The organism is Pseudomonas sp. HMSC066A08, from assembly GCF_001813025.1.
GTDB lineage: Bacteria > Pseudomonadota > Gammaproteobacteria > Pseudomonadales > Pseudomonadaceae > Pseudomonas > Pseudomonas aeruginosa.
On record NZ_KV811290.1, the window covers coordinates 429,020 to 482,993 of the forward strand.

Below are 53,974 nucleotides of genomic sequence, written 5' to 3' on the forward strand. Positions count from 1 at the left end.
TCTGCTGGAGCAACTGGATCGCGCTTCGCTCCAGGCTCAGCGCAAGCTGACCATTCCTTTCCTCAAGGAGACCCTCGGCTGGTAAGCGTCGACAGTCCGTCGGCGAACTCCCACATGGCCGTGCCGCAGTCCTTGGGTTTCGCTTGCGGCAGGAAGTGACCGCCTTCTATCCGTCTCTCCATTCATGCGCCGGCAATACCGGAGCGCTGGCTGTCCGCAGATTTACCGGCAGCGCCAGACTGGTCGGCACTGGAAAGCGGCGCAGGCAGGGCAGGAGGGGGCTCCTGCCTTACCATCAGCGCTCTCCGGCGACCCTTCGGTCGTACTGGAATCGCCAGCGCGTATAGAGCAGCGCGGCGCAGAACAAGGTCACGCTGAGTAGCACTTCGGCCCAGCCGAACAGGCGCTGCGTGGGATCGAAGGCGGCGAGTACGCCGAGGATGAAATACAGGTTGACCACGTAGCAGGCCCAGGCATGCCCGCGCGCGCTGCCCATGAGCAGTCCGGGGGCCACCACCAGCAGCGGCAGCAGCTTGAAGGCGAGGACCAGCCAGGGCACCCAGCTCGCCGCACCATGGGCGTCCGCGTAGATCAGATCGCGAATGAGGATGAGCAGGACCAGGCCGACGAAGCTTCCCAGGCTGATGGCACGGCTGAGCGCCAGGCGCGGCTGCAGCCACGCTACTTCGGGCAGCGGTTTGTTCTTGCGGGCCATTTCAACTCCCCAGCTTGCCGGCGGTTTCCGCCAGGCGTTTGCCCAGCGCGCGACACAGGGTCAGTTCGTGCTCATCGAGGCTGCGCTTGCCATCGGCGCCGGCGAAGTGGCTGGCGCCGTAAGGCGTGCCGCCGCCGCGGGTTTCCAGCAGGGCGGGTTCGCTGTAGGGAATGCCCAGGACCAGCATGCCGTGGTGCAGCAACGGCAGCAGCATCGATAACTGAGTGGTCTCCTGGCCGCCGTGCAGGCTGGCGGTGGAGGTGAAGACCGCTGCCGGCTTGCCGACCAGGCCGCCGGTCAGCCACAGGCTGCTGGTACCGTCGAGGAAGTATTTCAGCGGGGAAGCCATGTTGCCGAAGCGGGTCGGGCTGCCGAGGGCCAGGCCCGCGCAGTTCTTCAGGTCCTCCAGGGATGCGTACAGCGCCCCCTCCGCGGGGATGTCCGGGGCGACCGCTTCGCATTCGGTGGATACCGCGGGAACCGTGCGTACGCGGGCCTCGAAACCGCCCTGTTCGACGCCACGGGCGATCTGCCGGGCCATTTCCGCGGTAGCGCCATGGCGACTGTAGTACAGCACCAGGATGTAGGGACTGCTCAAGCGAGGATCTCCAGGACTCTTTCCGGAGGCCGGCCAACCACCGCCTTGTCACCTGCGACCAGCACCGGACGCTCGATCAGCTTCGGATGCCTGGCCATTGCCTCGATGATGGCCTCTTCGCCAAGACTGGGCTCATCCAGGCCGAGGGCCTTGTATTCGTCCTCCCCGGTTCGCAGCAACTGGCGGGCGGGAATGCCGAGCTTGGCCAGGATCGCTTTCAGCTCGGCGACGCTTGGCGGGGTTTCCAGGTAGCGCACCACCTGCGGTTGCAGGCCGCGGGCTTCGAGCAGTTCGAGCGCTGCGCGGGATTTCGAGCAGCGCGGATTGTGCAACAGGATCAGTTCGCTCATGTCAGGGGTCGCATGGCCGGTGAAGTGACGGCTATTCTAACCGCCTCGTCGACCAGGACTGAACCCGTCGGCGCGAAGTACCGCCCCGAGAGGCGAAGAACCGGCGCGACTTCAAGGAGAGGGCATGCGCGAACATTTCAACGATGGGGTCGAGTTCGCTCGCTTCCTTGCTCATCGCTTCGTCACCGACAAGGCTCCCAACAGCGCGGCGGCGCTGACTTACACCACGTTGTTCGCGGTAGTGCCGATGATGACGGTGATGTTTTCCATGCTTTCGCTGATTCCGGCGTTCCATGGCATGGGCGAGTCGATCCAGACTTTCATCTTTCGCAATTTCGTGCCTTCCGCTGGAGAGGCGGTGGAAACCTACCTGAAGAGTTTCACCACCCAGGCCCGGCACCTGACCTGGGTCGGGGTGGTCTTTCTGGCAGTCACCGCCTTCACCATGCTGGTGACCATCGAGAAAGCCTTCAACGAGATCTGGCGGGTTCGCCAGCCACGCCGCGGTGTCGGGCGGTTCCTCCTCTACTGGGCGATCCTCAGCCTGGGCCCATTGTTGCTGGGTGCCGGCTTCGCCGTGACCACCTACATCGCTTCGCTGTCGCTGCTCCATGGCCCGGACGCGTTGCCGGGCGCGGAGACGCTGCTGGGGCTGATGCCGCTGGCGTTCAGCGTGGCAGCCTTCACCCTGCTCTATTCGGCGGTCCCGAACGCCCGGGTCCCGGTGCGCCATGCCCTGATGGGCGGCGTGTTCACCGCGGTACTGTTCGAAGCCGCGAAAACCCTGTTCGGGCTGTACGTAAGCCTGTTTCCCGGCTACCAGCTGATCTACGGTGCCTTCGCCACCGTGCCTATCTTCCTGCTGTGGATCTATCTTTCCTGGATGATCGTTCTATTCGGCGCGGTGCTGGTCTGCAATCTCTCTTCTTCCCGTCTCTGGCGGCGGCGCTCGCTGCCCAAGCTGATCGTCCTGCTCGGCGTGCTGAGGGTGTTCCACCAGCGACAGCAGCTTGGACAATCGCTGCGCCTGACCCACTTGCATCGTGCGGGTTGGTTGTTGCCCGAGGATGAGTGGGAGGAACTGCTGGACTTTCTCGAGAAGGAGCAGTTCGTCTGCCGCGCCGGCGGAGGCGAGTGGGTGCTGTGCCGGGATCTTGGCGCCTACAGTCTGCACCGCTTGCTGAATCGCTGCCCCTGGCCCATGCCCAGCCGAGAGCGCATGCCTGCAAATCTGGACGAGGCGTGGTATCCGCCGTTCCAGCAGGCCATGGAGCGCTTGCAGGTGGAGCAGGAGGCGCTGTTCGGTGAAAGCCTGGCCCACTGGCTGGCGGACGGAACCTCGGGAGTGAAGGTGACGTAAAGTGTCAGTTTGCGGCGAACGATGTGCATGAGGCGCTGCATTCTGCCGGAGGAATCCCAGCAAGCGCAGGGAAAGCGCTGTTGGCACGCTTCTGGCAAACCCTCGTGTGACAGTCGTTTCACTCCGTAGTTCCGCCGAGGTTCCCGTTCATGCCCCCAATGTCGAACAAGGTCGTCCATTTGCATCACAAGGATGAGCAGGCAGCGCTTGAGCGTTTGAACCGGATTACCGGGCTGCAGTTCAGCAGTTGGCCGGAGTCGCTGGTGCCGGCGCGCAGCCTCAGCGAACCGTCGCCTGAGAAAGTGCGGGACGAACCCCTGCTCGATCAGGTGCGCCAGGGCTGAGCGATCCGGCTCAAGCTTCGGACAGCTGCTGGGTCCTGTTTTCCTGCTCCACCGCTTGTACGAAGAACTCCTCCACGACCAGTCGGGAAAAGGCCGTCGCCGACTTCAGGCGTACCTGCATGTTCTCCACTTTCTGCCGTACGGGCAGGCGGGCAATGCCGGAAAGCAGGATGCGTTGCTGGCGGTCGATTCGTCCGTGATCCACCGCCACTTCGCGCTGGCGCCCGCCATCCAGATAGCTGACCACCAGTGACACCAGCAGGTCGCAGGCATCCGGAAGATGTAGCCAGGCGGCAATGTTGTAGTCCGCGACCAGGCCCTCGTGGGCTGTCAGGGTCGGGCGTGCGGCATCCACCAGGTGTGCGGGGACGCTTCCGATCAGATGGTCTTTCATAAGCAGCAGTGTGTCCGTTTAAAAGGGCTTCGGACTCGTCGCTCTCGACTTCTCCCCAAGTCGATCCTGCCGATGCCTGGGCATACGGCCGGTTGAGTCGTCGCGTCGTGTGTGGCACGCGGATTATAGGGGTGGTCCTTTGCGTCAAACTGTGCGGTTCGACGGCGATCGTCGTGACTCTTCTCGCACTTTGTACCTTGTAGGAAGTATCGGGGCTTCTTCTTCCCATATTCGTCTCCACTCGGTTTTGCAGAGGTGGATGGCTTCCAGTAAGGTCTCGCCATAGTGTCGCGCCGGGTTGCCCTGGTCCGGCCAATGTTTTCCTGACTCGAGAGGTTCCTGACATGGGGAGTTGGCTACGCCCGCTGGGCGCTGCTGCGGTGTTGTTTCTCGCGGGCTGTTCGGCGGATTACGGAGTCGACCAGGACGGGCGTCCTGTCGCTGCGGAGCGGCTGGACGGGCATTGGCTGGTGGTCAATTACTGGGCTGACTGGTGCGCGCCCTGCCGGACCGAGATTCCGGAGATGAATCGCCTTGCGCAGGTGCTGGAAGGGCAGGGCGGGCGCGTCATTGGCGTGAATTTCGATGGCCTGCGCGATGCCGAGTTGAAGAAGTCGGCCGATGGCATGGGGATTCGCTTCACCGTGCTGGCCGATGATCCGGCGCCTCGCTTCAAGCTCCCTCGCAGCGAAGCGTTGCCTGTCACCTATATCGTCGATGCTCGGGGGGAAATGCGTCAGCGTCTGCTGGGCGAGCAGACGGCCGATGGCATATTGAAACAGCTCGAGGCTTTGCGGGAGGGACGCTGATGGCGAAGATCTGCTTGCATGCCTATGTCGGCGGCCGGGTACAGGGCGTCGGTTTCCGCCAGGCGACCCGGGAAGAGGCTGATCGCCTCGAACTCGACGGTTGGGTGCGAAACCTGGATGACGGGCGTGTCGAAGTCGTCTGGGAGGGCGAGGAGGACCGGGCGAAAGCCTTGGAGCGATGGCTGGGGCGGGGCCCGCGGCACGCGGAGGTCTCTGCGGTCGAGGTCGAGCAAATGCCGCTGCAGGGGATCGCTGGCTTCGTCGTCCGTCGCTGACGAGGCGAGTTCGCCGTCAGGGCGTCTCGCCAGGGTCCGCGGCCAGGCGTCCGGCATCCCGGAGCAGGGCATGCATGAACTGCTGCTGCAGTTCGGGGTCGTTGCGCGTGAGTTCGATCAGGCTCTGTTCCAGTTCGCTGGCTTCTTCTTCCAGGCCCAACTCCGCGAGGCGTTTCACCCGATGGACCCAGTGGTGGACGTCATCGCCTTCCAGGTCGTCATAGATCAGGGCGTGAGCTTCCAGGAGCTTGCCGCGCAGGCTGCGGCTGACGCGGAGGCTGGCATCGGCGCGGGTACCATCCTGCGGGTCGCTCACCGAAAGATGTATCTGCGAGATGCGGCTGATGTCCTGTTCGGCGAAGGGGCTGTCGAGCAGGTTGAGGCGCAGCACGCCATGACGGTCGGTAAGCAGTTCGTTGAGTTCCTTGCCGGAACTGACCATGACCGGACGCTCAGCCCAGGGCAGGCTGGAGTATTCCAGGCGCTTGTCGCGCTGTTTCTCGTCGATGCTCGCGAGATTCTGTTCGGCGCGACCGTTGGATTCCACGTTCATGAACGGATTCACCCCGGCCAGCCCATAGTTGATCCAGCCGTGGGTGATATTGTCCGGTACGCTGCCGAAGGTCACCACGTTGACGATGTTCGCTCCGACGCCGGCCACCAGCGCCAGCGCGCCCAACGGGATCTCGTAGATCTCCCGCCAGGCCTGGTACGGCGTATAGCGGTCGTAACGGCGCGTCACCTCGAACTCGGTGACCTCGAAGGACTTCTGGTCGTTGATCCGGACCCGGCGCTGCGGCAGTTCGAGCACATCGGGCTGGCCGACATCGACTTGCAGGGTGTGTTCGAGCAGCTTCCGCTCGACGCGCTCCTCATGCTCGCTACGCTGCGGCAACTGGTTGGCGCAGCCGCTCAGCAGAAGGCCGCCGCACAGGGCGGCGGCGAATAGGCGCAGGGGTTTTCCGGTGGGCATCGTTACGCTCAGCGGCTGAGTTTTTCGGTGATGAACGACATCAGTTCGCCGATCGGCAGGTTCTGCGACTCGCTGTCACGGCGGCCCTTGTATTCCAGGATGCCTTCGCTGAGGCCGCGGTCGCTGATCACGATGCGGTGGGGAATGCCGATCAGCTCCATGTCGGCGAACTTCACCCCGGGGCTGGTCTTCTTGTCGCGATCGTCCAGCAGCACTTCGAAGCCGGCTGCGGTCAGCTCGGCATAGAGCTTGTCGGTAGCCTGCTTGACGCTCTCGGTTTCGTACTTCAGCGGTACCAGGGCGATCTGGAACGGCGCCAGTGCGCTTGGCCAGAGAATGCCGCGATCGTCATGGTTCTGTTCGATGGCGGCGGCGACCACGCGGGATACGCCGATGCCGTAGCAGCCCATGATCAGGTTGACCGGCTTGCCCTGTTCGCTCAGGACACTCAGCTTCATCGCTTCGCTGTACTTGGTGCCAAGCTGGAAGATATGACCGACCTCGATGCCGCGCTTGATCACCAGGGTGCCCTTGCCGTCCGGGCTGGGGTCGCCTTCGACGACATTGCGCAGGTCGGCGACCTCGGGCAGCGGCAGGTCGCGCTCCCAGTTCACGCCGAAGTAGTGCTTGTCCTCGATGTTGGCGCCAGCGGCGAAATCGCTCATCAGCGCGACGGAGCGGTCGACGATGCAGGCGATCGGCAGGTTGACCGGGCCCAGCGAGCCGGGGCCGGCGCCGATGGCGGCGCGGATCTCGGCTTCCGAGGCGAATACCAGCGGGCTGGCCACCAGCGGTTGGTTGGCGGCCTTGATCTCGTTCAGCTCGTGGTCGCCACGGACGATCAGGGCGACCAGGGTGCCTTCTTCGGCGCCATGCACCACCAGGGTCTTGATGGTCTTCTCGATCGGCAGCTGGAAGCCGTCCACCAGGGCGGCGATGGTCTTGGTATTCGGCGTGTCGACCAGGCGCATGTCCTCGCTGGCGGCACCGCGAGCGCTTTCGCGCGGCACGGCTTCGGCCTTCTCGATGTTCGCGGCGTAGTCGGAGCTGTCGCTGAAGACGATATCGTCCTCGCCGGAGTTGGCCAGCACGTGGAACTCATGGGAGCCGCTGCCGCCGATGGAGCCGTTGTCGGCTTGCACGGGACGGAAATCCAGGCCGAGGCGGGAGAAGATCTTGCTGTACGCCTGGTACATCCCGTCGTAGGTCTGCTGCAGCGAGTCCTGGCTCAGGTGGAAGGAATAGGCGTCCTTCATGATGAATTCGCGTCCGCGCATCAGGCCGAAGCGCGGGCGGATCTCATCGCGGAACTTGGTCTGGATCTGATAGAAGTTGATCGGCAGTTGCTTGTAGCTGTTCAGCTCGTTGCGCGCGAGGTCGGTGATCACTTCTTCGTGGGTCGGGCCTACGCAGAATTCGCGCTCATGGCGGTCCTTCAGGCGCAGCAGCTCAGGGCCGTATTGCTCCCAGCGCCCCGATTCCTGCCACAGCTCGGCCGGCTGCACCGCCGGCATCAGCACTTCCAGGGCGCCGGCAGCGTTCATTTCCTCGCGGACGATGGTCTCGACCTTGCGCAGTACCCGTAGGCCCATTGGCAGCCAGGTGTAGAGACCCGAGGCCAGGCGACGGATCATGCCGGCGCGAAGCAGCAGTTGATGGCTGATTACCACCGCGTCGGCGGGGGTTTCTTTGAGCGTGGAAAGCAGATACTGACTGGTACGCATCTTTGGCCGTTATGTCGGTTGTATCGGGAGGAATGGCTGGGCATTGTACGGTGCCGGTCTGGCTGCGTACAGGGCGCCGGGCATCGATGATGAGGAGTCAGCAGGCAATGAACGCGGCGCAGGTACAGGCGTTGATCCGCATGGGGTTGCCCATGGCCGAGGACATCGATTTTCGCGTGGAGCGCCTCGACGAACGACATGCGCTGGCGCGCATACCGTTCCACGACAAGCTGGTGCGTCCCGGTGGCACGCTGTCCGGCCCGACCATCATGGCGCTGGCCGATGCAGCCAGGTACGCGGTCATTCTCGGTCGCCTCGGGGCGGTGGAAATGGCCGTGACCTCGAACCTGAACATCAACTTCCTCAGCAAGCCCAGGCCCGAGGACCTGCTGGCCGAGGCGAGCATCCTCAAGCTGGGGCGGCGCCAGGTCGTCTGTGAGGTCGGTGTGTTTTCGCAGAGTCGCGAGGAAGACCTGGTGGCCCATGTGACCGGTACCTACGCCCTTCCTTTATAGGCGCCTTGCCGCCGAGAAGAAAAAACCCGGCGATGCCGGGTCTTTTCGTTGCCTGTCGGTCGATTACAGAATCGACAGCGGATAGTCGACAATCAGGCGGAACTCGTTCTGGTCGCCTTCACCCTCGTCGGCATTGGCGCGGTGCCAGGCCTGGCGGATGCGGAACGACAGGTCCTTGGCCGGGCCGGCCTGGACGACGTACTTGGCCTCCAGGTTGGTCTCGTGGTGCTTGCCGTCCTCGCCGTACAGGCCAGCGTAGGAGGAACTGGAGTCGACCTTGGTGCCGTCGATGTCCTTACCGTTGATGTAACGAACCATGAAGGTCAGGCCGGGAACGCCGTAGGAGGCCATGTTCAGGTCGTAGCGGGCCTGCCAGGATTTCTCGCCGGGGCCGTTGAAGTCGGAGTACTGCACGGAGTTGGCGAGGAAAATCGAGTCACCGCCGCCGCCGGAACGGTTCTCGCCGAAGCCGATGTAGTCGAACGGCTCGTCGCCATGCACCTGCTGGTAGGCCAGGGTGAAGGTGTGCGCGTCCAGGGTGTACGCGCCGGCCAGGGACCAGGCGGTGTTGCTGATGTCGCCGGCCTTGGCCTTGCCTTCATCGGTGGTGCGGTAGATGTTGAAGTCGAAGCCCAGCGACTGGTCGGAGGCCAGCGGGATTGTGTAGTTGGTGTTCAGGTAATACTGGCGATAGATGTCTTTCAATTCAGCGCCATACAGGGAGGCGCTGAGATTGTCGGTGATCGCGTAGCGGCCGCCGGCGAAGTCCGCGCTCTTGGCGGTCTGGCCTGCATAGGTCGCGTAGAGTTCGCCGCGCGACTTGGTGGTGGTGCCCTGCTTGCCTTCGGTGAAGTGGCCCGCTTCGAGATCGAGCCCTTCGAATTCACTGCTCTGCAGTTGGAAGCCGGTCGCGGTCTGCGGGAACAGGCGGCTGCCGCCGGCGGCGAAGACTGGCGCGGTAGGTTGCATTTCGCCCCACTTCAGCATGGTCTTGGAAATGCGCACCTTCAGGGCGCCGCCAGCGCGGCTATAGTCGTCGCGCGGCTTGCCGTCGTTCATCACCGGCAGGTTGCCGGTGCCGGTCTTGTCCGAGGTGCCGTCGAGCTTCAGGCCCAGGTAGCCGAAGGCATCGACGCCGAAGCCCACGGTGCCTTGGGTGAAGCCGGACTCGTAGGTGGTGAGGAAGCCCTGGGTCCAGTCGACGCGGTCCCCGCTGCCACTCTTGCCGTCACGGTTGAAGTAATAGTTGCGGAGCAGCAGGTCGAGGCTGCTGTCTTCGATGAACCCCTTCGCTTCGGCCTGGTCGCTGACGAACGCGTCGGCTACGGCGAATTGAGTGCTACCCGCGGAAACCGCCAGTGCAATGGCGCTCCACTTCATCACTTTCATTGTGATTGCTCCTTTGGTTTTGAAATTATCTCTGCCATCACAGTGCCGCAGTGACGGCTAGTTCTTCTTGTCGGCGCTAACTTATAGCACGCAGTGTTTCTTGGCGATAGTTGAGGTTCCGAAGCGACGGATTCTTTACCGTGCTGTCGCAAAATTGCATGACGCATGTCGCATCTGCGTAGGTGCGCAGTTGAAAAAATGACGTATGTCGCGGGGTTGGTCACTCTTGTTGAGGTCGCTTCTCAAGTCGCTTTTCCCGGTTGGCGGGGTCTTGTAATAAAAATGTCATGCTCCGTTCGGCCCCTCTTACTGTGATGAAAGAGGTATAAGCAAACTCCGTGCACAAATTGGAAAACGGCTTCGCCTATGTATTCCAGTTGGTCTCTTCGAGAGCGAAGCTGTTCCGTTTGAAAGCAAACGAATTATGCTTTGAAACCTGATTGTAATCCGTCTGCTTCGAGGGTTGGTTGCCATCGAGTTGTCTGTGGCGAATGCGTTTGTATCCACGGCATGTCTTATGTTCGGCGTCGCGCTGTATTCATTCGACCGGCATCTTATGGGGCGTTCGGCTGGAGAGGCGCGCCAAGCTGGGGCGGGCGGATGTGTGGGCTTGCTTTGGCCGGGCGGCGAAGTATCCTGCGCGGCAGTTGCAGCGGGGCCCTTCCCGGAGGGGGGCTAAGCTGTCCATGAATGACGGTCGAACAGGAGAGGTCAGTATGTTCGCTTTGGATCCCCGGCTGGAGCAGGACACCCTGTTGGTCGGCGACTTTCCCCTCAGCCGCCTGCTGCTGATGAACGATGCCCGCTATCCGTGGTTCATCCTGGTACCGAGGCGGGAGGATGTCACCGAGCTGTTCCAGCTCGATGTCGATGACCAGCACGCGCTGTGGCGCGAGGCCACGCTGCTGGCAGAGGTGCTCAAGGACACCTTCCGTGCGGACAAGATGAATGTCGCTAACCTGGGCAATGTGGTCAGCCAGCTCCACATGCACGTGATCGTCCGGCGACGTGGCGACGACGCCTGGCCCGGCCCTGTCTGGGGGCGCCATCCGGCTCGGCCTTATTCTTCCGAGCAGGTCGAGGCGATCCGCGGCAAGTTGCGGATGGTGCTGACCGACGGCTTCCGTTTTGCCGGGGAGGCCTAGATGGAGTTGGATGCGCGCATGGATGACCTGGAATGCCGCCAGGCTTTCCAGGATGACACTTTGCAGGCTCTCAACGATGTGGTGGTCGCGCAGCAGCGCAGTATCGAGCGACTGCAGCTTCAGGTCGCGGCATTGATCAAGCGTCTGGAAGACGTCCAGGGACTGGTGGGCGAGGCGGGGGAAGACGAAGCGCCTCCCCCCCATTATTGAATGCACAAAAAACCCGCCGTTCGGCGGGTTTTCTGTTTTTCGCGGCGGTCAGCGGCGGGAGGCGATCACGTCTTCCGCCTGCAGGCCCTTGTCCCGTTGTACCACCGAGAACTCCACGCGCTGGCCTTCGATGAGGATGCGGTGGCCTTCGCCGCGAATCGCTCGGAAGTGGACGAAGATGTCCTCGCCCGAGTCGCGGGAAATGAAGCCGAAACCTTTTGAGGTGTTGAACCACTTCACGGTCCCGGTCTCTCGGTTGCCGCTGTCCTGGCTACCGCCGAGGGCCGCCGGGGTGCTGGCGCCGCGCGAGACCGGTTTGCCGGGCTTCAGGCTGCCCGCCAGTTGCAGGGCCGTGGCCAGCACCAGGCTTAGCAGGGGCAGGACGATCGCCGGCTGGTCGGCGATGGTCGGCAGCGGCGCCAGCAGGATCAGTGCCTGCAGGACGACGCCCAGGACAAGCAGGGCGGCTGCGCCGGCCTGCAGCGGGCGGGTTGGATGTGACGATTGCAGTACGGGAGCGAAGAGCAGGTTGATCAGGCCCAGAATGGCCAGGTAGATGGCATCGGGATGTTGCAGGAAGGGTGTGGCTTCGGTTCTTAGGCTGGGAATGAAGGACAGCAATAGGGCGGCGACGCCCGTGACCAGAAGGACGATTTTCAACATGTCAATGAGTTCACCTTGATGGGGTAACGATCAAGTAGCCGGACAGCGCTTCGGTGCATGAAACGAAAGGTGCGGAAGGACGGCCGGCCTATGCGCGTGACGCACGGCGGCTATTTAACAGGAAAGCAGGAGGCTACTCAAATCAAGCGGTTGGCGCCGGAGGGGGAGGGCGGGACCCTGAGGCGGGCCCCGCTTTCTATCGAGCGATCGACGATCAGCTGGCAAGAAGGCTGCGCAACATCCAGGCAGTCTTTTCATGCACCTGCATGCGTTGGGTGAGCAGGTCGGCGGTGGGTTCGTCGCTGACCTTGTCCAGCAGCGGGAAGATGCTGCGGGCGGTGCGCACCACGGCTTCCTGGCCTTGGACCAGTTGCCGGATCATCTCCTCGGCTTCCGGAACGCCTTCCTCTTCCTTGATGGACGACAAGCGGGCGTAGGCGGCGTAGGTGCCGGGCGCCGGGAAGCCCAGGGCCCGGATGCGCTCGGCGATGTCGTCCACGGCAACGGCCAGTTCGGTGTATTGGCCTTCGAACATCAGGTGCAGCGTGTTGAACATCGGGCCGGTGACGTTCCAGTGGAAGTTGTGGGTTTTCAGGTAGAGGGTGTAGGTGTCGGCCAGTAGCCGCGACAGGCCCTCGGCAATGGCTGCGCGATCCTGTTCGCCGATTCCGATATTGATTTCCATGGCGTTCTCCTTTCAGTCGGCCTTGTGAATGGGGCACTCCGAAACAGTTGGAGTGAGGCTAACACAGGGTTTTTCCCAGCGCTCTTGGTCTATGTCAAAGGCGGCGATAGGGAGAGTCTATTCCGACTGCCCGGTCAAGCGAATGGTTCGCAGAGGGTGGCGAAATGCTTCCGTTCAACGGCCTGGCTTCCCGCGCGACAGGCCGGCGGGGCTGGCTGCAAGCCATGGATTTTTCAGGCTATAATCCCCGCCTTCAATGCGAAGTGGGCCCGGATGCGGGTGCTTCGCCGTTGCCGTTCACCGGGCAGTGCGGGAGATGTCCTTCCAGGGGCGTACCGATGGTTCCGGTGCCCGGTCAGGGCCGGCGAGCCCGGCAATGGTCGCCAGGCAGCCGGCGGCTCCACAGAATCCAAGACTTACGAGAAGCGAACCACACCATGATGCGCAGCCACTATTGCGGCCAACTGAACGAGAGCCTGGACGGCCAGGAAGTCACCCTTTGCGGTTGGGTTCACCGCCGCCGCGACCATGGTGGAGTGATCTTCCTCGATGTGCGCGATCGCGAGGGGCTGGCCCAGGTGGTGTTCGATCCGGACCGTGCGGAAACCTTCGCCAAGGCCGACCGGGTGCGCAGCGAGTTCGTGGTGAAGATCACCGGCAAGGTGCGCCTGCGCCCTGAAGGCGCGCGCAACCCGAACATGGCGTCTGGCTCCATCGAGGTGCTGGGCTACGAACTGGAAGTGCTCAACCAGGCCGAGACTCCGCCGTTCCCGTTGGATGAATACTCCGATGTGGGCGAGGAAACCCGCCTGCGCTACCGCTTCATCGACCTGCGTCGTCCGGAAATGGCCGCCAAGCTGAAGCTGCGCGCGCGCATCACCAGCAGCATTCGCCGCTACCTGGACGACAACGGCTTCCTCGACGTCGAGACCCCGATCCTCGGCCGACCGACGCCGGAAGGCGCGCGCGATTACCTGGTGCCGAGCCGTACCTACCCGGGCCACTTCTTCGCCCTGCCGCAGTCGCCTCAGCTGTTCAAGCAACTGTTGATGGTCGCGGGCTTCGATCGCTACTACCAGATCGCCAAGTGCTTCCGTGACGAGGACCTGCGTGCCGACCGCCAGCCGGAATTCACCCAGATCGACATCGAGACAAGCTTCCTCGACGAGAGCGACATCATCGGCATCACCGAGAAGATGGTGCGCCAGCTGTTCAAGGAAGTGCTGGATGTCGAGTTCGACGAGTTCCCGCACATGCCGTTCGAAGAGGCCATGCGCCGCTACGGTTCGGACAAGCCCGACCTGCGCATCCCGCTGGAGTTGGTGGACGTCGCCGACCAGTTGAAGGACGTGGAGTTCAAGGTCTTCTCCGGTCCGGCCAACGATCCGAAGGGGCGTGTCGCCGCCCTGCGCGTACCGGGCGCCGCCTCCATGCCGCGCAGCCAGATCGACGACTACACCAAGTTCGTCGGCATCTATGGTGCCAAGGGCCTGGCCTACATCAAGGTCAACGAGCGCGCCAAGGGCGTGGAAGGTCTGCAGTCGCCGATCGTGAAGTTCATCCCCGAGGCCAACCTGAACGTGATCCTCGATCGCGTTGGCGCGGTCGACGGCGACATCGTGTTCTTCGGCGCCGACAAGGGCAAGATCGTTTGCGATGCCCTGGGCGCGCTGCGTATCAAGGTCGGCCATGACCTCAAGCTGCTCACCAGGGAGTGGGCGCCCATGTGGGTCGTGGACTTCCCGATGTTCGAGGAGAACGACGACGGCTCGCTGTCCGCGCTGCACCACCCGTTCACCTCGCCCAAGTGCACCCCGGCCGAGCTTGAGGCCAATCCGGGCGCGGCGCTTTCCCGCGCCTACGACATGGTGCTCAACGGCACCGAGTTGGGCGGCGGTTCCATCCGTATCCACGACAAGTCCATGCAGCAGGCTGTGTTCCGCGTGCTGGGCATCGACGAGGCGGAACAGGAAGAGAAATTCGGCTTCCTGCTCGACGCGCTCAAGTACGGTGCGCCGCCGCATGGCGGCCTGGCCTTCGGCCTGGATCGCCTGGTCATGCTGATGACCGGTGCATCGTCGATCCGCGAAGTGATCGCCTTCCCGAAGACCCAGAGCGCTGGCGACGTCATGACCCAGGCACCGGGTTCCGTGGACGGCAAGGCCCTGCGCGAGCTGCACATTCGCCTGCGCGAGCAGCCGAAGGCCGAATGATTCGAATCAACCCGCGGTGGCGCCGCTTGCGGCGCCTCCCGCCGAGAGAGCAATACGGAGTGAGTTATGGCTGGTCATTCTAAATGGGCCAACATCAAGCACCGCAAAGAGCGGCAAGATGCCAAGAAAGGCAAGATCTTCACCAAGCTGATCCGTGAGCTGACCGTCGCTGCAAGGCAGGGCGGTGGCGTTCCGGCGGACAACCCGCGTCTGCGCCTGGCCGTGGACAAGGCGCTGACCGCCAACATGACCCGCGATACCATCGACCGTGCCATTGCGCGCGGCGTCGGCTCCAACGATGCCGACAACATGGTCGAGCTTTCCTATGAAGGCTATGCGCCGAGCGGCGTGGCGATCATCGTCGAGGCGATGACCGACAACCGCAACCGTACCGCTGCGGAAGTGCGTCATGCCTTCAGCAAGTGTGGCGGCAACCTGGGCACCGACGGTTCGGTCGCCTACATGTTCGAGCGCAAGGGACAGATCAGCTTCGCTCCCGGTGTGGACGAGGAAGCGCTGATGGACGCGGCACTGGAGGCTGGCGCCGATGACGTGGTAGTCAACGACGATGGCTCCATCGACGTGTTCACCACCTTCGCCGACTTCATTTCGGTGAACGAGGCGCTGGCCGCCGCCGGATTCAAGGGCGACGAAGCCGAAGTCACCATGATCCCTTCGACCACCGCGACCCTGGACCTGGAAACCGCGCAGAAGGTGCTCAAGCTGATCGACATGCTCGAGGACCTGGACGACGTGCAGAACGTCTATTCCAATGCCGATATCCCGGACGACGTAATGGCGCAGCTCGGCTGAGCCGATCGGAGCGATAACGCGAAGCCGGAAGTGGGGTACGCTTGATGCGTTCGAACCCCGCTTCCGGCTTTTAGTATCCAGCTTATGACTTTGATTCTAGGGATTGACCCGGGCTCGCGCATCACCGGCTTCGGCGTGGTGCGGGAAACGGCGCGCGGTTGCGAATACGTGGCGTCCGGATGTATACGGACCGGCAATGGCCCCTTGCACGAGCGTCTGCACGTGGTGTTTCGCAGCGTCCGCGAGGTGATCCGCACCCATGGCCCGACGGCCCTGAGCATCGAGCAGGTGTTCATGGCGCGCAACGCCGATTCGGCCCTGAAGCTGGGGCAGGCGCGGGGGGCGGCCATCGTCGCGGCGATGGAGGAGGGGTTGAGCGTGGCGGAGTACACCGCCTCGCAGGTCAAGCAGGCAGTCGTGGGGACCGGCGGTGCAGACAAGCAGCAGGTGCAGATGATGGTCATGCATCTGTTGAAGCTGACCCAGAAACCGCAGATCGATGCCTCCGACGCCCTGGCCATCGCCCTGTGTCATGCCCATACCCAACAGAGTCTGGTCCCTCATGGCCTGGTGGGCGCACGCCGACGTGGCGGGCGCCTGCGTCTTTGAATAAGGAAAGCTCTTCGTGATCGGACGCTTGCGTGGCACCCTGGCGGAGAAACAGCCGCCGCACCTGATCCTCGATGTGAATGGCGTCGGCTATGAAGTGGAAGTGCCGATGACGACCCTCTATCGGTTGCCTTCGGTGGGCGAGCCGGTGACCTTGCATACCCATCTGGTTGTGCGTGAGGATGCGCACTTGCTCTATGGCTTCGCCGAAAAGCGCGAGCGAGAGCTGTTCCGTGAGCTGATCCGGCTCAACGGCGTGGGTCCGAAACTGGCCCTGGCGCTGATGTCGGGCCTGGAAGTGGACGAACTGGTGCGTTGCGTCCAGGCTCAGGACACCTCCACCCTGGTGAAGATCCCCGGTGTTGGCAAGAAGACCGCCGAGCGCCTGCTGGTGGAGTTGAAGGACCGCTTCAAGGCTTGGGAAAACATGCCCACGATTGCACCGTTGGTGATGGAACCCCGTGCCAGCGCTACAGTCTCAAGCGCCGAGGCCGATGCAGTCAGCGCGCTGATCGCCCTCGGCTTCAAGCCACAGGAAGCCAGTCGTGCCGTCGCAGCCGTACCGGGAGAGGATTTGTCCAGCGAAGAAATGATCCGCCAGGCCCTGAAGGGCATGGTCTAGGTGGCGCCCGATGATCGAGCCTGATCGCCTCATATCCGCCGTTTCCGGTCGCGAACGCGACGAGCAGCTGGACCGCGCCATTCGCCCGCTGAAGCTGGCCGACTACATCGGCCAGCCCAGCGTGCGCGAGCAGATGGAACTGTTCATCCATGCCGCGCGCGGCCGCCAGGAGGCGCTCGACCATACGCTGATCTTCGGTCCGCCGGGGCTGGGCAAGACGACCCTGGCGAATATCATCGCCCAGGAAATGGGCGTTTCCATCAAGAGTACTTCCGGGCCGGTGCTCGAGCGTCCCGGCGATCTCGCTGCGTTGCTGACCAACCTGGAGGCCGGCGACGTCCTGTTCGTCGACGAGATCCACCGTCTTTCGCCCATCGTCGAAGAAGTGCTGTATCCGGCCATGGAAGATTTCCAGCTGGACATCATGATCGGCGAAGGGCCCGCGGCCCGCTCCATCAAGCTGGACCTGCCGCCGTTCACCCTGGTCGGCGCGACCACTCGTGCCGGCATGCTGACCAATCCACTGCGCGATCGCTTCGGTATCGTCCAGCGCCTGGAGTTCTACAACATCGAGGACCTGGCGACCATCGTCAGTCGGTCGGCCGGCATTCTCGGCCTGGAGATCGAGCCGCAGGGCGCGGCGGAAATCGCCAAGCGCGCCCGCGGTACGCCGCGAATCGCCAACCGCCTGCTGCGCCGGGTACGCGACTTCGCCGAGGTCCGGGGGCAGGGCGACATTACCCGGGTGATCGCCGATAAGGCATTGAACCTGCTCGATGTCGACGAGCGTGGCTTCGACCACCTCGACCGTCGTCTGCTGCTGACCATGATCGACAAGTTCGATGGCGGGCCTGTAGGAATCGATAACTTGGCTGCGGCGTTGAGCGAGGAACGGCACACGATCGAAGATGTACTGGAGCCCTATCTGATCCAGCAGGGCTACATCATGCGGACACCGCGGGGGCGAGTGGTAACCCGCCATGCGTACCTGCACTTTGGCCTGAATATTCCGAAAAGGTTGGGGGCGGGGGTGACGACGGATCTGTTCACGTCTGAAGATGGTAATTAATTGCATTTGTGGGCGATTGCCGATTGGCAAAGCCGGGACTTGGTTCTAGAGTATGCGCGCGCAACACGGGGGAAAGCCGTTCCAGCAGCGTTTCCGGGTCTATTACGAAGACACGGATGCCGGCGGCATCGTCTATTACGTCAACTATCTCAAGTTCATGGAACGGGCTCGGACCGAGCGGCTGCGAGCTTTGGGGTTCGCCCAATCGCAACTGGTCGGCGACAATCTGCTGTTCGTCGTGCACTCCGCCGAGGCGCGTTACCACGCCCCGGCCAAGCTCGACGATGAACTGCTTGTCAGTGCCGAGGTCGAGGAGTTGAACCGGGCGAGCCTGAAGTTTCGTCAACAGGTTCGTCGAGCGTCGGACTCCGTCCTGCTCTGCGAGGGGCGGTTCCTGGTGGCGTGCGTGCGAGCGGACACCCTGAAGCCACGTGCTATCCCCGAAACGTTGCGTGCGGCTTTTGCCGGAAGCCCGGATTCTTTTTCAGCAGGAGATTAAAGTGGAACCGAATGTCGTCGACCATACCTCCATGTGGAGCCTGATCAGCAACGCCAGTATCGTGGTGCAGCTGGTCATGCTGACCCTCGTGGCCGCCTCGGTCACATCCTGGATCATGATTTTCCAGCGCGGTAATGCCATGCGCGCCGCCAAGAAGGCACTGGATGCCTTCGAAGAACGCTTCTGGTCGGGCATCGACCTGTCCAAGCTGTATCGCCAGGCCGGTAGCAATCCGGACCCGGACTCCGGCGTCGAGCAGATCTTCCGTGCCGGCTTCAAGGAATTTTCCCGGCTGCGCCAGCAGCCCGGCGTCGATCCCGATGCGGTGATGGAGGGTGTGGCGCGCGCCATGCGTGTGGCCATCTCCCGTGAGGAGGAGAAACTCGAAGCCAGCCTGCCATTCCTGGCAACCGTCGGCTCCACCAGCCCGTACGTCGGCCTGTTCGGTACCGTCTGGGGTATCATGAATTCCTTCCGTGGCCTGGCCACCGTGCAGCAGGCTACCCTGGCCACCGTCGCCCCGGGTATCGCCGAAGCGCTGATCGCCACCGCCATCGGCCTGTTCGCCGCGATCCCCGCGGTCATCGCCTACAACCGCTTCTCCGCACGTTCTGAGATGCTGATCGGTCGTTACTACACCTTCGCCGACGAGTTCCAGGCCATCCTGCACCGCAAGGTGCACACCAGCGACGACTAAGACGACTGAGAGGTAAGCCGATATGGCAAGGGTTCGTCACAAGCGCAAGCCGGTCGCGGAAATGAACGTGGTGCCTTACATCGACGTGATGCTGGTACTGCTGGTGATTTTCATGGTGACCGCACCGATGCTCAACCAGGGGGTCAAGGTCGACCTGCCGAAGGTGTCCAGCGAGGCGCTGCCTCAGGACAACAACAAGCAGGTCCTGACCCTTTCGGTAAAAGCCGACGGTTCCTATTACTGGAACGTCGGCAGCGAAGTGGATACTGAAAAACAGACCGATAGTGCCGTGTCGTTGGAACAGATGACCGATGCAGTCACCAAGATCATGAGTGCCCGTCCGGACACCCAGGTATTCATCCGCGGCGACAAGGCGGTGAACTATGGTGCGGTGGTTGGCGCCATGGGTGCCTTGCAGCAGGCCGGTGTGCCCAACGTCGGGTTGATTACCGAGGCCCCCTGATCTTGAAGCAACAGTTCGAACGCTCGCCTTCCGAGAGTTATTTCTGGCCCGTCGTCCTGGCGGTGGTCCTGCACGTTCTGATCTTCGCCATGCTGTTCGTCAGCTGGGCGTTTGCTCCGGAGCTTCCTCCCTCCAAGCCGATCGTGCAGGCCACGCTCTACCAGCTCAAGTCGAAGAGCCAGGCGACGACCCAGACCAACCAGAAGATCGCTGGCGAGGCGAAGAAGACCGCCTCCAAGCAATACGAAGTCGAGCAGCTCGAACAGAAGAAGCTCGAGCAGCAGAAACTCGAGCAACAAAAGCTGGAACAGCAGCAGGTCGCTGCGGCGAAAGCGGCGGAACAAAAGAAGGCTGACGAGGCTCGAAAGGCCGAGGCCCAGAAAGCCGCCGAGGCGAAGAAGGCCGATGAAGCCAAGAAAGCTGCCGAGGCCAAGGCCGCCGAGCAGAAAAAGCAGGCTGACATAGCCAAGAAGCGCGCCGAGGACGAGGCCAAGAAAAAGGCCGCTGAGGACGCGAAGAAGAAGGCAGCCGAGGACGCGAAGAAGAAAGCGGCCGAGGAGGCCAAGAAGAAGGCTGCTGCGGAAGCGGCGAAGAAGAAAGCCGCCGTCGAGGCCGCCAAGAAAAAGGCCGCCGCCGCTGCCGCGGCAGCCCGCAAGGCTGCCGAGGACAAGAAGGCACAGGCATTGGCCGAGTTGCTTTCGGATACGACCGAGCGCCAGCAGGCCCTGGCCGACGAGGTGGGCAGCGAGGTCACCGGCAGTCTCGACGACCTGATCGTCAACCTGGTGAGCCAGCAGTGGCGGCGTCCTCCATCGGCGCGTAATGGAATGAGCGTAGAAGTACTGATCGAAATGCTGCCGGACGGTACCATCACCAATGCCAGCGTCAGCCGTTCGAGTGGCGACAAGCCTTTCGACAGTTCGGCGGTGGCGGCGGTGCGTAACGTCGGCCGTATTCCCGAGATGCAGCAATTGCCGCGGGCTACCTTCGACAGCCTGTATCGTCAGCGCCGCATCATCTTTAAACCGGAGGATTTGAGTCTGTGAGTACCCTGATTCGCATTGCGCTGTTCGCCCTGGCCCTGGTGGCAGGTGCTGCGCAGGCTGCCGACCCGCTGGTGATCTCCAGCGGTAACGACCGTGCCATTCCCATCGCCGTGGTGCCGTTCGGCTTCCAGGGGGGCAACGTGTTGCCGGAAGATATGTCCAATATCATCGGCAACGACCTGCGCAACTCCGGCTACTTCGAGCCGCTGCCCCGGCAGAACATGATCAGCCAGCCGGCGCAGGCCAGCGAAGTGATCTTCCGTGACTGGAAGGCAGTTGGCGTCAACTACGTGATGGTCGGCAACATCGTGCCTGCCGGCGGACGCCTGCAGGTGCAGTACGCATTGTTCGATGTCGGCACCGAGCAGCAGGTCCTGACCGGCAGCGTGACCGGCAGCACCGATCAGCTCCGCGACATGTCGCACTACATCGCCGACCAGTCGTTCGAGAAGCTCACCGGTATCAAGGGTGCGTTCTCCACCAAGATGCTCTATGTCACCGCCGAGCGTTTCTCGGTCGACAACACCCGCTATACCTTGCAGCGCTCCGACTACGACGGCGCCCGCCCGGTGACCCTGCTGCAGTCGCGCGAGCCCATCGTGTCGCCGCGCTTCTCGCCCGATGGCCGCCGTATCGCCTATGTCTCCTTCGAACAGAAGCGCCCGCGTATCTTCATCCAGTACGTCGATACTGGCCGTCGTGAGCAGATCACCAATTTCGAGGGCCTGAATGGCGCTCCGGCATTCTCCCCTGACGGCAACCGCCTGGCCTTCGTCCTGTCGCGCGACGGCAACCCGGAAATCTACGTCATGGACCTTGGCAGCCGCGCCCTGCGCCGCCTGACCAACAACCTGGCGATCGATACCGAACCCTTCTGGGGCAAGGACGGCTCTACCCTGTACTTCACCTCGGACCGTGGCGGCAAGCCGCAGATCTACAAGATGAACGTGAACAGCGGTGCCGTGGACCGGGTAACCTTCATCGGCAACTACAACGCCAACCCGAAACTCTCGGCCGACGAGAAGACCCTGGTAATGGTTCACCGCCAGCAGGGCTATACCAACTTCCAGATCGCCGCCCAGGACCTCCAGCGCGGCAATCTGCGGGTGCTGTCGAACACCACTCTGGACGATTCGCCCACTGTTGCGCCCAATGGCACCATGCTAATCTACGCCACCCGCCAGCAGGACCGGGGCGTGCTGATGCTCGTATCCATCAACGGACGCGTACGGATACCTCTCCCTACCGCTCAGGGCGATGTGCGCGAGCCTTCCTGGTCCCCTTACCTGAACTGACGGTCGCCAACGGTTACAAACTTATACACTGGGGTTCATTAGGAGTTACATGATGGAAATGCTGAAATTCGGCAAATTTGCTGCGCTGGCTCTGGCCATGGCTGTGGCTGTGGGTTGCTCCTCCAAGGGCGGCGATGCTTCCGGTGAAGGTGCCAATGGCGGCGTCGACCCGAACGCAGGCTACGGCGCCAACAGCGGTGCCGTTGACGGCAGCCTGAGCGACGAAGCCGCTCTGCGTGCGATCACCACCTTCTACTTCGAGTACGACAGCTCCGACCTGAAGCCGGAAGCCATGCGCGCTCTGGACGTACACGCGAAAGACCTGAAAGGCAGCGGTCAGCGCGTAGTGCTGGAAGGCCACACCGACGAGCGCGGTACCCGCGAGTACAACATGGCCCTGGGCGAGCGTCGTGCCAAGGCCGTTCAGCGCTACCTGGTGCTGCAGGGCGTTTCGCCGGCTCAGCTGGAACTGGTTTCCTACGGCAAAGAGCGTCCGGTCGCCACCGGCCACGACGAGCAGTCCTGGGCTCAGAACCGTCGCGTCGAGCTGAAGAAGTAAGAAGTCGTTATGCCCAAGCACCTGCGTGTCCTGACGTTCCTCGCGCTCAGCCTGCCATTCGCGGCCTGGGCGGAAGTTCCTGTGTATGACGGCGTTGCCGCCAACAATGGCGGCAACGTACCTCCTTCCGGGTATGGCACGGCAGGTGCCGGCGGCGCCTTTGCCGGAGGTGGGGTGACAACCCCCACCTCCGTGCAGGGCGAACTGTTCATGCAGCTCCAGCAGATGCAGGACGAGTTGGCTCGCCTGCGTGGCACGCTCGAAGAACAGCAGAACCAGATCCAGCAGCTCAAGCAGGAAAGCCTGGAACGCTACCAGGACCTCGACCGTCGGATTTCCGGTGGTGGTGCTCCCGCTGCACAGAATTCCGCACCCGCTGGCGCCATCAACGCCAATGGGGCGCCTGCGGCTCCCGCAGGCAACAACGCACCGGCGCCGAGCAGTGAGCCGGGCGACCCGGCGAAGGAGAAGCTCTATTACGACGCGGCCTTCGACCTGATAAAGAGCAAGGATTTCGACAAGGCGAGCCAGGCGTTCAATGCCTTCTTGCGCAAGTACCCGAACAGCCAGTACTCCGGCAACGCCCAGTATTGGCTCGGCGAGGTGAACCTGGCCAAGGGCGACCTGCAAGGTGCCGGCCAGGCCTTCGCGCGGGTCAGCCAGAGCTACCCCAGCAGCCAGAAGGTGCCCGACTCGCTGTACAAGCTGGCGGACGTCGAGCGTCGCCTGGGTAACAACGACAAGGCCAAGGGCATCCTTCAGCAGGTCATTTCCCAGTACCCGGGCACTTCGGCCGCCCAACTGGCGCAGCGCGACCTGAAGAACCTTCGCTGATCCCGTCCCCGATGAACAAACCCGCGCCTGTCGCGGGTTTTTTCGTTAGAATCGGCGCCCCCGTGAAGCTGCATGGTTTCAGCTCGGCTGATCTTCGTGCCTCTCCACGCGAGACTTTCCGGGATTTCGAGCGCCACGACAGGATACGTCCCGTGGCGCTCCTTCATTTACCGCAACGGAGGCGGACGACCTGTTCAGTCGTCACGCCCGTGGCTGAATATGCAACAGACCCTGCGCATCACCGAGATTTTCTACTCGTTGCAGGGGGAAACACGTACCGCCGGCTTGCCGACGGTCTTCGTGCGCCTGACCGGCTGCCCCCTGCGCTGTCACTATTGCGATACCGCCTATGCCTTCAGCGGCGGCGACGTCGTTAGCCTGGACGCTATTCTCGAGCGGGTTGCCGCCTACAAGCCCCGCTACATCTGCGTGACCGGCGGGGAGCCGCTGGCCCAGCCGAATTGCATCTCTTTGCTGGAACGGCTCTGTGACGCCGGCTACGAGGTTTCCCTGGAAACCAGCGGGGCTCTCGACGTGTCACGGGTCGATCCGCGCGTAAGCAAGGTTCTCGATCTCAAGACGCCGGGATCTGGCGAGGTCGGACGCAACCGATACGAAAACATCCCGTTGCTGACCGACAACGATCAGGTGAAGTTCGTCGTCTGTTCGCGAGAGGACTACGACTGGGCGGTATCCAAGCTGATCGAGTACCGCCTCGACCAGCGTGCCGGTGAAGTCCTGTTCTCGCCGAGCCACCATCAGGTCAGCGCGCGCGAACTGGCCGATTGGATCGTGGCCGACAACCTGCCGGTCCGCCTGCAATTGCAACTGCACAAGATTCTCTGGAACGACGAACCGGGCCATTGAGACGAGGAATCCATCATGAACCAGAAGAAAGCGGTCATCCTGCTCTCCGGCGGCCTCGACTCCGCCACCGTTGTCGCCATGGCCAAGGCCGACGGCTACGCCTGCTACACCATGAGTTTCGACTACGGCCAGCGCCATCGCGCCGAGCTGCAGGCCGCCGAGCGCGTGGCCCGGCAATTGGGCGTGATCGAGCACAAGGTGATAGGGCTCGACCTCAATGGCATGGGCGGTTCGGCCTTGACCGACACCAGCATCGCCGTGCCCGAGGCGCCCGGCGAGGGGATACCGGTAACCTATGTGCCGGCGCGCAATACGGTGTTCCTCTCGCTCGCCCTGGGCTGGGCCGAAGTGCTCGACGCCCATGACATCTTCATCGGCGTGAACGCGGTGGATTACTCGGGCTATCCGGATTGCCGCCCCGAATTCGTCGAGGCGTTCGAGCGGCTGGCAAACCTGGCGACCAAGGCGGGCGTGGAGGGCAACGGCTTCCGTATCCAGGCGCCGCTGCAGTACCTGTCCAAGGCGCAGATCATCCAGGCGGGCATCGCACGCGGGGTGGATTACAGCCTTACGGTGTCCTGCTACCAGGCCGATGAACAGGGGCGGGCGTGCGGCAAATGCGATAGCTGTCGGTTGCGTGCGGATGGCTTCGCGGCGGCTGGTATTTCCGACCCGACGCCATATTTCTGAAAAAAATTCGCGAGGGGTGTTGTTTTTACGTTAGAAATCAGTATTATACGCCTCGCGTTGGGTCGTTAGCTCAGTCGGTAGAGCAGTTGGCTTTTAACCAATTGGTCGTAGGTTCGAATCCTACACGACCCACCATTTTTACAAGGGAGCGTTGCAAATCCCCGTAAGGCTAGCGTTCTAGGGCCAGCGGATTGCAGCAATCCGGGCCGAGAGACGGCCAGCGTCGACCAAGGGTCGATATGAAGAGCCCACCTGTTCAGGTGGGCTTTTGCATTTCTGCAATCCGGAAATCTTCCCAGGCGCGCCTTCATGAGCTGCCCACTGGCTCGCCGTTCCGCCAGCGTAATACCCCGCAGCGAGGGAAGGGGACAGCGTCCCGGTCTTTGTCGACGTTCAACAGGAGGCGGCGCGTGCGCCGCTCCGGTCATTTCGGCTTGTTGCCGAGCATCGCGTCCAGGTCGCGCATGGTCTGGCTTTTGGCCTGCACGCCTTGCAGCTCGACGAACATCGCCTGCACGGTCCGCACCATGTTCGCGCTGGTCATCTTGCCCAGCGACAGCATCTGGTTGTTGCTGCGGTTGGCCGGCGCGCAGATGAAGGTGAACGAGCGCTGCAGCCAGTCATCGTACTTTTCCGGATTGATCCAGCCCTGAACGGTTTCCACCTTCTTCACGACATAGTCGAGGCGGCTCATGGCATGTGCTTTGTCGAAGCGAACCTTGCGCTCGGTGCACTTGTACTGGATCTCATAGGCCGCCAGCACCGGCATCGAGCGGTCTTCGAAGATCTGCATGATCTGGGCGGATTGCACGCCCTTGGGTTTTTGCAGGATGCCGGCGGCGTCGGCGACGAACACTTCGTTCTGGTAGCGTTCGCCCTTGCCGTAGACGATCCAGTAGTCGCCCGAGGCTTCGGCGAAGGCCGTGGAGGCGGCGCACAGGACGCCGAGCGACAGCAGCCACTGCCGAGCATGAAGAATGGGTGTCGCCATGATTGCTTTCCCTGACAAGTCTATCCCTGGCCGCGGAGGGGCCATCCAGGCGACGAATCATAGGGTACCCGACAAGAGGGGGCGACTAGCACGGATGCACTATCGGCGAGACGGGAATGGCTCCTTGCCTGCGCGATCCCTTGAGCAGGCACATGCCTGCCTGGGAATTTGTCAGCGGGCCGGGTCTCTCCTAGAGTGGGCCTCCTTTTCTCGCGAGCGGACAGTGACGCGATGCCCAACCCGGTTTTCATAAAAAGAACGGTACTGTTTGGCGACTGCGACCCCGAGGGGATCGTCTATACGCCACGGTTTTCCTATTTCGTCCTGGAGGCCATCCAGGAAGCGCTCGGGGTCTGGCTGGGAGGTCCGGGGCTGAGGACCCTCCTGGGCTTCAGGATCCTTCCTCCTGCGCGGGCGTTCTCCCTGGAGTTCCTGCATCCGCTCACCTGGGACGACGAGCTGACGATGCGGGTGAGTGTGTCGAGCGTGGGCACGCATTCCTTCTCTTTCGCGGTCGAAGGGTGTCTCGCGCCTGATCTCGTGGTATTCACTGCGAGCCTGACGCAGGTTTGCGTTTCTCCGCAGACGCGCGAAGTCATGGAGGTTCCGGCGCAACTCCGCGCGCTTCTCGAGTAGGAGGGGCTGCCGGGCACGACACGGCTGCGCGCAGCCTCGGACATTATCTTCCCAACCGGCCACGCTGTCGCCCGGGTGTCGCTGGCGGCGATCGTCCGGCCATCCGCCCAGCGTTGTCGGCATCGCTTGGCTTGGCGTGCTGCGCCAGCAACGCGGCGGCGCTCATGATCTGCCCGGACTGGCAATAGCCGCATTGCACCACGTCCAGCTTCACCCAGGCCCGCTGGACCGCCTGCCCTATCGCGGTAGCGCCAATGCTCTCGATGGTGGTAACGCGCTTGCCCCTGGCGGCGCCGGCGGGTGTCACGCAGGAGCGTACCGCGACACCGTCGAGGTGAACGGTGCAGGCGCCACACAGGGCGATACCGCACCGAACTTGCTGCCGGTCAGGCCGGCTTCGTCGCGCAGATACCAGAGCAGCGGCATTTCGGGATAGCCGTCGAAGCTCAACGCCCGGTCATTCACGGTCAGGTCTATCATTTTCTTCTACTCCTCGAGCGCCAGGCCGATGGAACGGCAGACTGAGCGTGCTGCGCGGCCGGCCGAGCTGGACCAGGGCGTTCCCAACCGCCGGGGCGATCACTGGCACGCCAAGCTCGCCCACGCCGGTGGGCTTCTCGCCGGACGGCACGATGAACACTTCGATTTCCGGCATCTCACCGATTCGCAGCGGGCGGTAATCGTGAAAGTTCGACTGCTCCACCAGGCCGCTCTTGAGCGTGACGTTTCCGTACAGGGCCCTGCCAGTTCGCCGCCTCGGCGACTGCCCGGAGAACGCCGGCCGCGCGTGGGGCCTCGCGCATCTCGGCGTGCCGATGGCCGGCCTCGCCTGCTGGGGGGTGACCTACCAGTGCAGCATCAGCTTCGAGGGTCGCGCCGGGCTGGTCGTCGACTACGTGACCCGCGGCGGCCAGGAAATCCTTGATGCGCATTCGCACTGCAGCCGGGTGTTCGGCACGTTCGAGTGAGTTCGGGGAGGGTAGGCTCGCTCCCAGCCGACTCCGCCGGGAGCCACGGATGCCATCCCGGTATTTCCGGGCCCGCGGGGTCCCGAAGTATCCCGGAGCATGCCCCGAAACCGCGTTGGGTGGTTGCCGCTGTCTGCGGACGGGGCCAGGGTGCGAATCATCCGTTCCGAAGGGTGCGACCCAGTATTTCCAGGGAGACAGGCTTGAACAGGACTTCGTCCGCCCCCGCTTTCCTGAAGCGTTCGACCATAGCCTCCTCCGCGCTGGCCGTCAGGGCGATGATCCTGCAGGGCTTACGCCCGGAGGCGCGTTCCTCCGCACGGATGTGGGCGACCAGGTCGAAACCGTTCATTTTCGGCATGTGGCCATCCGTGACGAGCAGGTCGAATCGGCCTGTCTTCCATTGCTCCCAGGCCTCGAGTCCGTCTTCCGAAAGCGTCACGGCATGTCCGAGCTGCGCCAGTTGTCCTTCCAGAACGATGCGATTGAAGGGGTGGTCATCCGCGACGAGGATCTTCAGCGGAGTCTCGTCCGACGAGCGTTCCTGGGGAGCCGGCGGTTCCGGCAGTGCCTCCGGAGGTGTGGCCAAGGGCAGCTCCAGCGTCACGCTGAAGTGCGAACCTTTGCCGGGCTCGCTTTGCAGCGTGATATGCCCTTTCAGGTGTTCCACCAGGCGCTGGGTTATGTTCAACCCCAGCCCGCTGCCATAGGCCTGCCCGCGCTGGGCGGACTCCACCTGGGAGAAGGGCTGGAACAACCTGGAGCAGTCTTCCGCTGAAATACCGATCCCTGTATCGATGACGTCCAGTTGCACATGGAGGTGTCGTGGCGTCTGGTTTCCGCTCAGGCGCATCGTCACGCCGCCCTGCTCGGTGAATTTGATGGCATTGCTCAGGAGATTGAATGTGATCTGCTTCAGATGCAGCGGATCGACGGTCACCCATTGTTCGACGTCGCCATGGTATTCGCTGTCGAGGGTCAGCTTCTTCTGTCGAGCCAGGCTGGTTGCCAGTTCGGCGATTTCCTCCATCATGGCTTTCAGCGCGACCGGCCTGGGCGTCGAGTCGATGTGCCCGGACTCGATTCGGCTGAGATCCAGGACGTTGCCGATCAACAGCAGCAATCCCTGTGCCGCGCTTTGCGCCGCGAGCAGCGATTCCTTGTCCATCGTGCCCTGTTCCGCTCGTTGTAGCGCGAGCTCCTGAAGCCCGATCACCGCGCTCAGGGGCGTCCGGATCTCGTGGCTCATGGTGGAGAGGAACGTGCTCTTGGCCTGGTTGGCCGCATCCGCCTTTTGCTCCGCCAGGCGGGTCCTGTGGATCTGGCGGGTCAGGTAGAGTCCCCATACCAGAGAGAAGAGCACGAGCACCAGGGCGATCGCGCCAATCTGGAGGATCGTGTGTAAATGGTCCCTCCAGAAGCTTCCCCTGATGGTGATGTAGCGGGGCTCCCATTTCCTGATGAGCTCGGAGATTTCCTCCGGGGTGATCGAGAGCTGGGCCTTTTCCAGGATGCTGCGCAGCTCCTGCTCCCTGGCCTGGACCGCCAGGCTGACAGGGCGGTTGTAGGCGTCCAGCACACCGGTCACTTTCAGGCGATTCTCGAGCCGCTGGGTCACCACGAAGCGGGCTGCATAGTCACTGCCGACGAAGACGTCGCTGGTGCCTTCGTCGACGCTGCGCAGGGCCCTGAGGAGGGTGGGGTAGACGGCCAGCTTGATGCGCGGATGATGCGTGCGTATCTCTTTTTCCAGGAAATAACCGGAAACGACCGCCACTTTCTTGCCTTCCAGTTCGGCAAGATGGTGAACCTGCTCCTCTCTGTCCGTGATCGAGGCGCTTTTCGCGGAAAGGACGATGACCGATGACTGCAGATAGGGGGGAAGCAGTTCGATGGAGCGGGGTAGCCCCGAAGACGGGGACATGACCGGTGAGAGCAGGGCGCTTCCCTTGGCCATCGCTTCGTCGAGCTCCGCATAGTTCCGCGCCTGAAGATACTCGAACCGAAGCCCGCTGCGTTGGCTGATGAGCTCCAGGTAGTCTGGGCCGATGCCCACCGCCTTGCCGTTCTGTGTGAACTGCCCGAGGGCTCCCAGCGAGCCATTGAGCACAACCCGTACGCTGGGGTGCTCGGCCAGCCAGCCGTTCTCTCTCGGAGTGAGGGCGATCCGGCTGTCGCTCAGGCGGATGCTTCGGCCACCGCTCCAACTGCGCAGGATGCTGTCGCCATACTGCGCGGAGACGGCAGGAACGGCCCTGGCGAGATAGTCCCGCAGCCATGTGTCCCCGGGCCTGAGAAGAAATCCGAAGCCGCGGCTTTCGATGGGGGCGAAGCTCCTGATCTTGAGATTGACCCAGTAGTTGGTATTGATGAGGTAATTACTCGAGACCACGTCCCCCAACGCCGCATCCACTTCGTCGAGGGCCAGTGCTTCCAGTGCCCTCTTGGTCGATTCGTAGAGGAACAGCCGACTGCCCGGGTAGGCGGCGGTGACCTGGGATTCCTTCAGGTAGCCTGGAGGAATGGCCAGTCTGATGCCGGCTTGACGCTGGGTGAATGGTGCCTCGAGCGTGGAAACCAGGACTGGCTGGTCGGGCAGGTACAGTTCGCTGAGGACCATCTTGCTATCGGCGGCCTCCACGGGAGTGCTGGAGCCCAGCAGGTCGATCTCGCCCTGGCGTAGCGCCTGTAGGGCAGCCTCTCTCGATGGAAGCCGGACGATCTGGACGGACTGGTCGAACAGGAGTTCCAGATAGTCCGCCGTGATGCCTTGCAGATGATTGGCGCTCAGCAGTTCCAGTGGCGGGTAGTCGGGGGCGGAAACCCCGAACCTCAGTGGGCCTCGCTTGGCTAGCCATTGCCGGTCCATGTCGGTCAGCCAGGGACGGGTGGTCGAGGCTATTCGTCCGAACAGGTTGATGGCTGGCTGCTGAGCCTGGCTTGCCGTAGTGCTGGCAAGGAACATGACAAGGAAGGCGAGTGCGCGCCGAACCGTTACCCTCATGGGATGTCCTTGTGTGTTGGAAAAAGGGCGCCTGCGGGAGGAGGTGTCCATTCTGGCCTGGAAACATCGAGTTTCCCGATGGCGTCAAATGACCCTGGCTGCCGGGGGGGGGCGTTGCCGGTGATGAGACTTTGGCGGCGCTGGCGGGATCACCGGCGTGTCTCGTTCAGAAGTGTGCAGGAGCGGGACAGTTCAAGCGGGGCTGGCGCGTTTCGAGACTAGGCGTGCGATAGGCGCTCATGGCCGGGCTTCCGGTGCGGGTGGGACGGGCTGGACGGAGCTCCTGCTCCTCCGGCGCCATGCTAGCAGTTGCCATCCAATAATCCAGCGTGTCCCGCTGAAAATCCCCTGCCTTGGTCCACCCCGGCGTTTGTTTATCGTAGGACTTTCCTGACTCGAATAGGGCGGGAAGCGATCCCGCTCGGCTGGTCGTGATCGAAGACCTTGCCCAGCGTGGACAGTGCCGGCGACGAGTGGTACGGGAAAGAGGGTTCAAGGATTGCGGGAGCGGGTGTGGGAGGCAGGCATGGCGGCAGCGAGTGAAGAATAATTCCCTTATGCTCCATCCTGGCATTGTGACCGTGGCGGTTGAATCGCTCCTGCCGCTGGAGCGGTTCGCCGTTTTTTCTGGTGGCGGACTGCAGGAGCCGAAACGTGGCTGCCATATCCGGAAGCATATCGATGGAGGTTGTATGAAAGATGAACTGAGTACGCAGCAGCCGATGGAGAACCTGTTCGACAGCCGATCCCTGAAGTCCATCACGGGGGGTGAGCCGACCGCGTTGCGGCGTTTGCTCGACACACTGCTGGCTAGCAGCCGCAGTGATCGCGCCCGCTTGCTGCACTTGCTCGAGCACAACGACCTGCAGGGGCTGGCGGAACTCGCGCACAGAATAAAAGGCGCCGCCAGGGTGGTGGGAAGCACTGTATTGGTCGAATCCTGCGTGTTGCTTGAGGAGGCATGCTCAAGTCAAAGGCATTCTGCGGAACAGGTGACCGAGTATGCACTTTCATTGAGTCGCAAGGTCGAGATGTTCGAGAGTAATGTCGTGGCCGAATTGGCCAGGCTTCCGAAAAGCTAGACTCTGGCTCGAGGGTTTTCGAGCTTTTTCTGGATTTTCATTTTTCTCTCCAGGAGGCATGTCTGCGCTCCTGGTCTTGAATAGGCATTCTCCGCAAAAACGGCCTTCTCACTGCCGTCCTCTATGGCGACCGTTCCGACTATCCCGCGTTGGACGAATCGTTCTTCTCTTCCTGCCGAAGTTTGTCGATGTTTTCCGTTGTGCAACGGTGTCATGGGGACACTTGTCCTGCCACGGCCTTTACCTTGCGTTCACTTTGCTTTTATAGCCGTTCATCGATGCGCTAATGCTTTCGCCGGAGCAGTGGCGTTGATCTATTGTAGGAAAAGTCATACATGCCTGGGAGATGTTTCATACAACTCTCTAGGAAGTACTTCGTTGTCGTCCTATTCAGCTTTTCGGAGAATAGTCCCGGCTCTTATGGGAGTTCAAGTGGAAATACTTTCACCATTATAAAGGAAGCTCAATCGTGTCCATCTCCATGAAAAGTCTTCTGGCTGCTGCGGTAGCCAGCCTGGTTGTCGGCAACGCTATGGCGGCAGACGGCACCATCAACTTCACCGGTGAAATCACCGCTGCATCCTGCAACATTACCGGTGGTGCCGGTACCAACGTTGGTGGCAGCAAGGGCAACCAGACCATCGACGTCAACCTCGGTAAGGTCAGTATCGACGCGCTGGGCGGCACCGCTGGTGGTGGTATCGCTGGCGGCACCAATATCAACCTGGAGCTGGATTGCGGCGACACCGGCACCGGCCTGACCACCGTCAAGGTCAAGTTCGACCCGCGCTCCGGCTCCGGCATCGACACCCAAAACGTCAGCCTGCTGAAGACCACCGGCACCGCCACCGGCGTTGGCATCGGCATCTACGACACCAGCGGCAACCTGCTGAACCTGTCGGCCAACGAAACCTTCGATGCACCGCTGGTCAAGGAAGGCACCGATCCGAAGTTCACCTATAGCGCCAAGCTGGATCTGCGCGCCGGTTACGTGAAGTCCGGTTCGGACGCGCCCCAAGCCGGTACCGCCAACGGCACCCTGCCGTTCACCCTGACTTACAACTAAGTCTGTATGCCCAGGAGGGGCTTCATGCCCCTCCTTTCCGTCTTTCCTTCCAGAGAAGAACTCATCATGAAACATGTACTTTCTTCCAGAATTCTCTGGGCTGGTGTTCTTTTGCTTTCCTCTGGGTTGGCCAGTGCAGGTATTACCCTGGGTGGTACTCGAGTGGTACTGCAAGCCCCCAGTAAGGAAGCTTCCATACTTGTAAAGAACCAAGCCGCCCAGGATGTCATGATCCAGTCCTGGATGGAGGCCGAGAGTGACAGTCACTCCCAAGACGTTCCTTTCGCCATCACTCCTCCTCTCAGTCGCTTGGGGGCCAACAAGCAGCAGACGTTACGCATTCTCTACCAGGGCCAGGGCCTGCAGAACGATAGAGAGAGCGTGTTTCGCTTGAGCGTTCAGGAAATTCCGCAGAAGTCCAAGTCGGATAATACCCTGCAGATTGCGCTTCGTCAGAGAATCAAGGTGTTCTATCGCCCTGTCGGTCTCCAGGGAACGCCAGATGAAGCGGCAAAGAACCTGACATGGCGCCTGGTTCGTCAAGGTGGACGGTCTGTGGTGGAGGCTACCAATAACGCCGCTTTTCATGTGTCCTTTGCCAGTGTGAAGTTGAAAAGTGCCGGTCAGTCTTATGCCGTAACGGCAGATATGCTCGCGCCGAAGTCGAGCAAGAGATTCGATGTAAAAGATATTCCGGCTAGCGCTTCGGCGGCAGCCATGAAGGTCGAGTTTCAAAGCGTGAATGACTATGGCGGTCTTGATCAGCATGTATCCCCTTTGGGGGAGTAGTTAATTAGCGCCAAGGTCGTACAAACTACGTTCCACTCCAAGGATGAGTGTTTCAAGAATATTAGGAAGTTAGCCTAAGGAATAAGCTCGTGGCCATTTTCAGGGAAAATTTCAACTTCAAGATAGCCGTTTATTCCGGGGCTTCCTATTTCATGGCTTTGGGGATGACCCTGCCAGGGGTGGCTGGCGCAGTCGAGTTCAACGAAGATTTCTTGCAGAAGAACGGCAGTCCCGTCGAGTTGAGTTATTTCGAGAAGGGCAGTTCGGTTCTGCCTGGCTCCTATAGCGTCGATATCTATCTGAACCAGACGATGGTCAAGCGGCAGGATATCAACTTCAGTGCCAGCCCGGAAACCGGCGAAGTTAAACCGGTGATCCAGGTTGGCCTGCTGAGGGACCTGGGGGTCGATGTTCCCCGCCTGATGCGGGATAACCTGATAGCGAGCAATCTCGAGAACAACATGCCGCTGGATGTGCCGGGCCTCATTCCGGGCGCCTCGGTGGAGTTCGATGTCAACAATCTGGCCCTGCTGGTCAGTATTCCTCAGGCATATGTACAGCGGCATTCCCGCGGCTACGTCGATCCTTCGCTCTGGGATGATGGCGTCACCGCTTTTTTCAGTAACTACCAAGCCAACTTCAGCCGCAATACCACTCATGGACAGAGCAGCGACTATCGCTACCTTGGTTTGCGCAACGGTTTCAACCTGTTCGGTTGGCGTTTGCGCAACGACTCCTCTTTCAGTGGTGGCACCGGCATGCGCAACAAGTTCACCAGCAGCCGCACCTACGTCGAACGCGATATCCGGCCCCTGAAAGGGACCCTGTCCTTCGGGGAGCTATATACCCAGGGTGAGATTTTCGACAGCGTCCGGATGCGTGGGGCGCAGTTGAAGTCCGATATCGGCATGTTGCCTGACAACGAGATCGGCTATGCACCGGTGGTTCGTGGTATCGCCGAGACCAATGCGACGGTTGAGGTCAGCCAGAACGGCTATGTGATCTACTCCACCAGCGTTTCGCCAGGTGCTTTCGAGATCACCGACATCTATCCCAGTGGCTCGAATGGTGACCTGGAGATCAAGATCATCGAGTCCGATGGACGCGAGCGGACCTTCAAACAATCCTATTCCTATCTGCCGGTGATGACCCGCAAGGGCAACCTGCGTTATGCCCTGGCTGCCGGTGAGTACCGCACGGATGGCCAGCCTTCGCCCAAGCTGCTGCAGGGAACGGCGGTTTATGGCATGTCGGACAACATCACCGGCTACGGCGGCCTGCTTTCTGCGGAAAAGTACAACGCATTCAACGTTGGTATCGGCCTTAACACGCCCTTCGGCGGCGTCTCCGGAGACATCACCCACAGCCAGTCCGATACCCGGCGAGCGGGGCGGAACCAGGGGCAGAGCTTGCGTTTTCTCTATTCGAAAACCATCAACGCCACCGATACCAACTTCACCATGGTGGGCTATCGCTACTCCACGGAAGGTTATCGGACGCTCAGCCAGCATGTGGAAGACATGTCCAGCGAGGATTATCTGAACGGCATCAGCTATGGACGGCAGAAGAGCCGTATCGATCTCACCGTGAACCAGACTCTGTTCCGGCGCAGTTCGGTCTACCTCAGCGCCGGCGAAACCACATACTGGAACCGCCAGGGCAGTACGCGCCGCTGGCAGTTTGGCTACAGTGGCAGCGTCCGCGACGCAAGCTACAGCCTGGCGGTATCCCGCACCCAGGACACCGGGCCGGTAGGGCAATCGGACACCCAATTCACCGCTTCCATCAGCATTCCATTGGGCAGCAGCAGCCGTTCGCATCGGGTCTATGCCAGTGCGATATCGTCGCAGCATGGCGATTCCAGCCTGAATACGGGCGTATCCGGTTATCTGGACGAGAAGAACACGCTCAACTACAGCGCCCAGGCCAACTACAGCAAGGATGCCGGAAACTCCGGCAGCGTTGGCCTGGGATGGGATACCACCACAGCCAAGCTCACTACCAACTACAGCCAGGGACGCGACAACAAGCACTTGGACGTGGGAGCCAGCGGCTCCATGGTCGTTCACAAGGGCGGTGTGACCTTCGGACAGCCGGTGGGCGAGACGTTCGGCCTGGTGGAGGTGCCTGACGTCGGTGGAGTGGGCATCGATGGCTACAACACGGTGCGCACCGACAAGCGTGGCTACGCCGTGGTTCCCTACATGCAGCCCTACCGCTACAACTGGGTAAACCTGGACACCAATACGCTCGGCAGCGATACCGAAATTGCCGAGAACTCGCAGATGCTTGTGCCTACTCGAGGAGCGGTGGTGACCAAGCGCTTCGACGCCGAGTCCGGTCGGCGCGTCCAGTTTGAGCTGACCCTGAGCAGCGGAGAGAAGATTCCCTTCGGCGCCCAGGCCTATGACCAGTCGGAGAAAGTTGTTGGCATGGTGGACAACCTGTCCCGACTGCTGGTGTTCGGCATCGAAGACCAGGGGCGCCTGGAGGTTCGTTGGGGCGAGGGAAGCAGCTGCACAGCGAATTATCAGTTGCCGGCCAAGGACAAGAACCTTTCTTATGAGCGCATGGCATTGGTTTGTAGCACCAGGTAAGAGAAACGCTGCATTGCATGTCGTCGTTTCGGGGGGGCGACTGCATGCACAGCGCTCCTGAAGGACTGTCCAGTGCGATTGGCGATCGAGCCTTGGCGATGCCGAGCCTCTTGGTTCGGCCAGCCTGAACGGCGCCAGTGCAGGCATCGATAAGCGCTGGCATGTCCGCCTGGCTTGGTCGGGATACGCACGCTCAGGGCGCGACCAGGCATTCTGGTCCTGGGAGCATTAGGCTGTTCAGCATTCCCAGGCTGTATCGAACAGTTCGGGACGAGTCGGTCGCTGTTCCAGCCGCAGTAGCCATTGCTTGGCTGCCAGCCCTCCGGCAAATCCGGTCAGACCACCGGAGGCGCCGATCACCCTATGGCAAGGTGCAACGATGGAAAGCGGATTTTTCCCATTGGCAGCGCCAACTGCGCGAACGGCCTTCGGACTACCGATTTGCGCTGCGATTTCCGAATAGCTGCGGGTCTCGCCGAAGGGAATGGTAAGCAGGGCGTTCCAGACCTTTTTCTGGAATTCCGTGCCCTGGAAGTCGAGTGGCAGCTCGAAGCGGGTGCGACTCCCGGCGAAGTACTCGCTCAATTGGTGCTCGGTTTCCGCCAGGATCGGATTGGCCTCCGCGAACTGCATATCGTCGAGCGGGACCCGGTTGGGTCGCTCGTGTTCCCAGAGGATCGCGACCAGCGAGGTCTGGTCCCTGGCGACCAGGGTCAGTCTACCGACCGGGGATTCCATCTTTCTGTAACGGTAGGGCATGGGCAGGTTCTTTCGCGGCGAAGCGCTCCAGTGTACGCAATGGCGCATCGGTGAGGGAGCCGGTATGCCGCGGCTACGGCGCGTAGAACCGGCCAAGGAGCTGTGAGATCTGGCAGGCGATTTGCCAGGCAAAGTAGGTTGTCATGGGGTTGTCGTCTTATCGAGCCGGACGACGGGTGGCGTTGGCGGGTCTGTTGTAACGGTTTTTTACCGGCCGCTGGATTTCCGTCCGATGAATTGATCCGGATGATCGCCGCCCGCCCGCCTGCCATTTCGCTGGAGAGCCGTCCTTCACGCGGTCCAGGATTATCCCGGCAGCAGCCAGGGGCGACGGTGATTCTTCCGTCACCGAAACTTTTTCGTTCGGACTCCGAATATCGCGCTTCGTCCAGCGCCGCTAGTTTCCCGTTCCTGACAAAGCAAGCGCTCTGGCTCAGGCCTTTCCTGACGCGGAGCGCCTATCGCTTCGCTGAAGAGGGAACGTTCCGTCATGTCCACACTGGCCAACCTGACCGAGGTTCTGTTCCGCCTCGACTTCGATCCCGGTATCGCGCTGTATCACTATCAGGGTCAGACCCTGAGCCGGCGGGAGTGCCGTTCCGCCATCCTCTCGCAGGCAAGCCAACTGGCCCGGGTGCTCGAACCCGGTGACCGGGTGCTGCTGGCGCTCAACGATTCGCCCTCGCTGGTCTGCCTGTTCCTCGCCTGCATCGCCGTCGGCGCGGTTCCTGCGGTGATCAATCCGAAGACCCGCGAGCAGGCGCTGGCCGAGATTCTGGCCGACTGCCAGGCCAGCCTGGTGGTGCTTGAAGCCGATGCGCCGCCGCTGGACGGGGCGCTGGTGCCGCTGACCCTGCGTGCCAGCAGCGGGCAGCCGCTGCTCGACGACTTCTCCCTGGATGCGCTGGCGGGCGCTGCCGAGGCCGACTGGGATGGTTTTCAGCGCCAGGCGCCGACGGCGCCCTGCTACCTGCAGTACACCTCGGGTTCCACCGGCGCGCCGAAGGGCGTGATCCACAGCCTGCGCAACACGTTCGGTTTCTGTCGGGCGTTCGCTACGGAGTTGCTGGCATTGCAGCCGGGAGACCGGCTGTATTCGATTCCCAAGATGTTCTTCGGCTATGGCATGGGCAACAGCCTGTTCTTTCCCTGGTTCAGCGGAGCCTCGGCGCTGCTCGACGATACCTGGCCGAGCCCGGAGCGGGTCCTGGAGAACCTGGTCGCCTTCCGCCCCCGGGTCCTGTTCGGGGTGCCAGCCATCTATGCCTCGCTGCGTCCGCAGGCCAGGGAGCTGTTGAGCAGCGTGCGCCTGGCGTTTTCCGCCGGCTCGCCGCTGCCGCGTGGCGAGTTCGAATTCTGGGCCGCGCACGGGCTGGAGATCTGCGACGGCATCGGGGCTACCGAGGTCGGCCATGTGTTCCTCGCCAACCGCCCGGGCCAGGCGCGTGCCGATAGCACCGGGCTGCCGTTGCCTGGCTATGAGTGCCGGCTGGTGGACCGCGAAGGACACACTATCGAGGAAGCGGGCCAGCAAGGTGTGCTGTTGGTGCGTGGGCCCGGATTGAGTCCGGGTTACTGGCGAGCCAGCGAAGAGCAGCAGGCGCGCTTCGCAGGTGGCTGGTACCGCACCGGCGACCTGTTCGAGCGCGACGGGGCGGGTGCCTACCGCCACTGTGGGCGGGAAGACGATCTGTTCAAGGTGAATGGCCGCTGGGTGGTGCCGACCCAGGTCGAGCAGGCGATCTGCCGTCATCTGCCGGAAGTGAGCGAGGCGGTTCTGGTTCCTACCTGCCGGCTGCACGATGGCTTGCGTCCGACCCTGTTCGTCACCCTGGCCACTCCGCTGGACGACAACCAGATCCTGCTGGCGCAGCGTATCGACCAGCATCTCGCCGAACAGATTCCTTCGCACATGCTGCCCAGCCAATTGCATGTGCTGCCGGCCTTGCCGCGCAACGACAACGGCAAGTTGGCGCGCGCCGAGCTGCGCCACCTGGCCGACACCCTTTATCACGACAACCTTCCGGAGGAACGGGCATGTTGATTCAGGCTGTGGGGGTGAACCTGCCCCCATCCTATGTGTGTCTGGAGGGGCCGCTGGGAGGCGAACGCCCTCGCGCCCAGGGCGACGAGATGCTGATGCAGCGCTTGCTGCCGGCGGTTCGCGAAGCCCTGGACGAGGCGGCGGTCAAGCCCGAGGAGATCGACCTGATCGTCGGCCTCGCCCTGTCTCCCGACCATCTGATCGAGAACCGCGACATCATGGCGCCGAAGATCGGCCATCCGTTGCAGAAGGTCCTCGGCGCGAATCGCGCGCATGTCTTCGACCTCACCGACTCGAGCCTGGCCCGCGCCCTCTACGTGGTCGATACCCTCGCCAGCGACCAGGGCTATCGCAACGTCCTGGTCGTGCGCGGCGAATCCAGCCAGGGATTGGAAGTGGACAGCGAGTCCGGCTTCGCCCTTGCCGACGGCGCCCTGGCCCTGCTCTGCCGGCCGACCGGCAAGGCCGCGTTCCGTCGCGGTGCGCTGGGCGGTGATCCGGCGCAGGAATGGCTGCCGTTGAGCATTCCGCTGAACACCGATATTCGCCAGGTAGGCGACGTCAAGGGACACCTCAACCTGCCGGCCCAACCTGGATTGCCCGAAGCGGTACGCGCCGGATTCACCCGTCTGGCCGGGGACTTCCCGCAACTGAACTGGGTGCGCGAGGAATGGTTCGGCCAGGGACGGCCCGATGGTCGTTGCCTGGGGCCGTTCGAACTGGCGTCGCAACTGCGCGCGGCACAGCGCGACCGTCTGGATGAACTGCTGCTGATCAGCTTCGATCCGTTCGGCATGGTGGTGGAGGGCGTGACCCTGGAACTGGCGGGAGAAGCTCATGCATAAGGTCAAACTGGCAGCGATCACCTGTGAACTTCCGGCTCGCAGCTACGAAAACGACGATCCGGTGTTCGCCGCGGTACCGGACCTCAGCGAGTCCTGGTGGCAATTCTGGGGCGTCAATCGGCGGGGCTATTTCGACCCGCGGAACGGCGAGAACGAGTTCAGCCTGGTGGTCCGGGCCGCCGAGCGCCTGCTGCGCAGCAGCGATACCGCGCCGGATAGCGTGGACATGCTGATCTGTTCGGCTTCCTCGCCGATCATGACCGACGCCGGCGATGTCCTGCCGGACCTGCGCGGGCGTCTCTATCCGCGCATGGCCAACGTGCTGTCCAAGCAGCTCGGCCTGAGCCGGGCGCTGCCATTGGATTCGCAGATGGAGTGCGCCAGCTTCCTGCTCAACCTGCGCCTGGCAGCGAGCATGATCCGCCAGGGAAAGGCCGAGAAAGTGCTGGTGGTGTGCAGCGAGTACATCTCCAACCTGCTCGACTTCACCTCGCGTACCTCGACCCTGTTCGCCGATGGCTGCGCGGTGGCCCTGCTGACCCGCGGCGACGACGACAGCTGCGACCTGCTGGCTTCGGCCGAACACAGCGACGCCACGTTCTATGAAGTGGCCACTGGTCGCTGGCGCCTGCCGGAAAACCCGACCGGCGAGGCCAAGCCGCGGCTGTATTTCTCGTTGTTCAGCGACGGCCAGAACAAGATGGCCAGCTTCGTCCCGACCAACGTGCCGATCGCGATGCGCCGGGCGTTGGAGAAGGCCGGCCTGGGCAGCGATGACATCGATTATTTCGTCTTCCACCAGCCAGCGCCGTTCCTGGTCAAGGCCTGGGCCGAGGGCATCGGTGCCCGTCCGGAGCAGTACCAGCTGACGATGGGCGATACCGGCGTGATGATCTCCGTTTCCATCCCGTACACCCTGATGACCGGCCTGCGCGAGGGCAAGATCCGCCCCGGCGATCGTATCGTCATGGCCGGCGCAGCCACTGGCTGGGGTTTCGCCGCCCAGGTCTGGCAATTGGGCGAGGTGCTGGTGTGCTGAGGCATCGCCATGTTGAACCACGGTGTCCGAGGAGGGCTGCACATGGGTAATCCGATCCTGGCCGGGCTGGGTTTCAGCCTGCCGAAACGCCAGGTCAGCAATCATGACCTGGTCGGGCGCATCAATACGTCGGACGAGTTCATCGTCGAACGCACCGGCGTGCGCACCCGCTATCACGTCGAGCCGGAACAGGCGGTCAGCGCGCTGATGGTGCCGGCGGCGCGCCAGGCCATCGAGGCTGCCGGGCTGCTGCCGGAGGACATCGACCTGTTGCTGGTGAACACCCTGTCGCCGGACCACCACGACCCGTCCCAGGCCTGCCTGATCCAGCCGCTGCTGGGCCTGCGGCACATCCCGGTGCTGGATATCCGGGCACAGTGCAGCGGGTTGCTGTACGGCTTGCAGATGGCTCGCGGGCAGATCCTCGCCGGGTTGGCACGGCATGTCCTGGTGGTCTGCGGCGAGGTGCTATCCAAGCGCATGGACTGTTCGGACCGTGGCCGCAACCTGTCGATCCTGCTCGGCGACGGTGCCGGCGCAGTGGTGGTCAGCGCCGGCGAGAGCCTCGACGACGGCCTGCTGGACCTGCGCCTGGGCGCCGACGGCAACTACTTCGACCTGCTGATGACCGCGGCGCCGGGCAGTGCCTCGCCGACCTTCCTCGACGAGAACGTCCTGCGCGAGGGCGGGGGCGAGTTCCTCATGCGCGGCCGGCCGATGTTCGAGCATGCCAGCCAGACCCTGGTACGGATCGCCGGCGAAATGCTCGCGGCCCATGAGCTGACCCTGGACGACATCGACCATGTGATCTGCCATCAACCGAACCTGCGCATCCTCGATGCGGTGCAGGAGCAACTGGGCATTCCCCAGCACAAGTTCGCGGTGACCGTGGATCGTCTGGGCAACATGGCTTCGGCCTCGACCCCGGTCACGCTGGCGATGTTCTGGCCGGACATCCAGCCGGGACAGCGGGTGCTGGTCCTGACCTACGGTTCCGGCGCGACCTGGGGCGCGGCGCTGTACCGCAAGCCTGAGGAGGTGAACCGGCCATGTTGAGGCTTTCGGCTCCCGGTCAACTGGATGATGACCTGTGCCTGTTGGGGGACGTCCAGGTGCCGGTGTTCCTGCTGCGTCTCGGTGAGGCGAGCTGGGCGCTGGTTGAAGGAGGGATCAGCCGGGATGCCGAATTGGTTTGGGCGGACCTGTGCCGCTGGGTCGCCGACCCGTCCCAGGTGCACTACTGGCTGATCACCCACAAGCACTACGACCACTGCGGCCTGCTGCCCTACCTGTGTCCGCGGCTGCCGAACGTGCAGGTCCTGGCGTCCGAGCGGACCTGCCTGGCCTGGAAGTCGGAAAGCGCGGTGCGGGTGGTCGAGCGCTTGAACCGGCAACTGTTGCGTGCGGAGCAGCGGTTGCCCGAGGCCTGTGCCTGGAACGCTCTGCCGGTGCGCGCGGTGGCCGACGGCGAGTGGCTGGAGCTGGGGCCGCGGCATCGCCTGCAGGTCATAGAGGCCCACGGCCACAGCGACGATCACGTGGTTTTCTACGACGTGCGACGCCGACGCCTGTTCTGCGGTGATGCCCTGGGCGAGTTCGACGAGGCAGAGGGGGTGTGGCGGCCGCTGGTGTTCGATGACATGGAGGCTTACCTGGAGTCCCTGGAACGCCTGCAGCGTCTGCCGACCCTGCTGCAACTGATCCCGGGACACGGCGGCCTGCTGCGGGGGCGGCTGGCCGCGGATGGGGCTGAGTCGGCCTATACCGAGTGTCTGCGCCTGTGCCGGCGGTTGCTCTGGCGCCAGTCCATGGGCGAGTCCCTCGACGAACTGAGCGAGGAGCTGCACCGCGCCTGGGGTGGGCAGAGCGTCGACTTCCTGCCCGGCGAACTGCACCTGGGGAGCATGCGCCGGATGCTGGAGATTCTCTCCCGCCAGGCGCTGCCTCTGGACTGAGACGGGACATCCATTGCGGCGATCGCCGCCGACGGCAGCGGTCGCAATTGGGGGAAAAGGGGGGTTATCGATGATGAACATGCCGTTGCGCGCTAGCGTCGCGCAGGCCAGTCGCCCATGGGCGCGAGGAGGTGGCTCGTGAGCGGGGTTGGCTATCGACTGGAAGAAAGTCTGGAGTACCGCACGCTGGTGCCGGAGGCGCTGTCGATCTGGCGCATGGCCGGCGCCAACCGGATGCTGTTCGACTGCTTCGACGTGGACAGCAAGGCTGCGCGGCGTAGCGTGGCGATCCTTTCCAGCTGCCTGCGCATTGAGTGCTGGGGGCGCGATGTGGTGCTGCGGGCGTTGAACTCCAACGGACGCGCCTTGCTGGCGCCGTTGAGCGAGGCCTGTCCGGCCCAGGTCACCTGCTTGCGTGACGGCGACACCCTGCACTGGCGCTTCCCCCCGGAAGAGCCGCATGCGGACGAGTGGCGACGCCTGCATGGCCTGTCCAGCCTGGAGGCGCTGCGCCGCGTGCTCGGAACGCTGGGCGACGCGGAGGGGCCCGCGCTGCTGGGCGGCCTGTTCAGTTTCGACCTGGCCGAGCAGTTCGAACCCTTGCCGGCGCCGGTCGAACCTGCGCGGCATTGCCCGGACTACCTGTTCCTGGTGCCGGAGTTGCTGCTGGATATCGATCACCTGGCGCGCCGGACTTCGCTGCAAGCGTTCGTCCACGATCCGGCCGGGCACGACCGGTTGGTCGCCAGCCTGCGCCAATGTGCCGACGAATTCCATGGCGCCGTGGAGGAGGCTTCCGAGTCGCCGGTGGCAGGCGTACGGGCCGGCAACTACCAGGTCGACCTGGACGATGCGAGCTTTGCCCGCCAGGTAGAACGCCTGCAGGCCCACGTGAGGGCCGGCGACGTGTTCCAGATCGTACCTTCGCGCAGCTTCAGCATGCCGTGCGCGGACCCCTGGCGGGCCTATCGCCAGTTGTGCCTGCGCAACCCCAGCCCGTACCGCTTCTTCCTCGATGCGGGGGACTTCTGCCTGTTCGGCGCTTCGCCGGAGTCGGCATTGAAGTACGACGCGGAGAGTCGCGAGGTGGAACTCTATCCCATCGCCGGCACCCGCCCGCGCGGACGCGATGCCCGGGGCGGCATCGATGCGGAACTGGACAATCGCCTGGAAGCGGAGTTGCGCCTGGATGCCAAGGAGATCGCCGAGCACATGATGCTGGTCGACCTGGCGCGCAACGATCTGGCGCGCGTCTGCCGCAGCGGTACCCGGCAGGTGCGCGACATGCTCAAGGTCGATCGCTACAGCCACGTGATGCACCTGGTCTCGCGCGTGGCTGGCGAACTGCACGGCGAACTGGATGCGCTGCATGCCTACCGTGCCTGCCTGAACATGGGCACCCTGGTCGGCGCGCCGAAGGTCCGTGCCATGCAGTTGCTGCGGCAGTACGAGGATGGCTATCGCGGCAGCTACGGTGGTGCGATCGGCATTCTCGACAGCGCCGGCAACCTCGATACCAGCATTGTCATCCGCTCCGCCGAGGTCCGCGAAGGTATCGCGCGGGTTCGGGCAGGCGCCGGCGTGGTGCTGGATTCGGATCCACGGCTGGAGGCCGAGGAAACCCGCAACAAGGCGCTGGCGGTGCTGACCGCCGTGGCCGCTGCCGAACGCGAAAGGGGAGAGCGCGATGCGCATCACGCTGTTGGATAACTTCGATTCCTTCACCTACAACCTGGTCGAGCAGTTCTGCCTGCTCGGCGCGGAGGTCCGGGTGATGCGCAACGATACGCCGTTGCCGACGATCCAGGCGGCATTGCTGGCCGACGGTTGCGAACTGCTGGTGCTGTCGCCGGGGCCCGGTCGGCCGGAAGACGCCGGCTGTATGCTGGAATTGCTCGCCTGGGCCCGCGGGCGCTTGCCGGTGCTCGGCGTCTGCCTCGGCCACCAGGCGCTGGCGCTGGCCGCCGGTGGCGCGGTGGGCGAGGCGAGGAAGCCGCTGCATGGCAAGAGCACGTCCCTGCGTTTCGATCAGCGTCACCCGCTGTTCGACGGCATCGCTGACCTGCGCGTCGCGCGCTACCACTCGCTGGTGGTCAGTCGCCTGCCGGAAGGTTTCGACTGCCTGGCCGATGCCGATGGCGAGATCATGGCGATGGCCGATCCGCGCAATCGACAGCTGGGCTTGCAATTCCATCCCGAGTCGATTCTCACCACCCACGGCCAGCGTCTACTGGAGAACGCTCTACTCTGGTGCGGCGCGTTGGCGGTACGCGAGCGCCTTCGGGCCTGAGCGGCGCTGCACCGTTTCGACGAGGCTCGGTTGCCAGGCCGGCGCATCGTCGAAACGCTGGCGGCCCAGTTCGCGCAGGCGCTGGCGGGCGCTTTCGAGAAAGCGCAGGAAGCTGCGCTCGGATTCCAGCGCGGTGTTGTAGTAGCAATACACCTTGGTGTCGATGCCGCCCGGTTCGTAGAGTTCGCTGAGGACTGCCAGGGTACCGTTGCGCAGGCGTTCCTCGACGAAATAATGCGGCGCGATGCCCCATCCGACGCCGGCTTCCACCAGACGCAGCATGTCGTCGAAGTTTTCCACGAAGAGTACCTTGTCGCTGACCGGCCGCAGCAGGTTCGAATGCTGCCCGGAGCGGCTACCGAGGCTGATCTGCCGGTAATTGGCCAGGCTCGCGATGCTGTGCAGGGAGGCATTGCACAACGGGTGCTGCGGATGGGCGACGACGAACGCCTTGGTGTAGCCGAGCACGCACTGGTTGAAGCGGGAGATCTTCAGTTCCTCGTCGATGGTGATGGCGATATCGATTTCCGCGTTGTCCTGCTTGATCGTCGCCAGGCTGTCGGCGGGCGAGGTGCGTATCAGGCTGACCATGTTGAAATCGTCGAGCAGTACGCTGCTCACCGTATCGCAGAACGACGGCGGGATGGCGGTGTCCAGCAGCACCCGGAGATTGCGCGGGCCCTTGTTGAGATTGAAGGCGATGTCGCCGATCAGTTGCTGGTAGTTCAGCAGGCTGCGCATGTAAGGGATCAGGCGAAGCGCCTGCTCGGTGGGTTCGACCTTGTAGCCGTCCCGACGGACCAGCTCCACGCACAGGTCGATTTCCAGGTTGCTGACCGCCGAGCTGACCGCAGTGTGCGACTTGCGCAGGATCCGCGCAGCGGAGGAAATCGAACCGGAGGCGATGACCTGGAGGAACATGTTCACGTGATTCAGGTTATGAATAGGCATCCCTTATTCCTTTTATTGGGTGGCGCGTGCCGCTTCCCTTGATCGGGTCAGGTTGCCGCTACTGTGGAAGAAGCGTCGAGGACTCGATAGATAGCGCCCGAGTGTTTCAACTTGTCTTCTGGATGACGTTTTCATCGGGGAAACCTCCCGTCGGTCAGTGAAGCGCAAGGGCTGGCGTGCGAGGGTGGAATCGGCCGCCGGCTCGCTTTCTGAGCGGCGGGCGCACGGCACGGGGAGTCGTCGTTTTGGAGGTGAGGGATGACGGCTCTGTTTCAGGATATTTTTATAATTATGTGAAAGAAGAGCTTATTTCAACGAAATATGTTTCATATTGCTCGTAAATTCGACGAAAAGAAAATCCGGATATTTACCGGTTATTTAACGTTAATACCAAGGGAATAATACCAAAGTATTAACGCAAGCATGCCGGCATGTCGTGTTCGGTCGTGGAGTGAACCGAGCAAGGTACGGTTCTAAGAAACGAAAAAATTATGTCGCGTAGGTCTAACGACCGAAACCTATGTCTTTTGTTAGCGTAGCCACCGGCCAGGGTGGTACGGACGCCGGGATGGCCCTGGCGCGACCTATGCGGTTAGAATCCGCGGCCTTGCAGGCGGATCCCCGGGGTTTGCTCAAGGGGAGACACGGGTGCCGTGCCCGAAACCTGCAATCGTCAGTTCCCTGCGGTCCAGCCTGCCGCCGGGTATAAAATCGAGAGACGCGCTGTTGCGCCTTCAGGTGTAGCGACTATGACGCACATTTCCGAACGACTCCTGGTCCAGGCCCACCTGGCCGCCAAGCAACCCCGTGTGTTGAGCGAGCAGGAGAGCGCCGAGCATCGCGCGGCGATCGCGGCCGAACTGAAGGCGCAAAATGCTGTACTGGTGGCGCATTACTACTGCGACCCGGTGATCCAGGCGTTGGCCGAGGAGACCGGCGGTTGCGTATCCGATTCGCTGGAGATGGCCCGTTTCGGCAACCAGCATCCGGCGCAGACGGTGGTCGTGGCCGGGGTGCGCTTCATGGGCGAGACGGCGAAGATCCTCAACCCCGAGAAGCGCGTGCTGATGCCGACCCTCGAAGCGACCTGCTCGCTCGACCTGGGCTGTCCGGTGGATGAATTCTCGGCATTCTGCGACCAGCACCCGGAACGGACCGTGGTGGTCTATGCGAACACCTCCGCAGCGGTGAAGGCACGCGCCGACTGGGTCGTGACCTCCAGTTGCGCGGTGGAGATCGTCGAACACCTGATGGACAACGGCGAGCCCATCCTCTGGGCACCGGACCAGCACCTGGGACGCTACATCCAGCGCGAGACGGGGGCCGACATGCTGCTCTGGGACGGCGCCTGCATCGTCCACGAGGAGTTCAAGGCCAAGCAGCTGGAAGACATGAAGGCGCTCTACCCGGATGCCGCCATCCTGGTCCACCCCGAGTCGCCGGAAAGCGTGGTCGCGCTGGCCGATGCCGTGGGCTCGACCAGCCAGTTGATCAAGGCCGCGCAGACCCTGCCGAACAAGACCTTCATCGTCGCCACCGATCGCGGCATCTTCTACAAGATGCAGCAGCTGTGCCCGGACAAGGATTTCATCGAGGCCCCCACCGCCGGCAACGGCGCCGCCTGCCGCAGCTGCGCGCACTGCCCGTGGATGGCGATGAACACGCTCGAGCGGACCCTGGCCTGCCTGCGCGAGGGCAGCGGGGAAATCTTCGTCGACCCGGCGTTGATCCCGCGGGCGGTCCGTCCGCTGAAGCGCATGCTCGACTTCACCCAGGCCGCGCGCCTGCGCCAGGCCGGGAACGCCTGATCCTGACGAGGGCGTCCCGCTGCGTAGGGCGAGTAAGCGCGGTGCGGTTGTTCGCCCAACCCTCTGTTTCGACGAGCATCGTCGGGCGTTTTTCCTCGGATACGCCGCTCAGCGGAACATTTCCTTGACCATCTTTTCCTGCTGGCGAATTTCCTGCTGCCGGGCGTCGAGTCGCGCAGCCAGTTGGAAGTTGCCGCCAGCGCGGCGCTTGGCGAAATCGAGTTGCTCGATGGCGGCCTGGTAGTCGCCGGTCAGAGACAGGTACTCGGCCCGGGCCTGGTGCACGCCGATGGCGTTGTTGGTCAGGCTGCGCACCTCGGCCAGGCGGTTCCAGACATCCGGGTCCAGCGGCCGCGCCTTGCTCAGGTCGTCGAGGATCTTCTCCGATTCCTGCGGCTTGCTCATCTTCAGCATCAGGTCGGCGCGCATCTGTTTCAGCGGGTAGCTGCTGGGGAACTGGGCGAGCATCTTCTTCAACCGCTGGTCGGCATCCGGAAGGCGGTTGGCAGTGATGTCCAGCTCGACCTGGGCCAGGTTGTAGGCGACGTCGTTGGGCGCCTTCGTCAGCAATTGCCTGAGGTTGTCACGGGCATCGTTGAGCTGGCCGATGCGCGTCTGCGAGATGGCAAGCCCGTAGCGCGCGGCGTCCAGCTTGGGATTGTCGTTGAGCATGGCGCGGAAGCGCTTGCCGGCCATCCCCGGGGTTTCCTCGAAGAGCAACTGGGTGCGCGCGCGCATCTGCTGGTAGCGCAGGCTGTCTTCCTTGCCGCCCTGGGGATACTGTTCGGCGCGGTTACGGGTGTCGGCGATACGCGATTCGGTGACCGGGTGGGTGAGGAGGAACTCCGGGGGCTTGCCGTCGTAGCGATACTGCCGCGCCAGGCGCTCGAACATGTTCGGCATTGAGCGCGGATCGTAACCGGCGCGAACCATGTTGGTGACGCCGACGCGGTCGGCTTCCTGCTCGTTCTGCCGGGAAAAGCGCAACTGGTTCTGGATCGCCGCCGCCTGGGTCCCGGCGATCGCCGCGATACCCGCATCCCCTGCGCCGGCGGCCGCGGCGACGATGCCGGCGAGCATCGCCGCCATCACCGGCAGTTGCATGCGCTGCTGTGCCTCGATGCCGCGGGCGAAGTGGCGCTGGATCAGGTGGCCGAGTTCGTGGGCCAGCACCGCGGCATACTCGCCTTCGGTCTGGGCGTTGAGCAGTAGCCCGCCGTTGACCCCGATCACGCCGCCGGGCGCGGCGAAGGCGTTGATCTGTGCGTCGCGGATGAGGATGAAGGCCAGCCGGTGGTCCTGCAGGTCGCTGGTTTCGGCCAGCCGGTAGACGCTGCTTTCGACGAAGTCCTTGAGCTGCGGGTCGGAGATCGCATCGACCTGGTTGCGCAGCATGCTCAGCCAGGCGCGGCCCAGCTGGAACTCCTGCTCCGGCGAAACGATCGAGGAAGATGCGTCGCCCAGGGAGGGCAGATCGTCCGACATGACCGGCGAAGCGAGCATGCAGGCGAGCGTCAACAGGGCAGGGCGCAGTACATTCATGCAGGAGGCTCAGGTTGGCAAAGGCCTTACTTTAGCCGTTGGTTATCGGCACTGCCTAGGTATCTGCCCGAGACCCGAAGCTGTTGGACTTCGTGCGCCGTTTCAACTGGCCAGCGGCGGATAGGCTTGGGTATGCTTGTCGGCCCTTCGGGAGAGGCTGTCATGACGGATAACGATTCATCCCCCCTGGTATGTGACGCGGAGCTGGATGCCAGTGGTCTCAATTGTCCGCTGCCCCTGCTAAAGGCCAAGCTGGAGCTGAACCGCCTGCCCAGCGGCGGGGTGCTCAAGGTGATCGCCACCGATGCCGGGTCGCAGCGAGACTTCCGGGCCTTCGCCCAGCTCGCCGGCCATGAATTGCTGCGCGAAGAGGTCGCCGAAGGCATCTATCGATACTGGCTGCGCAAGCGTTAGCGGAGCCTTCGCCGTTCCGATTCAGGATTTCCGATGATCAAGGTGTTACGCGACTGGATGCAGCGCTACTTCTCCGACGAGGAGGCAGTGGTGCTGGCGATCATGCTGGTGCTCGGCTTCAGCGTCATCCTCGCCTTCGGCGGGATGCTCGCGCCGGTACTGGCGGCGATGGTGATCGCCTTCCTGATCCAGGGCGTGGTCGGCATGCTGGAACGCTTCCGGGTGCCGCACCTGTTCGCCGTGTGGCTGGTCTACAGCCTGTTCCTCGGCTTGCTGGCGCTGTTCCTGGTGGTCCTGCTGCCGCTGCTCTGGCAGCAATTGTTCACCCTGTTCAACGAACTGCCGCGGATGCTCGGCGAATGGCAGAGCGTGCTGCTGATGCTGCCCGAGCGCTATCCCAGCCTGATCAGCGAGGAGCAGGTGCTCAAGGCGATCGAGACCGCGCGCGGCGAATTCGGCCAGATCGGCCAGTGGGCGCTGACCTCGTCGCTGGCCAGCCTGCCGGTGGTGGTGAACGTCATGATCTACCTGGTGCTGGTGCCGATCCTGGTGTTCTTCTTCCTCAAGGACAAGAAGCGCTTCCATACCTGGTTCCACCGCTACCTGCCGCGCGAGCGCGGGCTGATGAAACAGGTCTGGGCCGAGATGAACCAGCAGATCGCCAATTACATTCGCGGCAAGGTCATCGAGATCGTCATTACCGGCGCGGTGACCTACATCGCCTTCGCCTACCTGGGGCTCAACTACGCGGCGCTGCTGGCCCTGCTGGTCGGCCTGTCGGTGGTGGTGCCGTACATCGGCGCGGTGGTGGTGAGCGTACCGGTGGCGATGATCGCCTTCTTCCAGTGGGGCTGGAGCGACCAGTTCATCTACCTGATGGTGGCCCACGCGATCATCCAGGCGCTGGATGGCAACGTGCTGGTGCCGCTGCTGTTCTCCGAGGCGGTGAACCTGCACCCGGTGGCGATCATCTGCGCGGTGTTGCTGTTCGGTGGGCTCTGGGGATTCTGGGGCGTGTTCTTCGCGATACCCCTGGCGACCCTGGTGAAAGCGGTGCTGGATGCCTGGCCCAAGGACCTTCCCGAGACTCCGGCGGCCACGCGATAGCATCGGCCGCATGAAAAATGAAAAAGGCCGCGGATGCGGCCTTTTTTTCGGGGTGGGGCTCAGGCGCCGTTGAGCGCCTGGGCGGCGGCGAGAACCGCATCGACATGCCCGGGCACCTTCACGCCACGCCACTCCTGGCGCAGCACGCCGTCCCTGTCGATCAGGAAGGTGCTGCGGTCGACACCCATGTACTCCTTGCCGTAGAGCTTCTTCAGCTTGATCACGTCGAACAGCTGGCAGATCGCTTCATCCTTGTCGCTGATCAGCTCGAAGGGGAATTCCTGTTTGCACTTGAAGTTCTCGTGGGACTTCAGGCCGTCGCGGGAGATGCCGAAGACCTCGGTATTGGCCTTCTGGAACGCCGCGTACTGGTCGCGGAAGCCCTGGCCCTCGGTGGTGCAACCGGGAGTGCTGTCCTTCGGGTAGAAGTACAGGACGACCTGCTTGCCCTTCAGCGCGGACAGGGTCACCTCCTTGCCGCTGGTTGCGGGGGCGGTGAAGTCGGGTACGGGTTTGTCGATTGCGACCGGCATGGCTCGGCTCCTCAGGGGTGTTGGGGGCGCCAGGGTTCGATCAGGGCATCCAGGTTCAGGGCGTCGGCGAAGTCCAGGAACTGGTCGCGCAGCCAGCTGATCTGGGTACCGGCGGGCAGCGTCACGGTAATCGTGGCGTTGAGCATGGTGGTGTTGGTGTGCGGCGCCTGGTAGGTGTCGCAGGTCAGGTTCTCCAGCTCGATGTTGTGGTCGATGAAGAACTGGCAGAGTTCGTTGAGGATGTCCGGGCGATACACCGCGCTGACATAGGCCACGTAGGGCAATGCCTGGGCGCGGGTCACGTGGGCGTTGCTGCGGGTCATGCTGAGGGTGATGTCGCCGCGCTTGGTGAGGGCCGGCAGGCTGCCTTCGAGGCGGGCGAGGGCATCCCAGCTTCCGGAGATCTGCAGCACCAGGGCGCTGAACTCTCCGTGGCGGGTCAGGCGGCTGCTGACCACGGCGCAGCGGCTCTCGACGCAGGCACGGCAGAGCAGGGTGGTCAGCTCCATCGGATTGGGGCCGAGGGCGCTGATCAGAAGGAATTGTTCGCGGGGTTGGCTGGTGGACATTCAACTTTCCTGGAATACGCTGGCGGCACGGGCCGTACCTAAAGCGGGAAGGGTAGCGAAAAGCGCCGCCGAGGGAAACGTCTGCCGCCTGTCAGCGGCTTCCGACGAGGTGGCGCTCGTCTTGTGCAAGGCCTGCCGCCGACAGTACCATTACCGCTTTAATTTCGCGGCAGGAGCGGTTGCATGATTGCGGGCAGTATGGTGGCACTGGTCACCCCCTTCGATGCTCAGGGTCGACTGGACTGGGACAGCCTCGCCAAGCTGGTGGACTTCCACCTGCAGGAAGGCACCAACGCCATCGTCGCCGTCGGCACCACCGGTGAATCGGCCACGCTGGACGTGGAAGAGCACATCCAGGTGATCCGTCGCGTGGTCGACCAGGTCAAGGGCCGCATCCCGGTGATCGCCGGCACCGGCGCCAACTCCACCCGCGAGGCGGTGGCGCTGACCGAGGCCGCGAAAAGCGGCGGCGCCGACGCCTGCCTGCTGGTGACGCCGTACTACAACAAGCCGACCCAGGAAGGCATGTACCAGCACTTCCGCCATATCGCCGAAGCCGTTGCGATCCCGCAGATCCTCTACAACGTACCGGGCCGCACCTCCTGCGACATGCTTCCGGAGACCGTCGAGCGCCTGTCCAAGGTGCCGAACATCATCGGCATCAAGGAGGCCACCGGCGACCTGCAGCGCGCCAAGGAAGTCATCGAGCGCGTCGGCAAGGACTTCCTCGTCTATTCCGGCGACGACGCCACCGCCGTCGAGCTGATGCTGCTGGGTGGCAAGGGCAACATCTCCGTGACCGCCAACGTCGCGCCGCGCGCCATGAGCGACCTGTGCGCCGCCGCCATGCGTGGCGACGCCGCAGCCGCGCGCGCCATCAACGATCGCCTGATGCCGCTGCACAAGGCGCTGTTCATCGAATCCAACCCCATTCCGGTGAAGTGGGCCCTGCATGAGATGGGTCTGATCCCCGAGGGCATCCGCCTGCCCCTGACCTGGCTCAGCCCGCGTTGCCACGAGCCGCTGCGTCAGGCCATGCGCCAGACCGGCGTATTGGCTTGATCAAGGAGCTCCACGCAATGAAGCGACTGGCTGGACTGACCGCCCTCGCCCTGGTTATCGGCAACACTTCCGGCTGCGGCTGGCTGTGGGGGCCGGAGGGCTATTTCCGCGACCGCGGCGACGACTACCTGGGGGCCCGCGAAACGCCTCCCATGCAATTGCCCGAAGGGGTGCACAGCAAGCCGCTCGATCCGCTGCTGCCGATTCCGCTGAACGTCGCCACCACCCACGAAAAAGAGGGTGAGTACGAGGTTCCGCGTCCGCAGCCGCTGGCCAACGCTGGCGACATCAGCGACTACAGCCTGCAGCGCAGCGGCGATAGCCGCTGGGTCGTGGCCCAGCGTCCGCCGGCGGAAGTCTGGCCGGTGGCCCGGCAGTTCTTCGAGGAGAACGGTTTCCGCATCGCCGACGAGCGCCCGCAGACCGGCGAGTTCAGTTCCGACTGGCAATCGCTGTCGCAGCTTTCCGCGCCGCTGGCACGCCGCCTGAGCAGTCGCGTGAGCGGCGTCGAGCCGGACGGCCAGGCACGGGTTCGGGTGCGCATCGAGCCCGGCGTACAAAGCAATACCAGCGAGGTCTACGTGCTCAGCCAGACCCGCTCCGCCGGTGACACCAGCAGCCCGAGCTGGCCGAGCAAGTCGGTGGCGCCGAGCCTCGACGCGGCGCTGCTCGACGAGATGGTCGCGAGCATGGCGCGCAGCGCCGAGCAGGGCGGCTCGGTCTCCCTGCTGGCAGCCAACTCGATCTACGACACGCCCGGCACCTTCGAGTTGAGCAAGGACGGCAGCGGCAACCCGGTGCTGACCTTGCAATCCGACTTCGACCGCTCCTGGGTCAGCGTCGGGCGTGCCCTGGATAACGCCGATATCCGCGTCGACGACCTCAACCGCAGCCTTGGCGTGTACTACGTGAACATCGCCGAAGGGGCGAAGAAGCCCGACGAAGACAAGCCCGGGTTCTTCAGTCGCCTGTTCGGCGGCGGCGAGAAGACCAAGGAAGAGGAAGACGCCAAGGCGCAGCGCTACCAGGTCCGCCTGACCACCGTCAGCGACGCCGTGCAGGTCACCGTCGACAAGGACATCAACACCTCTGCGCCGGCCGATGTCGCGCAAAACGTACTGGAAAAACTCCAGGAGAGCATGCGCAATGCGGTTCGCGGTTCTGGGCAGCGGAAGCCGGGGCAATTCGGCCTTGGTGAGCAGTTCTGACACCCGGATACTGATCGATTGCGGCTTCCCGCTGCGTGAAGTCATCAAGCGTCTGGCGCGCCTGGGGTTGAGCCCCGCGCAGCTGGACGCGATCCTGGTCACGCACGAACACGCCGATCACATCCATGGCGTCGAACTGCTGGCGCGGCATTACCAAATCCCGGTCTATCTCAGTGCGGGTACCCTGAGCGGCATGCGCCGCCCGGTGCACCCCGCCGAGCTGTTGAGGGCTGGCCAGCGCCTGGCGATCCGCGGGCTGGAAGTGCAGGTGGTTGGCGTCCCGCACGACG

The 53,974-nt window shown here is 63.0% G+C and carries 59 protein-coding genes, 1 tRNA gene and 1 pseudogene (2 of these 61 cut by a window edge); 42 read left to right on the forward strand and 19 right to left on the reverse strand.

Translation table 11 applies throughout. The features are described from left to right. Positions 1–85 carry the 3' portion of a DnaA regulatory inactivator Hda gene (hda, locus tag HMPREF2886_RS11255; RefSeq protein ID WP_003102398.1) on the forward strand. 620 nt of this gene lie to the left of the window's left edge, so only the last 85 of its 705 coding nucleotides appear in the window; the start codon falls outside the window, past its left edge; its stop codon occupies positions 83–85. Positions 86–295: 210 nt separating this feature from the next. Here the strand turns inward: hda and HMPREF2886_RS11260 are convergent, their stop codons facing one another. Genes HMPREF2886_RS11260 through arsC form a run of 3 tightly spaced genes read right to left on the reverse strand, consistent with a single transcriptional unit; the run spans position 296 to position 1,663 of the window. Then, the gene (locus HMPREF2886_RS11260; RefSeq protein ID WP_003086072.1) at positions 296–715 is read right to left on the reverse strand and encodes a DUF2069 domain-containing protein; all 420 of its coding nucleotides are present in this window, start codon (positions 713–715) and stop codon (positions 296–298) included. Between the two features lies 1 nt (position 716). Beyond that, entirely contained in the window at positions 717–1,313 is a 597-nt protein-coding gene (wrbA, locus tag HMPREF2886_RS11265; protein ID WP_039027286.1) for an NAD(P)H:quinone oxidoreductase, read from the reverse strand. After that, positions 1,310–1,663: an arsenate reductase (glutaredoxin) gene (arsC, locus tag HMPREF2886_RS11270; RefSeq protein ID WP_003120710.1), complete on the reverse strand. Its 354-nt coding sequence runs from the start codon at positions 1,661–1,663 to the stop codon at positions 1,310–1,312. The genes wrbA and arsC overlap by 4 nt, the downstream gene beginning before the upstream one ends. 124 nt (positions 1,664–1,787) lie before the next feature. Here arsC and HMPREF2886_RS11275 point away from each other — a divergent pair, with 124 nt between their 5' ends. Both HMPREF2886_RS11275 and HMPREF2886_RS11280 read left to right on the forward strand, forming a co-directional pair. Further along, a complete protein-coding gene (locus HMPREF2886_RS11275) occupies positions 1,788–3,023 on the forward strand; it encodes a YihY family inner membrane protein (protein ID WP_033971110.1) in 1,236 nt (411 codons plus the stop codon). Between the two features lie 158 nt (positions 3,024–3,181). Continuing rightward, positions 3,182–3,367 carry a hypothetical protein gene (locus HMPREF2886_RS11280; RefSeq protein WP_033976594.1) on the forward strand — a complete coding sequence of 62 codons (186 nt, stop codon included), beginning with the start codon at positions 3,182–3,184 and terminating at the stop codon, positions 3,365–3,367. A 10-nt stretch (positions 3,368–3,377) separates the two neighbouring features. On the opposite strand, the gene HMPREF2886_RS11285 is transcribed toward HMPREF2886_RS11280, so the two are convergent. Beyond that, positions 3,378–3,761, reverse strand: coding sequence for a hypothetical protein (locus HMPREF2886_RS11285; RefSeq protein ID WP_003102388.1), 384 nt, complete (start codon positions 3,759–3,761; stop codon positions 3,378–3,380). Positions 3,762–4,105: 344 nt separating this feature from the next. On the opposite strand from HMPREF2886_RS11285, the gene HMPREF2886_RS11290 reads away from it, so the two are divergent. Both HMPREF2886_RS11290 and HMPREF2886_RS11295 read left to right on the forward strand, forming a co-directional pair. Further along, positions 4,106–4,570 carry a TlpA disulfide reductase family protein gene (locus tag HMPREF2886_RS11290; protein ID WP_033976595.1) on the forward strand — a complete coding sequence of 155 codons (465 nt, stop codon included), beginning with the start codon at positions 4,106–4,108 and terminating at the stop codon, positions 4,568–4,570. Beyond that, on the forward strand, positions 4,570–4,845 hold the full coding sequence (locus HMPREF2886_RS11295; RefSeq protein WP_033976596.1) for an acylphosphatase: 276 nt from the start codon (positions 4,570–4,572) through the stop codon (positions 4,843–4,845). The genes HMPREF2886_RS11290 and HMPREF2886_RS11295 overlap by 1 nt, the downstream gene beginning before the upstream one ends. A 16-nt stretch (positions 4,846–4,861) precedes the next feature. Here the strand turns inward: HMPREF2886_RS11295 and HMPREF2886_RS11300 are convergent, their stop codons facing one another. Together HMPREF2886_RS11300 and HMPREF2886_RS11305 are read right to left on the reverse strand one after the other, a co-directional pair. Continuing rightward, positions 4,862–5,818, reverse strand: a complete 957-nt coding sequence (locus tag HMPREF2886_RS11300; protein WP_033971107.1) for a hypothetical protein — start codon at positions 5,816–5,818, stop codon at positions 4,862–4,864. 8 nt (positions 5,819–5,826) lie between these two features. Continuing rightward, positions 5,827–7,542, reverse strand: a complete 1,716-nt coding sequence (locus HMPREF2886_RS11305) for a proline--tRNA ligase (RefSeq protein WP_033976598.1) — start codon at positions 7,540–7,542, stop codon at positions 5,827–5,829. Positions 7,543–7,649: 107 nt separating this feature from the next. Between HMPREF2886_RS11305 and HMPREF2886_RS11310 the strand changes: the two genes are divergently transcribed. Next, positions 7,650–8,057, forward strand: coding sequence for a PaaI family thioesterase (locus HMPREF2886_RS11310; protein ID WP_070747366.1), 408 nt, complete (start codon positions 7,650–7,652; stop codon positions 8,055–8,057). A gap of 63 nt (positions 8,058–8,120) precedes the next feature. Here the strand turns inward: HMPREF2886_RS11310 and HMPREF2886_RS11315 are convergent, their stop codons facing one another. Next, entirely contained in the window at positions 8,121–9,446 is a 1,326-nt protein-coding gene (locus HMPREF2886_RS11315) for an OprD family porin (RefSeq protein ID WP_023107107.1), read from the reverse strand. Between the two features lie 716 nt (positions 9,447–10,162). Between HMPREF2886_RS11315 and HMPREF2886_RS11320 the strand changes: the two genes are divergently transcribed. Next, a complete protein-coding gene (locus HMPREF2886_RS11320; protein ID WP_033971101.1) occupies positions 10,163–10,591 on the forward strand; it encodes an HIT family protein in 429 nt (142 codons plus the stop codon). Then, complete coding sequence (locus HMPREF2886_RS11325; protein ID WP_033971099.1) at positions 10,592–10,801, forward strand: SlyX family protein; 210 nt, start codon at positions 10,592–10,594, stop codon at positions 10,799–10,801. It abuts the gene before it with no gap. A 48-nt stretch (positions 10,802–10,849) separates the two neighbouring features. On the opposite strand, the gene HMPREF2886_RS11330 is transcribed toward HMPREF2886_RS11325, so the two are convergent. Continuing rightward, positions 10,850–11,464 (reverse strand): cold-shock protein, encoded by a 615-nt coding sequence (locus HMPREF2886_RS11330; protein ID WP_033976600.1) that lies wholly within the window; start codon positions 11,462–11,464, stop codon positions 10,850–10,852. 214 nt (positions 11,465–11,678) lie between these two features. Then, positions 11,679–12,149 (reverse strand): Dps family protein, encoded by a 471-nt coding sequence (locus HMPREF2886_RS11335; protein ID WP_003086103.1) that lies wholly within the window; start codon positions 12,147–12,149, stop codon positions 11,679–11,681. A 437-nt stretch (positions 12,150–12,586) separates the two neighbouring features. Between HMPREF2886_RS11335 and aspS the strand changes: the two genes are divergently transcribed. From aspS to HMPREF2886_RS11410, 15 genes are all read left to right on the forward strand, one after another. Further along, a complete protein-coding gene (gene aspS, locus HMPREF2886_RS11340) occupies positions 12,587–14,362 on the forward strand; it encodes an aspartate--tRNA ligase (protein ID WP_033976601.1) in 1,776 nt (591 codons plus the stop codon). Between the two features lie 66 nt (positions 14,363–14,428). Then, positions 14,429–15,175, forward strand: coding sequence for a YebC/PmpR family DNA-binding transcriptional regulator (locus HMPREF2886_RS11345; RefSeq protein ID WP_003086107.1), 747 nt, complete (start codon positions 14,429–14,431; stop codon positions 15,173–15,175). An 84-nt stretch (positions 15,176–15,259) separates the two neighbouring features. Continuing rightward, positions 15,260–15,784, forward strand: a complete 525-nt coding sequence (ruvC, locus tag HMPREF2886_RS11350) for a crossover junction endodeoxyribonuclease RuvC (protein ID WP_003112575.1) — start codon at positions 15,260–15,262, stop codon at positions 15,782–15,784. A gap of 16 nt (positions 15,785–15,800) precedes the next feature. Then, positions 15,801–16,406: a Holliday junction branch migration protein RuvA gene (gene ruvA / locus HMPREF2886_RS11355; protein ID WP_003086122.1), complete on the forward strand. Its 606-nt coding sequence runs from the start codon at positions 15,801–15,803 to the stop codon at positions 16,404–16,406. Between the two features lie 10 nt (positions 16,407–16,416). Beyond that, positions 16,417–17,475: a Holliday junction branch migration DNA helicase RuvB gene (gene ruvB / locus HMPREF2886_RS11360; protein ID WP_033971089.1), complete on the forward strand. Its 1,059-nt coding sequence runs from the start codon at positions 16,417–16,419 to the stop codon at positions 17,473–17,475. Between the two features lie 52 nt (positions 17,476–17,527). After that, on the forward strand, positions 17,528–17,974 hold the full coding sequence (gene ybgC / locus HMPREF2886_RS11365; protein ID WP_003086124.1) for a tol-pal system-associated acyl-CoA thioesterase: 447 nt from the start codon (positions 17,528–17,530) through the stop codon (positions 17,972–17,974). Between the two features lies 1 nt (position 17,975). After that, positions 17,976–18,671 (forward strand): protein TolQ, encoded by a 696-nt coding sequence (tolQ, locus tag HMPREF2886_RS11370; protein WP_003086125.1) that lies wholly within the window; start codon positions 17,976–17,978, stop codon positions 18,669–18,671. 22 nt (positions 18,672–18,693) lie between these two features. Continuing rightward, a complete protein-coding gene (tolR, locus tag HMPREF2886_RS11375) occupies positions 18,694–19,134 on the forward strand; it encodes a protein TolR (RefSeq protein ID WP_003086126.1) in 441 nt (146 codons plus the stop codon). 2 nt (positions 19,135–19,136) lie between these two features. Beyond that, positions 19,137–20,180 carry a cell envelope integrity protein TolA gene (gene tolA, locus HMPREF2886_RS11380; protein WP_003117096.1) on the forward strand — a complete coding sequence of 348 codons (1,044 nt, stop codon included), beginning with the start codon at positions 19,137–19,139 and terminating at the stop codon, positions 20,178–20,180. After that, positions 20,177–21,475, forward strand: a complete 1,299-nt coding sequence (tolB, locus tag HMPREF2886_RS11385) for a Tol-Pal system beta propeller repeat protein TolB (protein ID WP_003086128.1) — start codon at positions 20,177–20,179, stop codon at positions 21,473–21,475. The genes tolA and tolB overlap by 4 nt, the downstream gene beginning before the upstream one ends. 52 nt (positions 21,476–21,527) lie before the next feature. Further along, positions 21,528–22,034 (forward strand): peptidoglycan-associated lipoprotein Pal, encoded by a 507-nt coding sequence (pal, locus tag HMPREF2886_RS11390; protein WP_003111417.1) that lies wholly within the window; start codon positions 21,528–21,530, stop codon positions 22,032–22,034. 9 nt (positions 22,035–22,043) lie between these two features. Continuing rightward, a complete protein-coding gene (ybgF, locus tag HMPREF2886_RS11395; RefSeq protein WP_003140772.1) occupies positions 22,044–22,868 on the forward strand; it encodes a tol-pal system protein YbgF in 825 nt (274 codons plus the stop codon). Between the two features lie 219 nt (positions 22,869–23,087). Then, complete coding sequence (gene queE, locus HMPREF2886_RS11400; protein WP_023107103.1) at positions 23,088–23,735, forward strand: 7-carboxy-7-deazaguanine synthase QueE; 648 nt, start codon at positions 23,088–23,090, stop codon at positions 23,733–23,735. Between the two features lie 15 nt (positions 23,736–23,750). Then, the gene (gene queC / locus HMPREF2886_RS11405) at positions 23,751–24,425 is read left to right on the forward strand and encodes a 7-cyano-7-deazaguanine synthase QueC (protein WP_033971087.1); all 675 of its coding nucleotides are present in this window, start codon (positions 23,751–23,753) and stop codon (positions 24,423–24,425) included. A 59-nt stretch (positions 24,426–24,484) separates the two neighbouring features. Then, a tRNA-Lys gene (locus HMPREF2886_RS11410) sits at positions 24,485–24,560 on the forward strand. Between the two features lie 289 nt (positions 24,561–24,849). Here HMPREF2886_RS11410 and HMPREF2886_RS11415 read toward each other — a convergent pair. Next, positions 24,850–25,416 carry a hypothetical protein gene (locus HMPREF2886_RS11415; protein ID WP_033976605.1) on the reverse strand — a complete coding sequence of 189 codons (567 nt, stop codon included), beginning with the start codon at positions 25,414–25,416 and terminating at the stop codon, positions 24,850–24,852. Between the two features lie 231 nt (positions 25,417–25,647). Here HMPREF2886_RS11415 and HMPREF2886_RS11420 point away from each other — a divergent pair, with 231 nt between their 5' ends. Beyond that, entirely contained in the window at positions 25,648–26,052 is a 405-nt protein-coding gene (locus HMPREF2886_RS11420; protein WP_033973531.1) for an acyl-CoA thioesterase, read from the forward strand. Positions 26,053–26,095: 43 nt separating this feature from the next. Here the strand turns inward: HMPREF2886_RS11420 and HMPREF2886_RS35305 are convergent, their stop codons facing one another. The 3 genes and pseudogenes from HMPREF2886_RS35305 to HMPREF2886_RS33200 all read right to left on the reverse strand — a co-directional run. Continuing rightward, on the reverse strand, positions 26,096–26,359 hold the full coding sequence (locus HMPREF2886_RS35305; RefSeq protein ID WP_371915121.1) for a (2Fe-2S)-binding protein: 264 nt from the start codon (positions 26,357–26,359) through the stop codon (positions 26,096–26,098). Further along, positions 26,356–26,532 carry a (2Fe-2S)-binding protein gene (locus tag HMPREF2886_RS35310; RefSeq protein WP_371254593.1) on the reverse strand — a complete coding sequence of 59 codons (177 nt, stop codon included), beginning with the start codon at positions 26,530–26,532 and terminating at the stop codon, positions 26,356–26,358. The genes HMPREF2886_RS35305 and HMPREF2886_RS35310 overlap by 4 nt, the downstream gene beginning before the upstream one ends. Beyond that, a pseudogene (locus tag HMPREF2886_RS33200) lies at positions 26,510–26,773 on the reverse strand (hypothetical protein); the annotation flags it as partial. The gene HMPREF2886_RS35310 and the pseudogene HMPREF2886_RS33200, both read right to left, overlap by 23 nt. Between HMPREF2886_RS33200 and HMPREF2886_RS34845 the strand changes: the two are divergent. After that, positions 26,772–27,020: a hypothetical protein gene (locus tag HMPREF2886_RS34845; protein WP_162492488.1), complete on the forward strand. Its 249-nt coding sequence runs from the start codon at positions 26,772–26,774 to the stop codon at positions 27,018–27,020. The pseudogene HMPREF2886_RS33200 and the gene HMPREF2886_RS34845 overlap by 2 nt on opposite strands. Positions 27,021–27,177: 157 nt before the next feature. Here HMPREF2886_RS34845 and HMPREF2886_RS11435 read toward each other — a convergent pair whose 3' ends face one another. After that, positions 27,178–30,024, reverse strand: coding sequence for an ATP-binding protein (locus tag HMPREF2886_RS11435; protein ID WP_052435806.1), 2,847 nt, complete (start codon positions 30,022–30,024; stop codon positions 27,178–27,180). A 722-nt stretch (positions 30,025–30,746) separates the two neighbouring features. On the opposite strand from HMPREF2886_RS11435, the gene HMPREF2886_RS11440 reads away from it, so the two are divergent. The 4 genes from HMPREF2886_RS11440 (at position 30,747) to HMPREF2886_RS11455 (ending at position 35,558) form a co-directional block, all read left to right on the forward strand. Next, entirely contained in the window at positions 30,747–31,106 is a 360-nt protein-coding gene (locus HMPREF2886_RS11440) for an Hpt domain-containing protein (RefSeq protein ID WP_230393210.1), read from the forward strand. 469 nt (positions 31,107–31,575) lie between these two features. After that, the gene (locus HMPREF2886_RS11445) at positions 31,576–32,172 is read left to right on the forward strand and encodes a fimbrial protein (RefSeq protein ID WP_033973527.1); all 597 of its coding nucleotides are present in this window, start codon (positions 31,576–31,578) and stop codon (positions 32,170–32,172) included. Positions 32,173–32,238: 66 nt separating this feature from the next. Beyond that, positions 32,239–32,961, forward strand: coding sequence for a fimbrial biogenesis chaperone (locus HMPREF2886_RS11450; RefSeq protein WP_033976821.1), 723 nt, complete (start codon positions 32,239–32,241; stop codon positions 32,959–32,961). An 89-nt stretch (positions 32,962–33,050) separates the two neighbouring features. Further along, positions 33,051–35,558 (forward strand): fimbria/pilus outer membrane usher protein, encoded by a 2,508-nt coding sequence (locus HMPREF2886_RS11455; RefSeq protein ID WP_033976608.1) that lies wholly within the window; start codon positions 33,051–33,053, stop codon positions 35,556–35,558. Between the two features lie 237 nt (positions 35,559–35,795). Here the strand turns inward: HMPREF2886_RS11455 and HMPREF2886_RS11460 are convergent, their stop codons facing one another. After that, a complete protein-coding gene (locus HMPREF2886_RS11460) occupies positions 35,796–36,317 on the reverse strand; it encodes a methylated-DNA--[protein]-cysteine S-methyltransferase (RefSeq protein ID WP_033976610.1) in 522 nt (173 codons plus the stop codon). A 490-nt stretch (positions 36,318–36,807) separates the two neighbouring features. Here HMPREF2886_RS11460 and pqsA point away from each other — a divergent pair, with 490 nt between their 5' ends. The 7 genes from pqsA to phnB all read left to right on the forward strand — a co-directional run bounded on the left by pqsA (position 36,808) and on the right by phnB (position 44,490). Next, a complete protein-coding gene (gene pqsA, locus HMPREF2886_RS11465; RefSeq protein ID WP_033976611.1) occupies positions 36,808–38,361 on the forward strand; it encodes an anthranilate--CoA ligase in 1,554 nt (517 codons plus the stop codon). After that, positions 38,355–39,206 carry a 2-heptyl-4(1H)-quinolone synthase subunit PqsB gene (gene pqsB / locus HMPREF2886_RS11470; protein WP_003108611.1) on the forward strand — a complete coding sequence of 284 codons (852 nt, stop codon included), beginning with the start codon at positions 38,355–38,357 and terminating at the stop codon, positions 39,204–39,206. The genes pqsA and pqsB overlap by 7 nt, the downstream gene beginning before the upstream one ends. Continuing rightward, positions 39,199–40,245, forward strand: a complete 1,047-nt coding sequence (gene pqsC, locus HMPREF2886_RS11475; RefSeq protein ID WP_003108612.1) for a 2-heptyl-4(1H)-quinolone synthase subunit PqsC — start codon at positions 39,199–39,201, stop codon at positions 40,243–40,245. The genes pqsB and pqsC overlap by 8 nt, the downstream gene beginning before the upstream one ends. A 42-nt stretch (positions 40,246–40,287) precedes the next feature. Further along, a complete protein-coding gene (pqsD, locus tag HMPREF2886_RS11480) occupies positions 40,288–41,301 on the forward strand; it encodes an anthraniloyl-CoA anthraniloyltransferase (protein WP_003117014.1) in 1,014 nt (337 codons plus the stop codon). Next, positions 41,295–42,200 carry a 2-aminobenzoylacetyl-CoA thioesterase PqsE gene (gene pqsE, locus HMPREF2886_RS11485; protein ID WP_039027701.1) on the forward strand — a complete coding sequence of 302 codons (906 nt, stop codon included), beginning with the start codon at positions 41,295–41,297 and terminating at the stop codon, positions 42,198–42,200. Before pqsD ends, pqsE begins: the two co-directional genes overlap by 7 nt. Before the next feature lie 117 nt (positions 42,201–42,317). After that, positions 42,318–43,910, forward strand: a complete 1,593-nt coding sequence (locus HMPREF2886_RS11490) for an anthranilate synthase component 1 (protein WP_039027700.1) — start codon at positions 42,318–42,320, stop codon at positions 43,908–43,910. Further along, positions 43,888–44,490, forward strand: coding sequence for an anthranilate synthase component II (phnB, locus tag HMPREF2886_RS11495; protein WP_003112548.1), 603 nt, complete (start codon positions 43,888–43,890; stop codon positions 44,488–44,490). The genes HMPREF2886_RS11490 and phnB overlap by 23 nt, the downstream gene beginning before the upstream one ends. Here the strand turns inward: phnB and mvfR are convergent. Then, on the reverse strand, positions 44,443–45,441 hold the full coding sequence (gene mvfR / locus HMPREF2886_RS11500) for a multiple virulence factor transcriptional regulator MvfR (protein ID WP_033973519.1): 999 nt from the start codon (positions 45,439–45,441) through the stop codon (positions 44,443–44,445). The two genes, phnB and mvfR, sit on opposite strands and share 48 nt — an antisense overlap. Before the next feature lie 749 nt (positions 45,442–46,190). On the opposite strand from mvfR, the gene nadA reads away from it, so the two are divergent. Continuing rightward, entirely contained in the window at positions 46,191–47,249 is a 1,059-nt protein-coding gene (gene nadA / locus HMPREF2886_RS11505; protein WP_003112547.1) for a quinolinate synthase NadA, read from the forward strand. Positions 47,250–47,357: 108 nt separating this feature from the next. Here the strand turns inward: nadA and HMPREF2886_RS11510 are convergent, their stop codons facing one another. Continuing rightward, positions 47,358–48,791 (reverse strand): tetratricopeptide repeat protein, encoded by a 1,434-nt coding sequence (locus HMPREF2886_RS11510; RefSeq protein WP_033973518.1) that lies wholly within the window; start codon positions 48,789–48,791, stop codon positions 47,358–47,360. Positions 48,792–48,953: 162 nt separating this feature from the next. On the opposite strand from HMPREF2886_RS11510, the gene HMPREF2886_RS11515 reads away from it, so the two are divergent. After that, positions 48,954–49,205 carry a sulfurtransferase TusA family protein gene (locus tag HMPREF2886_RS11515; RefSeq protein ID WP_033973517.1) on the forward strand — a complete coding sequence of 84 codons (252 nt, stop codon included), beginning with the start codon at positions 48,954–48,956 and terminating at the stop codon, positions 49,203–49,205. Between the two features lie 33 nt (positions 49,206–49,238). Next, positions 49,239–50,312: an AI-2E family transporter gene (locus HMPREF2886_RS11520; RefSeq protein WP_003108615.1), complete on the forward strand. Its 1,074-nt coding sequence runs from the start codon at positions 49,239–49,241 to the stop codon at positions 50,310–50,312. Positions 50,313–50,371: 59 nt separating this feature from the next. Here the strand turns inward: HMPREF2886_RS11520 and HMPREF2886_RS11525 are convergent, their stop codons facing one another. Next, the gene (locus HMPREF2886_RS11525; RefSeq protein ID WP_033976616.1) at positions 50,372–50,845 is read right to left on the reverse strand and encodes a peroxiredoxin; all 474 of its coding nucleotides are present in this window, start codon (positions 50,843–50,845) and stop codon (positions 50,372–50,374) included. Between the two features lie 11 nt (positions 50,846–50,856). Then, positions 50,857–51,414, reverse strand: coding sequence for a glycine cleavage system transcriptional repressor (locus HMPREF2886_RS11530; protein ID WP_003086267.1), 558 nt, complete (start codon positions 51,412–51,414; stop codon positions 50,857–50,859). A 183-nt stretch (positions 51,415–51,597) separates the two neighbouring features. On the opposite strand from HMPREF2886_RS11530, the gene dapA reads away from it, so the two are divergent. The 3 genes in view from dapA to HMPREF2886_RS11545 are tightly spaced (at most 17 nt apart) and all read left to right on the forward strand, a layout consistent with a single transcriptional unit that may run on beyond the window. Beyond that, positions 51,598–52,476, forward strand: a complete 879-nt coding sequence (dapA, locus tag HMPREF2886_RS11535; protein ID WP_003086270.1) for a 4-hydroxy-tetrahydrodipicolinate synthase — start codon at positions 51,598–51,600, stop codon at positions 52,474–52,476. Positions 52,477–52,493: 17 nt separating this feature from the next. After that, on the forward strand, positions 52,494–53,684 hold the full coding sequence (gene bamC / locus HMPREF2886_RS11540) for an outer membrane protein assembly factor BamC (protein WP_033973512.1): 1,191 nt from the start codon (positions 52,494–52,496) through the stop codon (positions 53,682–53,684). After that, positions 53,623–53,974, forward strand: the 5' portion of a protein-coding gene (locus HMPREF2886_RS11545; RefSeq protein ID WP_033973511.1) for an MBL fold metallo-hydrolase. It continues 407 nt past the right edge of the window; the window shows 352 of its 759 coding nt (coding positions 1–352); it begins with the start codon at positions 53,623–53,625; its stop codon lies off the right edge, out of view. The genes bamC and HMPREF2886_RS11545 overlap by 62 nt, the downstream gene beginning before the upstream one ends.

Excerpts from the sequence above, each read along its gene's own strand:
- mvfR (WP_033973519.1), bottom strand. The coding sequence starts at position 45,441 with ATGCCTATTCATAACCTGAATCACGTGAACATGTTCCTCCAGGTCATC.
- HMPREF2886_RS11525 (WP_033976616.1), bottom strand. The coding sequence starts at position 50,845 with ATGCCGGTCGCAATCGACAAACCCGTACCCGACTTCACCGCCCCCGCA.
- HMPREF2886_RS11435 (WP_052435806.1), bottom strand. The coding sequence starts at position 30,024 with ATGAGGGTAACGGTTCGGCGCGCACTCGCCTTCCTTGTCATGTTCCTT.
- HMPREF2886_RS11290 (WP_033976595.1), top strand. The coding sequence starts at position 4,106 with ATGGGGAGTTGGCTACGCCCGCTGGGCGCTGCTGCGGTGTTGTTTCTC.
- pqsC (WP_003108612.1), top strand. The coding sequence starts at position 39,199 with ATGCATAAGGTCAAACTGGCAGCGATCACCTGTGAACTTCCGGCTCGC.
- pqsB (WP_003108611.1), top strand. The coding sequence starts at position 38,355 with ATGTTGATTCAGGCTGTGGGGGTGAACCTGCCCCCATCCTATGTGTGT.
- HMPREF2886_RS11275 (WP_033971110.1), top strand. The coding sequence starts at position 1,788 with ATGCGCGAACATTTCAACGATGGGGTCGAGTTCGCTCGCTTCCTTGCT.
- HMPREF2886_RS11335 (WP_003086103.1), bottom strand. The coding sequence starts at position 12,149 with ATGGAAATCAATATCGGAATCGGCGAACAGGATCGCGCAGCCATTGCC.
- HMPREF2886_RS11345 (WP_003086107.1), top strand. The coding sequence starts at position 14,429 with ATGGCTGGTCATTCTAAATGGGCCAACATCAAGCACCGCAAAGAGCGG.
- HMPREF2886_RS11440 (WP_230393210.1), top strand. The coding sequence starts at position 30,747 with ATGGAGAACCTGTTCGACAGCCGATCCCTGAAGTCCATCACGGGGGGT.
- nadA (WP_003112547.1), top strand. The coding sequence starts at position 46,191 with ATGACGCACATTTCCGAACGACTCCTGGTCCAGGCCCACCTGGCCGCC.
- HMPREF2886_RS11510 (WP_033973518.1), bottom strand. The coding sequence starts at position 48,791 with ATGAATGTACTGCGCCCTGCCCTGTTGACGCTCGCCTGCATGCTCGCT.
- pqsE (WP_039027701.1), top strand. The coding sequence starts at position 41,295 with ATGTTGAGGCTTTCGGCTCCCGGTCAACTGGATGATGACCTGTGCCTG.
- aspS (WP_033976601.1), top strand. The coding sequence starts at position 12,587 with ATGATGCGCAGCCACTATTGCGGCCAACTGAACGAGAGCCTGGACGGC.
- queC (WP_033971087.1), top strand. The coding sequence starts at position 23,751 with ATGAACCAGAAGAAAGCGGTCATCCTGCTCTCCGGCGGCCTCGACTCC.
- HMPREF2886_RS11300 (WP_033971107.1), bottom strand. The coding sequence starts at position 5,818 with ATGCCCACCGGAAAACCCCTGCGCCTATTCGCCGCCGCCCTGTGCGGC.
- ybgC (WP_003086124.1), top strand. The coding sequence starts at position 17,528 with ATGCGCGCGCAACACGGGGGAAAGCCGTTCCAGCAGCGTTTCCGGGTC.
- HMPREF2886_RS11280 (WP_033976594.1), top strand. The coding sequence starts at position 3,182 with ATGTCGAACAAGGTCGTCCATTTGCATCACAAGGATGAGCAGGCAGCG.
- HMPREF2886_RS11490 (WP_039027700.1), top strand. The coding sequence starts at position 42,318 with ATGGGCGCGAGGAGGTGGCTCGTGAGCGGGGTTGGCTATCGACTGGAA.
- HMPREF2886_RS11515 (WP_033973517.1), top strand. The coding sequence starts at position 48,954 with ATGACGGATAACGATTCATCCCCCCTGGTATGTGACGCGGAGCTGGAT.
- arsC (WP_003120710.1), bottom strand. The coding sequence starts at position 1,663 with ATGAGCGAACTGATCCTGTTGCACAATCCGCGCTGCTCGAAATCCCGC.
- HMPREF2886_RS11415 (WP_033976605.1), bottom strand. The coding sequence starts at position 25,416 with ATGGCGACACCCATTCTTCATGCTCGGCAGTGGCTGCTGTCGCTCGGC.
- HMPREF2886_RS11285 (WP_003102388.1), bottom strand. The coding sequence starts at position 3,761 with ATGAAAGACCATCTGATCGGAAGCGTCCCCGCACACCTGGTGGATGCC.
- HMPREF2886_RS11520 (WP_003108615.1), top strand. The coding sequence starts at position 49,239 with ATGATCAAGGTGTTACGCGACTGGATGCAGCGCTACTTCTCCGACGAG.
- HMPREF2886_RS11530 (WP_003086267.1), bottom strand. The coding sequence starts at position 51,414 with ATGTCCACCAGCCAACCCCGCGAACAATTCCTTCTGATCAGCGCCCTC.
- pqsD (WP_003117014.1), top strand. The coding sequence starts at position 40,288 with ATGGGTAATCCGATCCTGGCCGGGCTGGGTTTCAGCCTGCCGAAACGC.
- queE (WP_023107103.1), top strand. The coding sequence starts at position 23,088 with ATGCAACAGACCCTGCGCATCACCGAGATTTTCTACTCGTTGCAGGGG.
- HMPREF2886_RS11325 (WP_033971099.1), top strand. The coding sequence starts at position 10,592 with ATGGAGTTGGATGCGCGCATGGATGACCTGGAATGCCGCCAGGCTTTC.
- HMPREF2886_RS11310 (WP_070747366.1), top strand. The coding sequence starts at position 7,650 with ATGAACGCGGCGCAGGTACAGGCGTTGATCCGCATGGGGTTGCCCATG.
- HMPREF2886_RS11305 (WP_033976598.1), bottom strand. The coding sequence starts at position 7,542 with ATGCGTACCAGTCAGTATCTGCTTTCCACGCTCAAAGAAACCCCCGCC.
- ruvB (WP_033971089.1), top strand. The coding sequence starts at position 16,417 with ATGATCGAGCCTGATCGCCTCATATCCGCCGTTTCCGGTCGCGAACGC.
- tolR (WP_003086126.1), top strand. The coding sequence starts at position 18,694 with ATGGCAAGGGTTCGTCACAAGCGCAAGCCGGTCGCGGAAATGAACGTG.
- HMPREF2886_RS11420 (WP_033973531.1), top strand. The coding sequence starts at position 25,648 with ATGCCCAACCCGGTTTTCATAAAAAGAACGGTACTGTTTGGCGACTGC.
- HMPREF2886_RS35310 (WP_371254593.1), bottom strand. The coding sequence starts at position 26,532 with ATGATAGACCTGACCGTGAATGACCGGGCGTTGAGCTTCGACGGCTAT.
- HMPREF2886_RS11260 (WP_003086072.1), bottom strand. The coding sequence starts at position 715 with ATGGCCCGCAAGAACAAACCGCTGCCCGAAGTAGCGTGGCTGCAGCCG.
- HMPREF2886_RS11450 (WP_033976821.1), top strand. The coding sequence starts at position 32,239 with ATGAAACATGTACTTTCTTCCAGAATTCTCTGGGCTGGTGTTCTTTTG.
- ruvC (WP_003112575.1), top strand. The coding sequence starts at position 15,260 with ATGACTTTGATTCTAGGGATTGACCCGGGCTCGCGCATCACCGGCTTC.
- HMPREF2886_RS11320 (WP_033971101.1), top strand. The coding sequence starts at position 10,163 with ATGTTCGCTTTGGATCCCCGGCTGGAGCAGGACACCCTGTTGGTCGGC.
- HMPREF2886_RS11460 (WP_033976610.1), bottom strand. The coding sequence starts at position 36,317 with ATGCCCTACCGTTACAGAAAGATGGAATCCCCGGTCGGTAGACTGACC.
- HMPREF2886_RS11315 (WP_023107107.1), bottom strand. The coding sequence starts at position 9,446 with ATGAAAGTGATGAAGTGGAGCGCCATTGCACTGGCGGTTTCCGCGGGT.
- HMPREF2886_RS11330 (WP_033976600.1), bottom strand. The coding sequence starts at position 11,464 with ATGTTGAAAATCGTCCTTCTGGTCACGGGCGTCGCCGCCCTATTGCTG.
- HMPREF2886_RS11295 (WP_033976596.1), top strand. The coding sequence starts at position 4,570 with ATGGCGAAGATCTGCTTGCATGCCTATGTCGGCGGCCGGGTACAGGGC.
- phnB (WP_003112548.1), top strand. The coding sequence starts at position 43,888 with ATGCGCATCACGCTGTTGGATAACTTCGATTCCTTCACCTACAACCTG.
- pal (WP_003111417.1), top strand. The coding sequence starts at position 21,528 with ATGGAAATGCTGAAATTCGGCAAATTTGCTGCGCTGGCTCTGGCCATG.
- pqsA (WP_033976611.1), top strand. The coding sequence starts at position 36,808 with ATGTCCACACTGGCCAACCTGACCGAGGTTCTGTTCCGCCTCGACTTC.
- dapA (WP_003086270.1), top strand. The coding sequence starts at position 51,598 with ATGATTGCGGGCAGTATGGTGGCACTGGTCACCCCCTTCGATGCTCAG.
- bamC (WP_033973512.1), top strand. The coding sequence starts at position 52,494 with ATGAAGCGACTGGCTGGACTGACCGCCCTCGCCCTGGTTATCGGCAAC.
- ybgF (WP_003140772.1), top strand. The coding sequence starts at position 22,044 with ATGCCCAAGCACCTGCGTGTCCTGACGTTCCTCGCGCTCAGCCTGCCA.